Raw genomic sequence first — 55,214 nt, forward strand, 5'->3', positions numbered from 1 at the left:
TTGAAGAATGATTTCAGAATATTGCAGACAATCCCTGCCACGATTTTTCCCCGGCTGTTTCCCGCAATTTTAAAGATACGGCGAATCATTTCAAACATCTTCTACACCTCCTTCCGTAGAGCCGGCGTAGTCCTGCCACATTTTCCGGTAAAGGGGGCAGTTCTCCAGAAGCTCCTCCTGAATGCCCCGGCCCACAATCTCGCCATTGGCAACAACCAATATCTGGTCGGCATTGCGGATCGTATTCAGCCGGTGGGCCACGACAATCAGAGACTTTCCCGCCACCAGCTTACTGATAGCCTGCTGGATCAGCGCCTCGTTCTCGGGATCGGCATAGGCGGTCGCCTCGTCCAAAATGATGACGGACGCCTGCTTGAGCATGGCCCGCGCAATGGTGATGCGCTGCCGCTCTCCGCCGGAGAGGCGGTCCCCGGCATCACCGGCCATGGTATCATAGCCCTGCTCTAACTGCATGATAAAGTCGTGGCAGTTGGCAGCCTTGGCCGCAGCCTCTACTTCCCCGTCGCTGGCATTAGGGTTTCCCATGCGGATGTTTTCCCGAATGGATTTATCAAAGAGAAAATTGTCCTGGGCTACATAGCTGATCTCGCCCATGAGCTGCCCGAACGGAATGTTGCGAATATCCTGCCCGCCAAAGCGGACTGTACCGGAGGTTACATCCCAGAAGCCGGCCATCAGCTTGGCAATCGTAGACTTCCCGGAGCCGGATGGACCGACTATGGCGGTCATGGTACCGGGCTGTGTCTGGAATGAGATACCGTGGAGAACTTCGGCTTCATTGTAAGCAAAATGGACATCCTCAAATTGATAACGCCGCTCCCCAAGCTCTGCGGGCTTTGTGGGGCGGACAAGTTCCGGTGTTTTCAAAAAAGCTGTGACCTGTTCCAGATTGCCCTTGATCATGCTGACCTGCTCCATGGCTTCGGATACCTTCATCAGAGGCGCAATAAACCCCAGAGGCACCACCAAGGCCACCAGAAAGACAGGGAGAGAAAGACTTCCCTCCATGTAGAGCCACGCTCCCACTGGAAGGGTCCCCAGAAGCGTAGAAGGGAGGACTGCCCGGGCCGCCGCGTTCCAAAGCCAGCACTGGCTCCACCATGCCATGGTGGAATCGTGGAAATAGCGGACAGAATCAGCATACTTTCCATAGGAAGCTGCGGATCGGTTGAACGCCTTGATGACCTGAATACCGTTGACATACTCCACCAAGGCACTGTTCATCTCGTTGGCAGATCGCATATAGTTCTCCATGCGGGGCCCATATCCCCGCATCATGGCGGCAAAAAAGAGGGTGCCCAGCGGAATTGTCACCAGTGCGGCCAGCCCCATCCGCCAGTCCAGCAGGAAAATCAGAAGAATACTGCATAGGGGTGCGGCGATGTTGGATGGCAGTTCCGGCATGAAATGGGCCATGGAGTCCTCCAACTTCGCCACATTGTCCACGATCAGATTTTTGAAAGCCCCGGTAGGTGTTTCCAGCATGACGCCCATGGGGACCTTCGCCATCCGGTCTGTAATGGCCTCCCGGATATTTTTCAGTATGGTAAAGGAAATTTTGTGGGACATCAGGGAGGACCGCCAGGTAAGCAGCATTTTTATGATCTGGCAAACTGCGGCGCCTCCGCAGAGAAACAATACCAGCGTGGGCGTTGCAGTCCCCCGGTACAAGGCGTCCGCGAGGACAGCCACCATTAAAAATGGGCCCATGCCAAAGAGTTCTCCCAAAACAGCCAGGAAGATGGAGAGGAGCATTTTACCGTTGTTTTCTCCCACGAAAGCAAAGAGCTGCCGAATCGTTCCCGGTTCTTTCGACTTCATAACCAGCCTCCTTTCAGGCCACAAAAAATACAAGGAGGGTATTGCAATTTCAAGTGCCCTGTGCTAAAATCTGAATTACATCGTAATATTACAGTGTAATTTTAGTATAGGACGGAGGGACAGCGAATGTCAAGAGACTTTCAGCAGACACACGAAAATCTTTTGCTCTGCGCCCAAAAGCACTTTCTGGAATATGGCTTTGAGCGGGCCAGCATCCGGGAGATCTGCAAGGACGCCCATGTGACTAACGGAGCTTTTTATAACCACTTTGACGATAAGGAAGCTCTGTTCGGCGCGCTGGTGGAGCCTGTTGTCCAGGAGGTCAAGGCCATCTATGAGGCGTCGGTAAATGAGCACATGGAACTGGCAAAGACGGACGACTTGAAATCCCTCTGGAAACTGTCGGAGGAAACGCTGTCGGTCATTATCGAATACATCTATGAGCATTTTGATGTATTCCGGCTGCTTCTTATGCGGGCGGAGGGCACGCGGTATTCCTCCTTTTTGGATGATGTTGTCTGTCTGGAAACCCGGGTCACGCTGAAGTTCTTTGCAGAATTGAAATCTCGGGGCATCCAGGTCCGCGAATTGGCGGAAGAGGAGTGGCATATTCTGCTCCATGCGTATTTTGCGTCCCTGGCTGAAGTGGTCATGCACAACTTCCCCAAGGAGGCCGCGCTGAAATATGTTCACACGCTTGTCTCTTTTTTCAACTCCGGATGGCAGACAGTTTTGGGGATCTGATCCCCAAAATTTTTGCGCAATAGTTAGCATCTACTAACTAAGTGATGTGGAGGTGAAACCGCAGCGTCCCCTTTGCACGGGGTTTTGCAACACTTAATTCTTTTCAGAAAGGACATATTCAAAAATGGAAAACACAAAGAAGCTCACAGGTAAAGACCTAATCAATGTCGGCATTTACACAGCCATGACCCTCGTTATTTTCTTTGTTGTCGGCCTGCTTACTGCGCTGCCGGTGGTCTACCCGTTCCTGTTCATAATTTGGCCTATCGTCTGCGGCATTCCTATGATGCTCTACTATACCAAGATTCAGAAGTTTGGTATGCTGACCATCACAGGTATCATCGGCGGCATCTTTTTCTATCTGATCGGCTATGGCTGGATCGGCCTGCTCGGCTGGGTGCTCGGCGGCATCCTGAGTGATGTTGTGCTCAAAATCGGCGGCTATCAGAAATTCAAGGTCACTGTTCTGAGCTACGCCTGCTTTTGCCTTGGCATCATGGGCTGCCCCGCCAACCTTTGGTTTGCCGGCGAAGCGTATTGGGAAAACATCCACACCTCCATGGGCGATCAGTACGCAAACACCTTGCAATCCCTGATGCCCTCCTGGATGCTGTATGTGGGCTTTGCGCTGCTGTTTGTGGGCGGTATTCTGGGCGCGCTGCTGGGTCATAAAATGCTGAAAAAACACTTTGAGAGAGCTGGAATTGTGTAATGGAGCAGCTTCAAGCGGTTGTTGAAAACAGAACAGGCTTTTGCTTGGACCCACGAACCAAGCTGTTGCTGATGGCCGTTGTCGCTACCGCAGAATTTCTATATAGCCACACCGCCTTTATGATCGCGGTGGCGATGATTCCCTTTGTCCTGCTGCTGACTAACCGGCAGTATAAGACGGCAACGGTGTTCTTCTGCCTGTTCGCAGCGGGGCTGTTTGTGCAGGCTATCCAGAACTCCGTCCAGTTTCCCATGATCGTCAATATGCTGGTAGTCCTGTTGGTGGGACTGGTCCTGCGGCTGTTTCCGGCCTTTGTGATGGGGGCCTACATCATCAAATCCACCACGGCCAGCGAGTGCATTACTGCGCTGGGTCGGATGCACATTGGGCGGCAGATCACCATTCCGCTCTCCGTCCTGTTTCGCTTTATCCCTACCATGCAGGAGGAGTCGGCCGCCATCAAGGACGCCATGCGGATGCGGGAGGTCCAGTTCGGGACAAAGAAATTCTGGCAAAACCCCGCCGCCCTGATTGAATACCGTTTTATTCCCCTGATGATCTCGGTGGTCAAAATCGGGGATGATCTCTCCGCGGCAGCCCTGACCCGCGGCCTGGATAACCCGGTCCGGCGCACCAATATCACAAAGGTCGGTTTTACTGGCTGGGATCTGCTGGCGGTGCTGATTGCCGGAGTTGCACTGCTCTCCACATACTTTTTCAGTCCGTGGTAAGGAGGTGATACCGTGATCGAATTGAAAGATGTTTCCTTTACTTATGAGAGCGGAGAAACCCAAAATAACCTGAACCATATCAATCTGACAATCCAGGATGGCGAAACCATCCTGCTCTGCGGAGAGTCCGGCTGCGGCAAGACGACGCTGACCCGGCTGATCAACGGCCTGATCCCGCATTATTACGGCGGGAAGCTGACCGGGCAAGTCCTTTTAGATGGGAAAGAGTTAAAAGACTATCCTCTTTATCAAATCGGTCAACGGGTAGGGTCTGTATTCCAAAACCCAAGGACGCAATTCTACAATGTAGATACGACCAGCGAGATCGTTTTCGGGTGTGAAAACATGGCCCTGCCGGTCCCAGAGATGCGGGAGCGTCTGGAGGAGACTGTCCACAGCCTCAAGCTGGAAAAACTGCTGAATCGGAGCTTGTTTGCTCTGTCCGGTGGAGAAAAGCAGAAAATCGCCTGCGCCTCTGCCGACGCAATCCACCCGGACATCTTTGTATTGGACGAGCCATCCTCCAACCTGGATATTGCCACCATCGAAGATTTAATTGGCGTGATCCGGCACTGGCAGTCTGAGAAAAAGACCGTGATCGTCGCGGAACACCGGCTTTATTATCTCGTTCCCTACGCAGATCGAATTCTCTACATGACGCACGGAAGTATTACGCAGGAGTTTACCAAAGCAGAGTTTCAAAAATTACTGCCTGATGAATTACAGGGAATGGGGCTACGGGCACTGGACCCATTCCACCTGCCTCCAGAGGCCTCGCCCAAGCCTTCCGCCCCGCAATTACATATCAAGGGGTTCCAGTTCTCCTATGAAAAGCACGGCCCCCTCAATGTGGATATTCCAGACCTGATCCTGCCCCAAGGGGAGATCATCGGCATTATCGGAAACAACGGCGCGGGAAAATCTACCTTCGCCCGGTGTCTGTGCGGTCTGGATAAGAAGGCGAAAGGTGTGCTTGAAATGGATGGGGCCTCCTATGACGCAAAGCAGCGCAGGCACATTTCCTACATGGTCATGCAGGATGTAAACCACCAGTTGTTCACGGAAGATGTGCTGGATGAACTGCTGCTCAGTATGGACATCGAGGACGAGAAAGCGGACACGGCCCACGCCAGTGAGATTCTGGACAGTTTGGATCTGTTGGACAAGGTAAAGCTGCATCCCATGTCCCTGTCCGGCGGAGAAAAACAGAGGGTGGCGATTGGCAGTGCAATAGCATCAGACAAAAAGCTCTTGATATTCGACGAGCCTACCAGCGGATTGGATTACCGGCATATGCTGGAGGTATCGGACAACTTAAACCGCCTGAAAGAGATGGGAAAGAGCCTGTTTCTGATTACACATGACCCCGAGCTTATTTACAAATGCTGCACCTATCTGTTGTTCATTCAGGGAAGCAAGGTGCTGTGGCATCGGCCGATGGATGGGAAAGCTGTAGAGCTCTTGCGGACTTTCTTCTCCCACGAGCAAGAAACAGGTGCGGTCAATGCTTCCTGATAAAAAACTGCACGCTTCCGGCGAGGACTATCTGGAGGCTGTGTTGGTACTCCAGAAAAAGAAAGGCATGGTACGCTCTGTGGATGTGGCCCGGTATATGGAGGTGTCTAAGCCCAGCGTGTGCCATGCGGTAGCTACCTTGAAGGCGGGTGGCTTCCTCACCATGGATGAGGATTTCTTCCTCCGCTTGACCGATATAGGCCGCGAAGTAGCGGAGCAGACCTACGAGAAACATTGCTTCTTCACTCGCCTGCTGGTGGAAGCCGGTGTAGAGCCCAAAACCGCCGAACAGGAGGCCTGCTGCATGGAGCATGTGATTAGCGAGAATAGCTTTCGGCATCTAAAGCAAAGTATGGACAAAAAGAAATAGTCGCGGGAGGTGAAGCTGTTGACGGGGGTAGCTGTACTGCAATATGGGAATTTGCGTATTGACCCCAATGAACGCAGGGTCTATATAAATGAACAATTTGTGGAGTTGACCACAATGGAGTTCAATATCTTATACTGTCTGGCCTTACATCCTGGCTGGACCTTTACCCGGGAACAGCTTTACCGATATGCGATGTCCGATGATTTTGCCTCTGGCCCTGAAAGCGTTACCAGCAGGATCTACAAGATACGGAAAAAACTAAATATCAATGCGATTCAAACGGTACACGGATACGGTTATCGCTTTGAGAAGTAGAAGTAAAAGGGAGCGGCCTTTGTTGATCAATGAAGGTTGCTCCCTTTTGCCATGTTGAAAATTGGAATTAAAATGGAAAAAGTGAAAACTCAGTCAGAATTTGGTCAGATTTACCGAATACAATGGAGATAAATTCTAACCATATAGGCGACTTTGAAAAACGGGAGGAATGTGTATGAAAACTAAAAATCGAAATAGCAGAGGGAATTTCAAGTTGCGTTAGGCGGTCTTATTCTTAAATGAATGAGGCCGCCTTTTCTTTTAATTCCCGACAAAATTCTACAAAAAAATCAAATTACTGAACCTGGATCATTGGCAGACCTGCTGCCCGCTCTAATGGACAATGCAGGTTCGTGTGCAAAGTGCGGTTCAGATGGCAAGGAGCCAAATGCGCATGGAGAATTTGAAACCCATGCACATAAAAAGGTTCGTCGCCCATCTGCTTACATTTCGACACACAGTTTACTATCGAATATGGTTCTTCTGCCGCCCTTTTCGGAGGACAGGGCGGGAACATCACAAGACAAGCGACAAGCCTCCTCCTGCGGGCGTCGGAAGTCGTGACGGACTTCTTTATGTGTATCACACAGCCGATTGCTCACCTTTGTGGTGCGTGGCCGGCTGTGTTGTTTTATATAGAACACAAAGACGCCCATTAGTTCGGTGCCGGTCCCCTCCAAATGTTCAAGATTCCCAAAAATTCTTGAACGATTTGGAGGACAAGACCATGCGGTATCGAAATAATGGACAGATAGAGGAAGAACTACAAATCAGATTTACAGGTTACTTAATCCAGGCAGTAAAACGCACACGGCGCGATTACCTGAACATGCTCAACCAATACAGCAACAGTGAAATACTGACCGATACAACCTATACCACAGGACAGACTTTGGAACAAGAGGTTACAGAGCACCTTCCTCTATGGGATGTGATCGAAAGTAATGCGCTCTTCTATGCCCTCAAGCGGTTGAATGAACGCGAGCGGTATGTGTTCCTGGCGCATGTTTTGGACAACTGCCCTTTTGACTTGATTGGTGTAAGACTGGGCCTGACTTATAAAGGTGCAGCCGCAGTCTATTACCGTGCTGTTCAAAAGTTGAGAAAAAGTATTGAGGGGGTGGAAAAACATGATATTTGAACAACTGTTGTTTCAGGCAAAGGAAGGTGATCTGGAGTCAATTACCGATATTTTGAATATGTATCGGCCCTTACTGCTCAAATATTCTGTAATTGACGGCCGGCTGGATGAGGATCTATACCAGGAGCAGTGCATTACATTGATGCGAGCCATCAAACTGTTCCGAATTTGAATTTATGAGAAAGGCTCCGAGACCTTTTGATCTCGGGGCCTTTCCCGTGGATTCAAACAGGATGTACTAAGAGGAAAAAAACAAGCGCACAGTAGTAGTTGGATGCTGCTGTGCGCTTATTCCGACATAACCTGTGGGCCTCACCCGAAAAGGTGAGGCCACACTGCGGTAAAACTTATCCTACCACGATTTCCTTTTTACCAGATCGCTCCGAAAAGAATCTCTGCAAAATGCTTATTGCAATTTTATTGCTCCTCTCCAGCGGCAGCCTTATCATAGTAGTAGATATAGGCGTTGTAATCCCGAAACCGAGTGATCAGCCGAATCCGGATGTACAAATGTGCCGTTTCAGAATAGAGGTTAAATTCAGTCGGATCACTGGTAGTCCCGGCATATCGGCAGAAGCGTTTCATGGTTTCCAGCGTCTTAAAGGCCGGCAACTTGAATAGGGCATTTTGAAACTCATCGATTTCTTTTACCAGCTCTGGCGGCGTCTTTTTGCCGCTCTCATTGTGCCAGGTTGTCCACCAGCGGTATCCATCGTAATCCGAACGGGAATAAGCAAGTTCGCTGACAGGGCGTTCGATGAGCTGCATTGGAGGCTTGTAGGTGTGCTTGAACACTTCTGAAAAAGTGCAGTTCTGCACCAGATAACAGGTGGACTTTTCTGCGCTTTTCTTCAGATGTCCAGACTTGACGGCATCCCACTCCGCAAGGGGCAGGGGCGTATGGGCGGCATCCCGAAGGGCCTCATCCATGCCGCAGGCTTCACAGATCTGCACATCCGCATAGCGGCTGAGGGCATTGACCATCAGGTGGGCTGCCAGAGGAGAGCCACACCGCAGGCATTTGGGAGGGGCCGCTGCATCGCCATGAGCATAAAGCTTTTTGTCTTGCTTCCAAGCGGCTTCCAGTAATTCTTTGGGGTATAATTTGATTTTCATGGTAATGTCTCCTGATTTTGAATTTATGTTCAAAATTATATCGAGGTCTTCCCCCTGCTTCATAAATTGTTCAATCTATGCAACAGATTCGCTCATCGAAAAAAGAGTTCGCAGAGTTGCAGCCAGTTCTGTGCGGTTTTTGCAGGGGAGGCGATGACTGACGCCACAGTTATGCCCTTCTGAATTCATTTTGCAGATGGTGACACTCAACGCAGAGCCGTCGTGGCAGATCCACATCCGTCTGCCAGCAGCCGGGTCTTCTGCCACAATCCAGAGCGGGCGCTGGCGGGTCATATAAGACTGATTGGCAGCCTTCCACCCGCTGTAATCAGAGTAGTGGAAGCCTGGAGCATCTAATTTGCGTTGGTTTAGCGCCAAATAGACTTCCTTGTACTTCATGCGCTGCGCCTCCCTTCCTGCAACGATAGATATTCAGCGTATCCCTCCGGGTCCAGTTCACGCAGGCGGTCTGCCCGGAAGCGGTACTCTGGATACTCACAGTAACCACTGCGCTGCGTTGCCCCGGTAGGGATAGCCAATCCGTGGCGGATCAGCCAGACCGGGAAATCGGCATCGCCATTGGTATCGATGAACGCGCAGTCTTTCCCCCGTTCCCCGTCCAGATTGACCGTCAGAGAGGCCCAGGGCTCCGCATAGCCATTTTCCCATGTGTGCATGGCAATCGCCAGGTTGCCGTCCATATAGGCAGATACCTTTAGCTGTATGGGATGTGTGGAGCCGTACTTTTCATAAGGGAAGGTAATAGGCCCTTGCCTACCCATGGCCGGCATTGGCCTTTGGGCCGGAGCTGTACTGATGTTTGGCGTCAGATCCAGTTCCCAGCATATAGCGAGAATATCAGAATCGTCCACACGGTAGTTATATTTTTTGGCATACTTGGGGTGGAAGAGAAGCTGACCGTTCTCCACAACAAATTTGCCTTCCTTGGTGCCATAGGTGTACTGGCGGCCATCCAGAAGATGTTGCACCTTTTTGGCGTCCGCTTTGATCTTTCCTTTGTCGTACCATGTGGTGTACTGCACCGCAACCTCAAGATTAGGGTTTGAATGAAAGCGGGTTTCTAAAAACTGCAGGACACGCCCGCAGACTGCCGCCCGCTGTTCGACGGTTTGGGCTAAATTAAAGGACAGTGTGAAATACGAATAGTCACGCCCGGACAACCCATAGCCGTGAAGTGTATTGCTGAAGTCGTTGCACCAGAAAAACAATTCCCAACGGGAACTTCCATAAGGCGCCGGATCTTCGGATTCATACTGATAGCAGATAAACTCCCTGGCAATGGCCGCCATGACAGAGGCCATCACAGCGTTTTTTGACTCAGCTGCCCGTTTGATCCTGCGGTGCGCCTCGTCAGGGCCGTCATCGCAAATCTGACGGTTTGCCTCCCGCTGCTCTGGGGTGTAGACATATTGGAGTCTAAGCGAATGGACATCTTCCCGGGCATAACCCCGGTCAATCCATTTTGCGCTGGAACTTTTGACAGAAGATTTGTCATGTAATATATTCATGGTGATTCTCCTTTTTGATTTGATGTAAATGCTTGTCGATAACTCGGCGAAGGCAGTCAATGAAAATTTTCATCGCAGTGACGGCCGGCCCCGCCATATTCCAGCAGGGCATAGCCGATACACCGGGCCGTCTCGCCCAAAGTGTTTTTCACGGCTTCTTCCACCACATCATCCGTATCTGGGCACTCCTGTTCGTTGTTAAGGCGTGTCAGCTCGTGGTGCAGCTCTTTCATCTGCTCTGGCGTTACCGGCTGGTCAGTTTGGACCAGTACATCAGCAAAGTCGCCGCAGCCATCAACATTCAATTCTCGGATCAGCAATACTCCCATAAACGATCCTCCTTCAACGGTCCTCGTGCCAATCATAAAGCAAAAGGTCATGGCTGGAGGCATTCGGCTGGAGGACTGCCGCCCGAAAACGATAATTTGTAAATACAAAGCCAGTGGGTTTGTGCGTGTACTGGACGGCAAGAATGTGATACTCCCGACCCATCCAGTCGGCAGATTCCAGGACCTGTTCGGTTTCATTCCCAAAATCAAGGGCAAAAATCCAGTTATCCTGACAGCTGCTCGGGTCAGAGTAAGGCTCCCCGCTCGGCAGGAACAGAAGCTTTTGTTTCATATCTTCATAACTGTGGACCCCCGGGTGTTTATTCAAGAACGCTTGTGCCAGTTGTTCCCTAAAGGTATAGAAGGGGATGAATGGCTTTTTTCCCTCGAAGTCCCCGTTTCCATCCAGAGCGATCACCTGCCCATCCGAGATGATCTCGATGATAACATCCTTTCGGATGCGGCAATCATTTTGATAATCATCCGGGGTAGAAGTGTACCATGTGCCATCAACTGTATCACGGTTGCAGTAGTAATAGGGCTGGTTTACAGATTGGAACACATCCTTGCAGAAGCCTGTGTCTTCAAACAGAAAAGTGAGCTGGATCGTTTTCATTCGAGTTCCCTCCGTAGTAATAATCATAGATTTTTCTTAGACCGCACCGTATTTTGGCTTTGGTAGGACTGCCGGTGGCGATTCTCTGACCAGAGCCAAACGCTGGCCCGAAAAACCAAATTTCGTAGTGGGTGCAGAGATGCCGCCCTTTTGTGTGGGCGCTTGAAACCGACCACATATAGGCGTCGCCGGACACCGTAAACTCCTTGGGATAGCAATATTCCCGCATTCCATCCGGCGAGAAATCATCCAGCGCCGCGGCATTCCCGGAACGGGGGTCTGCTTGCGGCTGAACGACCTCCCGGAGCCAGAGAAGAAAAGAAGGCTCCCCGGCGCTCATACCGATTCCTCCGGCTTGCCGGCCTTTTCATAGTAGACCTTGCGAGTGCCGGCGCCGCGAACTTGGAAGATAAAACCGGGCACCATCTCAGCCAGCTTGTCAGCATACATTTTGGCGCGGCCACAATCTGGGATCAGCGTAGCATAAACCAGGCCGACTCCAACTTTTCCTTCATGCAAATTTATAGCGCCATAACAGCGGGCTCCAATTTTCTTCCCATAGACGATATAGTTCATCGCTTCCCGCCCTTTCTGTTAATACCAGATGAAAGTCTGGCCGCATAATACCTGAATACGGTCCATAATGGCATCAACTTTCTTTTCGGAGAGGGGAACATCTGCATTATTCCAGTGCCGAATCAATTCTTCCAGTGTACGGTCTGGAGCTGATACACAGAAATCACAGCAAAAGTTATAGAGCGGCTGCCCGGTATAGGCTTCAAAGACGCTTTCAGTACCATCAGCAATCCGCTGTCTCTGGTTCCCACTGTAGTTGATACGGCCTAAATAGGCGGTACCATAGCGTTCACGGTAGGCATTGATGATTTTGCGGTTTAAGTCATTGTAAGTATCATCGGCTTCATCAATCCTGAGATACCCTTCACGAGCGAGGGCATACTCCCGCTGCACTTGCAGGTAGTAGGAGAGGGCGTCCATGGGTTTCGGATCATGCGTGGGATGTTTTAGTTTCATCAAAAAATCCTCCTAAAAAACAAGGGACCGGCAAACAGCAAATGCGCTGTTTGTCGATCCCTTTGTGATAGTGTCCCTTGCCAAATAGCAAGGCATTTGTCAAATAAGAAAAAGTGTAGAGTTTTATTTCTGTGGAGCAACATTGAAAGTATCAATGATACAATACTGGCAGATCAATCAGAAAAATCTTTTAGGTGCTGAATGATCCATGCTTGCAGCTCGTGTTCTCCCGCACTGCCATTTGCAATAGAGATAAACATATCCGCAAGTTCGCCGGGCTTCAGTTCAAGAACATAGCCGTTCCATTTCAGCAGCAACTGCGTCATCATTGCGCCAATCCGTTTGTTACCATCAAGAAAGGCATGATTGGAGGCCAGTCCAAACCCTATTCTGGCTATTTTCGCAAGGTCCGTTTCAAAAAGATCAAAACCGGCAAAGGTTTGCAACGGAGCATTGACTGCGGCTTCCAGACTATTTCGGTCCCGAATACCGTCCAACCCACCTGAAGCTTTGATGATCCTGCTATGGACGGCGATAACATCTTCAACCGTCACCCAAATCATTCCGCCATCCTCTTATAGTCATCAGCGAAAGAACTTAAAACCGCATCGGTATCCGCCAACATCTGCTCCCTTGAAATTTCTGCAGATGGTGTGTTAAGAGTTAAGGGAAACGGCATTCCATTATTGCGGACAAAGGCATTTGCAAAAATGTTGAATGCGGTGGATGTGGATATGCCCAGCTGCTCGCAGATGGCGGCCATTTGCGCTTTGACCTGACTATCTATTCTAAATGTCATATTGGTATCCATATAATCGACCTCCTTGCACTACAATTATACTACATATCATGTACAAATGCAACGAGTAGGATGCTTAATTGAAGAAGGCCACGGGAACCAATCGTCTTTGAGGGAGTGCTGTATCATCTATGCGGCAGCTTCTGCGGGAGGCAGCTCGTTGATGATGGGAGCGGAAAGTAAAATGGCCGTTTCGGTATCTTCCATTAACAGCCACGCACCATCGCGCCAAACACAAGAAGTTGCCTTGTTGTAAATCTCCGGGACCTTATTGGGATCGTCGATGCACTCGCGGGTAACGAGCAGGCACATGTGATCGAGATAGAAATAGTGAAGAGATTTTTCAATTTCCTCTCGTAAGGTATGGGCCAGGGCTGCAATTTCATCCATATCCTGCCGCTGAAAAGCAGCCTCGGAAATCTTTTTCAGGCACTGTGTTTGCTGAATCGCTGCATCAATGTAGGTTTTGGCCTCGTTAAACAGGCTGTGCCGGATACGAATATCACATAGAGCTACATGACGGGTGTATTCGGTGGCTGCTTTGCAGATTTGCCCCCGCAGTTCTTCATAAGGTTTTTGGTACTTTGTTTTCAGCACTTCCAGCGATACAACTTCCAGATTTCTCCGAAGGGTATCCAAATGAATTTCAAGTGCCTTGCGTAATTCTTTTTCGTCCATAGTTTTCCTCCATTTCACAACAGAAATTACTTTTGTGGGGATGCCTGCTGATCCTCCTGTAAAATATCCTGTGCGGCCTTGGATACTGCATCCCAGTAACACTCCCAATAGGTATCGCAGAGATCCAGGTAGTGGCTGATGCGCCCTTTGATGTCCGCATTGTGCAGCAGTTGTTTTTTCTGATCTTCTGTCAGAGCCAGATACTCCGGCAAAGCTTGAGCTTTATCAAGAAAATCCTCCCGTGCGCACTCATCTTCATAGGCTGCCGCCACGGTGCGTATAAATTCAGGAGCCAGCGGCAGAGGCCGTTTTTCAATGGAGAGGTAAAAGTGGTTTTCGCAGTATTCCCCATCCAGATAGCACTCATAGCTTTCTGCGGTTTCTTCCTCTGCAAACTGACTCTTTTCACGCCATTTCTCAATGCAGCCGCTCTCCAGTTCGTTTTTCAGATCGTCATGAAATTGCCGCTGGGCATCCGTTAAATTAGTGAACGGAGCCTCATAAGAGCCAAATTCCCCGTCAGTGGCCCAATGCGAGACGACGACATAAAGCGTACCTTGGGGATACGCCTGCTCGGGAACGGCCAGAGGCGTCAACATTTCAGGCGCCATGATGACCAGTTCCAGCCCTAAATCCTCCACACGCTTTGGCGCACCATAGAGTTCAGAAAAAGTCTGCTCCAGTGCGCGGCGGGCAGCGGAAAGGCACGGCGGGTCAAATTCACAATAGATGTCCGGCGTATCATTTTCAGTTTCCCGGTCATCATCCGTGCGAATTTCAAGGATGCGCCCGAAGAGCCCGCTGTACTCACTCGCTTCATTGGCGAGGACGCGGCTGCCTACTGTGTAGGTGATGTTCTCATGTGAGAATTTCTCATCCGGTTTCTTATAAATCATAGTCCATTCCTCCCTTGAAGGGGAAAAGCAAGTCCCCTTGATTCATCAATAAATGTGCCTTTATTATCCGCGTCGAAAATGACGGCACCGCTCGTAAACATGAAAATGAGCAGTGGAATAAAAGCGATATGCCTGCTGCTTTTTAGGCGGCAGCAGCCAACGGCGGATGGGCCGCTTGGCAGTACCGCAAACTGCAGGCTTTTGGCTTTTGAAGATTTTCATCATCCATATCCTCCTTGATAGACTGTACGCGAAATGGTGATCACCCTTCCTCCATGTCCTCGCCGGCCTCGATGATACCGCGCTTCCGTTTCAGCTCCGCGATTTTTCGCTTCCACTCTTTCTGCGACTGCTCGGCCCGTGCCCGTTCCGCTTGCTGATCTTCCGGGGAGAGTGCAGAAAACTCCCACTCCCGGCGATCTGCGTCAATATCCGCCATGATGCGGCGCACCAGGCGCAGAGCCAGTTCGCTCTTTGTCGGCGGCAGCTGCTCCATGGCAGCCTGCCCCTGCTGAAAAAGAAGCCGGTACCGGTCGTATTGAGCCTCGGTGATGAAACCCCATCCGAAGTCATCCTGGAGTTCCCGCTCGCTGTGGTATTGCATCACTTTCTCAAATTCAGCCTGCCGGACAGAGCATTCTTTCTCCACCGTCCGGGCATATTTTGCTTCTATGCGGCGCAGATCTTCCAGCACCTTTGTACAGGCTGCCGCCTCCATCAAATAACCATGGTCCCGCGGTTTCAGATACCTACTCATCCAGCACCTCCGTTTGCTCATCATCACAGCTTACCAAAGGGCAGGCGTAACTCTTATCAATGCTGGGCATGGTACAGCCCATATCAGGATCATGACAATCACAATTCAAGCAGGGAACCAGTGGCTCCGGCTGAAGCCGGATTCCCAAAACGATGAATTCACTCCATCTTCCGCAGTGTGGGCAGGGGATTGTCCCGTTGTACGCATGGTCGATCTGCTCTTGTGTAACGGGGGAAATCTTATGGCAGCATTCGTTCCGCACATATACGATATGAGCGGCTCGCCAGACTTCTGGACGGTATCTCTTATTGAAAGGAAGGTAGCCGCCCCATTGCGGATTGTCGAAAACCCGATCAATGTGTAGCTGAAGGGCTTCTTTTCGCAGTTCAGCGGCTGATGCCCCGATATAATTGTGTTCGCTGCACCATTGGATCAGATGCTTTAGCAGATGTGTCTCCCCATCGCGTTCGATGACAGCATCCGCCAGCCTGCACCAATCCTTTTCTTCAATCTCTCCAAGATTGGTTTTTACACCGTCCCACGGCAAATGCTTTTTATCCCGGCCGGAGCCCGTGCTGTTACAGCGGAATACGCCGTATTGCCAGCGAATATCCTCGTATGTGATAGAAGAGAAGTCTACTCCACTGGGCAGATGATAGTCCCCATATTTCATAGTTTTCAATGCCTCATAATTTTCACGACTGGTCAGACCTTGTTTTACACAGTCTGACTGCTATTGTGAATCTCTCCGGTTTGCGCGGGGCCAGCAGACGCATTGGTGTCTTGGCAGGAGCTGTCCGATGGAGGAATCTCGCCTCTCAAAACAAAAGGAAGAACTGCGTTCCAACTGGTCAGGGGAACTGGATTGCCGTCTATTTCCCGCAGAGCCTCATCCATCCAGCACTTTTCGCAGATATATACATGAGCGTATCTGCTCAAACTGTTCAGGAAAAAATACAGCCCGGAGTATAATTCGTTGCGGCCGCACCGCGGGCAGAGAAGCTGCTGTTCCGTCTCCTGCAGAGGGCAAAGACGCTCAAGAAATCTCTTTGCTTCGTCTTCAGAAAGTTTCATATTGTGTCCTCCATTGCATTTCTTAAAATTTTATTGGCACCAACTTGGCCGATGCCGGTATAAGGTCAAGCCTGTTATGAGATGGATCTCTTTGTCATTAGTGACTTGAATGAATCCTTTTTTGCGGGCCACAACCCTGACCTCCTCATTCATGTCAAGACAAAATACTTGTTCCCCGTCCATCTTCCGGAGCTCTTGCGTGGTAAGGGGAACTTCAGCGGCAAATTTGTTTTCAGGCGGTATAAGCCCAGCTACCAGCATTTGTACTGCGGTCTGAAAACCGGACTCAAAAGCCTGCTCGGCCACAATGCTGCTGCACTCACCGGCGGCAAGCTGGTACGCTTCCAAGGCGGCTATGGCTTCCGGGGAATTGCCCATTTTCTGGCGCAGGAGTTCCTCTGCCATTGAAGCATTATGGTTAAGCTGCTTCTGGTGCTCGCTTTGTGTTTTGAACACGCTCGGCTCATAATCTCCATAGTAGAGATCATGAAGAAAATCAGGGTCAGCGACAAAATCGGCTGATAAGGACTGCTTGGGCGCAGACAGACTTTCGGCGATTCGTTCCAGAGCCTTGATGAGACTGGGCAGCTGGGAATTAAAAAATCTGCGGCCATATTCTGTTTCGTGCAAATTCAAAATTCGTCACCTCCATATAGAGAAAAACCGCCAGTGCCTTCGGGCCTGTAGCGGTTTATGTGAGGCCCCAGAACAGGGACCGGCTTCTTGGTTGTTCATGAGGACAAACCGCCTGCTCCTTTAGGCGGCAGAGGTATCTGTCCCTGCAAAGTCACAACATACGATTTCGCATATTGGCGCGGTGCAATGCCAGTCATTTTTATAGTAGGCCGTGTCGATCCCTTGGTTAAACTCCAATAAAATCCCAGTCCTTTTTTCAAATGTTCTGGCACGCCCTTCCTGAAGCCAGCGATGGTCTTCCGTTCCGCTATATACGAATGGCGCGCTCATTTGCGGTATTATGAACGCACCTTCCTTTGCAATACGGGAGGCCGCCTCTATTACCATGTATTCAAATTCGCCGCTCATGTAGCTTTTGCGGTAATTGTTTGCAATTCGGCCAAACGGCGGATTTGCAATCGCGAAGTCAAATTGGCCCAAGAGGTCAGGCAGAAAGGGATCAAGAACATCCGCGCATATCCATGTGGCCTCTGGCACAACTTTTTTACCAACCTCAACATAGTGCGGATTCAGTTCTACACAGGTAATATCGGCATAGCAGCGGCTGCGGTCACTGCATTCCAGCTGTGCCGCATAGCTCAGTACGCCGATTCCAGCACACAGGTCGATAATTCTGATCGTCTTTCCGTATAGGCACGGAATCTGGAGAGTAAAATCGTTGGCAAGTCCAAAAGGAGTAAAAAATGCACCGGACTTGCTATTGATGTGCTCCGCGTCTTCCCGGAAATTTTCAAAGATAAAAAGCTTATCTTCGTGGGAAAGGTGTTCTTTCTGCAGGAGACAAACCGCCTGATCATGGAGCTGAATTTCTCTTTTGGTCAGCTTACTCATGGGTATCCTCCATTTATGTGGTTTGGTACAGTTTAGACAGTGAAACCTTCCATACTGCAGCGAAGAATGCAGTAGTCGGTCCGAAGGCTTTTCATGTGCCGCAGAATATCTTCTTTGGACTGGTAGCCCTCCAAATTCAACACCTGCCGTTCTGGACACCCCTTCTCGCTGGTCAGGTTGCAGTACCAGTACCCGCTTTTGGTCTGGTAGACCTTCCGATTTCTCTTGTGACCGGGAATCGTGAGCGTCAAATGCAGACCGCCGACGCCATACTCTGCATGAACGAGCATAAAAGTCGCTTTATACAGCTCGCGTTCTTCCTTTTCTACAAAACCGCAGAGATCAGGCAGCCTGGGGCACCTTCCAGATGTGTGGGGCATATTGCGCCGATTCCGTTGGAATTTTCCCCGGCACCAGCAATCCCGCACCTCGCATTTTTCACAATCCACAGCGCCATGAAGCGGTGGGAAATAGTGTTGCTGCTCCATCACATGGCCTCCTTAAAAACAGTCATTCTGCATTACTTTTTGGCAGGCCAAGTCCAAACCAGCTTTCAGCTGAGGCATGGCCTCCATGTATTGGGGAGTGATACCCAGGGCATCAAGCGTGTCTTGAACATCGCCGGTATAGCCGTATTCGTGGTTGGAAAGTTCAGTCAGGAACATTTCATAAATGAAATTATCTCCAGCTTTATCAGCGGCAATGGCCTCATCAAGCTCCTTGCGGTGCCGGGCAAACATTTCATGTAGCTTCGGCGCATCGCTTTTGCGGTAAAATCCACCGGTGCCAGCGATAGCATACACCTGATTCATGTCGGAAGGGCGCAGGCCGAGCCGGCGCATTCCCTCTGCGAACTGCCGTTGATCGAACGCAAAAAACATGGGAAAGGCGTTGACCTCTTCCTGCTGGCGATCCCGTAACTCCTGATAGTGGTTTTTCATACTATGCGGCCTCCTTTTTCATCCGCTGTACAGACAGCCTGACACGCCATTCATCCGGGCGGGGCTGACTGCGGCAAATCCGTTCTAAAAGGTCTTTATTCGCACAAACAGCATATTGCTTCCACTGAGGCCCTGGCCCTTGACGGGTCAGGTGCTCCAAGGCATACATCATCACAGCACCCTACCTTTCCACCTCGAATTGCCGAAGCTTTTCTAACAGCAGACGGGTGTTCTGCGCGTATTGCTCAAGGAACGGCTGATCCAAATCGAAGTTATAATATCGGTAAAACAGCACTTGGAAGGTCATCTGTTTGCATAGTTCCGGAGAGATCGAGCGCATCCGCTTACCGATTTCCGTGATAGCGGCATATTCCTGTTTCAAATACTCTTTCTCCATTCTGGGGAAATTGCGATAAAACCAGTCTTTGACGGAAACCTTTCCGCCGTTGAAATGGTACTGCTGATTGTGGTCAAAGCAGAGGCAGTATTCAAAATCACGGCCCCGCTCGCCGGGTCCTACAGAAAAGGGATAGAGCCGGCAGGTCCGTGGGCGTGCCTCGTAGATGCTGCATAATCCATCCTTCAGGAAAATACAGGAATCGTCCGGCCCCGTGGTTTTCAGCATGAAGATGGGAAAGCACTCTTGGGTCAGCGGCATAGGCTCGCAGTATCGGGTCAACACATCGTCTATGGTGCAGATGTTGGGATCACAGCCACGCAAATAGTTTGCCAACCGGTAGGCGTCCATGCTCTCCACCATCACAGCATCTTTGATATGGCGGCAGCATTGACCGCATCTGCGGCACTGATAGTCCACACAGTCTTTGGCGTGAACTGAAACTACCATTGTTTTTTGATCATCCATGACAATCCTCCGAAAAAAGGCCGTGGCGGAAAATCCGTCACGGCCCAAAACATATAGGACAAGCTCTGTTGTCCCGGTATCTTCTTACAACCGCTTTACGCGCACGCGGCCAGGCTCACCATCGGGAGCGGGTTGCAGGCCGCCAGCGGAAAAGGGGCCATTGAGAGGCAGTAATTGGAGTTAAGCGTTTCAAAGCGTACCATATCATCCGACTGATCGTGGATGGCTACCACACGGGAGGTATGATAGATCTTACCACCTGCATGAAGAAGTGCGCCCTGCCCAATCACCAGCGGACGCAGAAGTGCTCCGCGCATCACAATAGATTTTTTTGATTTCGTCATATACTTCGACCTCCATTCTGTTTGTGGTAGATAGAGGGCTACTCGCGGCATAACCTCAAAAACACAGTATGGACCTCCTCAAGAAGTTCCTGGATGCGCTTCATCGGTATTTTTTCGTGGCTGGAAATCTCCTTAATGCCATAGCCGTAACCCTTCATGCGGACAATTTTCATCTGTTGTTCAGAAATATGGGAAGCCAGATCATGGAGCATCTGCTGCATTTCAAATTCCTGCATGAGACGGTCCTGACCCGGCAGCACCTCTTCCAGCGGAACGCCATCCGAGTATAGGCCCAGATGGATGCTGATGACTTCTGTATTACGCTTGCGGCGCGCCTGTGTACGGAAATAATCGTATAAGCGAAATTTCATTTGTCGAATCGCAATAGTGCTAAAAGAATACTTTTGTGCAGATGCGCTATTACAGTAGTCCTGCACAGCCTTCAAATACGGGAAAATAACCACATCATAGAATTCATTCTCTGGAAGATGGTTGTCATTGAGAAATTTATAGACCAGGCCATGGTGTTCAGCGGCAAAATCCTGCTGCTCCTTTGTCAACGGTACTTCACACAACATAAATTTTCCTCCGTTCTAAATAAAAAAGGGATACCTCCGACTTACGCCGGAGGTGTCCCTTGATGATGTATCATGCGGCATTGCCGCAACAAAAACAGTTACGCCGGCAACTGTTCATAGTCGCCGTTGATCTCGCCGACCACATAGCTTCCATCCGGACCCGGGGCCGCAGTGGCAGATTCCGGGATCTCATAGTCGCAATCGTTGGCCCGCTGTTCCTCATTGATCAGCGCCCGCTGAATGTTGATAGTTTTGATTTGCCCCTTGAAGACATTGGCATAGGCGCGGATCTGGGCCAGCTCTTCCCCCTGGAAATCACGCAAAAGGCGGAAAGTTGCAACGCTGTAATCATTGCTGCCGTTGCTATCTTTCTTGAGGCCGATCTGGACCAGACTGCCATAGGTGGCACGCTGGCGATAGACAAAAGCCCTGTTCAGGAACTCCTTGAACGGCCTGATGCTGGTGGGCGGCAGGGAGACCAGCAGAGGCATATATTCACCACTGCGCAGCAGATAGAGATGCCTCATATTCTTGCACGCCTTGCCGCGGCCGCCATCCTTGGCCGATCCATACGCATTCATGGGGCAGGTAGCACACGCACCTCCCGGTACGCCGATCCCTGTTTTGCCATCTACAGAGGAGCAGAGCGGTTTGGTGTCTTCGTCATACTCGCTGCCTTCCGGCCACAGAGTATAGGCAGAGTGGTTGTAGAGGATGATGCCCTCCAGCGTCCGGGTATAATCCGGATTGTCGGGATCTTCCGTGGGAACTTCAAACTGCAGGGCGCCGCCGGCGGGAATCTTCACCCGCTGGAAGCTCATCATCTGAAGCCCATCCGCATCTTCTGCGATCTCATCGCGGCTGAAGTCGCCCTCCACCATCGCCGGAAGCAAGAATTTGTTCTGCTCGTTTGCGGCCACCATAGAAGTGTTCTGTTCGTACATAGTTCATTCCTCCTGTTAATTTTTTGATGGATGGCAGCCATTTAAGCGGCCATCTGGTTAATTCGGCTCCACTGCCGTGCCGGCATGGAGAGAATGTTGTAGCCGATGCCTTCCAGCGCGGTTGCCCGGTCATAGTCCTTAACATCCTGGCTGTGGCGCGTTACGGCGTTGGACAGACCATATAAGGTCAGATCGTTGCCTTCAATCAACCGCTGCAGCACACCGGAGCTTTCATCGTCCGTGATGTGAAAATCCTTGCTTACGAGCTTCACAATGCCAGGGACAGCGGCAGTATTCATGGGGGCATCCTTGGCTTCCCGCATCATGTTGACCACACGGGTAAAGCGTACCTCGTCTACTACGGCCCGCACCGTGTCCTGGATCTTCATGGCGAAGGCTTTGTCATCGGCCTCCAGCGTCTTTTCCGAATACAGCTGGTAGTTCTCCGAAGCCTCATTGACACGGCCTACATGGTTGCGGCGCGTCTGGGCGTCGTTTACCACCATACCGTTGCTGCATACCAGACGATAGACCAGCGGCTGGATGCTCACCGAGCCCAGGCCTACCTCGCTATTGCTGATAATAATACCGGACTGCACGATGTCGCCGGGTACGACCTCTGCCTCCAAGCGGGTGTTGACAACCTTGATGTACATACGGCTGTCGGTGAGCTGGCAGCTCTCGAAGTGCATCCCTTCCATCTCCTGAAGGACTGGAAGGACAATCCCGGCAATATCGAGGTTGTCTATACGCCGGTAGCGGTTGCTGAGAAACGCCCGCGCTGTGCCGTCTATGGTGCGAACCATACGCACAGCCGGCTCCCGCTGGAACCAGGCATTCACATTCTGCGCCAGCAGCTCGGGGTATTCCTCCAGCATCTTGTCATAATAGGCTGCCGGGATCTTGAGGTGCGTTCCGATCTGCCTGTGTGCGATGGCGTTGACCTCCAGCGGCTCCACGGCATAATCACCGGATTGGTCGTAAGCGTTGAGATACAGCCCGCCACCAAAAGGCTCCAACCGGAGACTCCGGGTGTCCAGCATATAATCGGCCTTCAAATCGTTCTGCCGCTGGATTTCCTGTGCCATTTCCACAAGACTGATCCCTGATTTCATGTTATTTCACTCCCTTCTCATGACGATGGCGGTCACCAGGAGACCTGGATGCCCTGCGCTGTTGTTTCAGCAGCCAGACCGTTGCTCTCAAACACTTCCACCAGACGAGGCCAGTAGACCTTTGCCGGAAAGTTGGAAAGATGTTCCTGCGGGACAAGCTCTTCACCCTGCTGGATGCAGATGTCCCCGTTCTCTTTCAGTGTGAGTTTGCTGTGGCCGCGTGAGTTCAGGTCGGCAATCAGCGTCTCCATCACTGTGCGCCCGTTATTCTCGTACCAGATACGCGGGTCGATGGGCTGCTTGTTGGGTGGGATGTCGGCCTGATCTTCCTGCTCTGTCCCTGCTTTGGACAGAGGGACGATTTTGAGCAGGTCACAGCGGATCGTCGCATCCTTGCCGAAGGTGATGTCCGCATGGTCGAACGCCTCCACATTGTAAAGGCGGATACGCCCTGTGCCGTTGCTGCGGATCAAATCCGCCGGTCTCTTTTCACACCACTCAAAGCAGGCGTTGGGAAAAGAGGAACGCAGATAAGTCAAAATCCGGTGGTTGGCATAGCGGAGCAGCAGATCGTCTGGTACAGGCCCTTCAAGCTCCGGCACCGTAAAGGTGTTCTGCGCGACACCCTCGGCATGGAGCTGGCGTTCCCTCTGCTGACGCTGACGGCGGCGCCTGGCCTGCTGCATATAGGGGAGCAGGAGGATCAGCACGACCCAAAGCCCCCAGAGGGTAAATACCCCTATCAGAAGCCACGCTTGCCAGGGTCCGCGTACCAAAGCCATGATAGCGATGACAGCACCGATCAGGATTGTGATGCTGCCGCTCAAAAGTCCTTTGTCGTTACTCATGTTGTTACCGTCCTTCCTTTTAAGTTTTGCTTGAAAACAAAAAAAGGGACCGCACCAAGCTTCAGTTCATTCTGAAAACTTGATACGGTCCCTCTTGCAGTGCCGGATTTTATTCCGGCAGGGATTCGCGGTCGCCGTCCATTACCTCGGAGGGGGCTGGAGCGGTTGCCGCCGCGTCAGAGTCATGCTGCTCATGTTCCGCTTTTGCTCTGGAAGATTGCCCAGGAAGAAAGCCAAAGTCCGTCAGCCATACTTTCAACTTTTTGACTGTGGCCCCGTCCTTTTGCCGTACATCCACCAGTTTCTGCGATCCAGTGAGCCAGATCATGCTTCCCTTTTTGACCTTGAGCCGTGTGAGCCGGGCAACCTGGTCGCCGCGGGCCCATACTTGATAGAAGTTCGGATGTTCACCTCCGGAGCGTTCCACCAAATCAAAACAAACATACGGCTGCTTTGACTGGCTCTCTTTGGGAGTAAGCTCGTGCATGACTCGGCCAAATACATAGATTTGTGCCATAACACTCCTTTCTTCGCCATCGGCGTTACTATCTATATATAAAAAGTGCCAGCGGATACCAACCCGAAAAGGGCGTGGCAATACCACTGACACTTGATACAGCATACAAACTTAACTGCGTGTGCAATGCAGGGCTTTGGGCCTTGCGGTACAGATGTTTCATCTGTATCCCACATGGGGAACGCACAAAAATCAATTACAGGTTAAGTGTAACACCGTATCTTGTGTTTGTCAAGTGATATAATACTATATATAGATATTTTAGCCCGGCGAGTTACAATATGTGGTTCATGTGGCGGTAGTAATCGTCCAACAGGTAGAATTTCAGTTCCTTGGCCCGGGGTGTACCATAGTTGAAGGTCAGCGCATAGAGATTGCCTGTTCCATCTATACCGAGGGGGCCGAGCCAGCAGTCGGCAGTGTTGCCGTTGAGATACCAGAGCTGAATGTCCTGGTAAGCATCTTCCGAAACAAGCCCTGATGCGGCCAGACGCTGGGCGTCTTCGTCTTCAATCAGGGTGGAGGAAAGAAAACGGCGGTAAAGTTCATCCGGCAGACCGAGAGCCTGTTGGTAGGTCAGCGGATTCGGGTGATTCAGCCACCAGCGGGTGACATCTTCAAAGGTGCGCAGATGTGGTTTAGCTCCAAGCGCCCGAAAGCTGCGGATGAACGATTTCACCTTGTCCGGGGATGGCGCAGAAGGGATTGGGATTTCACGCACTTCGTTGTCTGAAAAGGAAAAGGCAATCCGCTCACCGCATCTGTCCTCCAGCATGAGTGCGGAGCGGGATAATGGAGAGACCAGAAAGTGCTCCATAGCAAAGGTATGATCCAGAAACTGTTGGATTTTGTATTGCTCAATCGTGTGTGGTTTGTACATGGGGGTAGCCCTCCTTTTTAGATTCTACCTATTAAATAGGAAAAATCCCCCGTTTTTCTGCAGCAAATCAAACTTTGTAAAAATAGTGGATAGAGGAGTAAGAAAAAGAGATACGATGCTGTGGTTATGTAGCCTGCACCGTATCCCTTTCCTATTTTGCCGTAGGTTTAGCCGTTCTCCTTAGCCTGTTCCTCTTGGACAGCCGGCTCGCCAAGGGCCTCATATCCCAGGAAGCTGTTGGTGGAGAGAGCCGCGTCCAGATAGTCGTTTCCAACAGTGGGGTGGTTGCTGCTTTGAAAGTAAAAACGATACCGGGCGCCAATCTGGAACTTGGCGGACTTACTTAACAGTAAAGTGCGCTCCGCACCTTGTTCGTCTATTAGTTGGATCTTGCGATACTGCCGCATCATAGGCGAGACAACGCTGGAGCAGACGCCTTCTACGATCTCATACTGGCCCCGGGCGATGGTGCTCCATAAGCTCCTAACCAGTACCAGAGAGGCAAGAAAGATTATGCTGCCCAGTACCAGCAGGATATGGTCTGTGGTAATAATGAAGATGATTAGGCTGAGGGCAATGCTTGCGAGCCCGGCCAAAAAGGTCAACAAAATCTTTCGCCGTAGCACGAACGGGAATTGGTTCCATTGATTCTTCATGTGGTAATCCTCTCAAAAATGATTTGCTGGCGCAGGTAGAGGTTGGCAACGGCCAGCGTTACTGCCTGACTGCTCCGGCTGTTTTTCATTATGCCGGCGATATTATAGCAGGTGGTTTCGTCGTCGCCGTACACGGCCTCCATCAAGAACTGCTCATTGGGAAGATAGGCAACATCCTGCTCTACACACTTGATGATCTCGGCGGTGGACAGCAGAGCTTGCTGGGCCAGCCTCATAACACGGGTCTCATAGTCGGTACGCCGGTCTTTTTGGAATAATTTTAGCGCCTGTTGAATAGGGACTCGGCGGCCTGCCACCAGTTTGACAAATGAGATGCTCCTCATCAGCATTGATCCGCTGGCTGGAATAATGCCGAGAGAACTCAACAAATCATACAGAGCATCGTATTCCGTTTCACCACAGCCAGATACCAGCAGACCTCGGGTGAGCAGCCGATTTACGCAGGCATCCCAAGAGCGGGAAATACAATCTCCCAGAGAGGACACCAGCTTGTCACACTGGAGGGAAATATCCTCTCGTTTAGAAATTCGCCAGTTTAGGGCAGTCCAAACGACCATTTCCTGCATATCCACCATGTAAGTTTGCCCGCCCAGGCGGATGACCGGGCAGGACCGGCCACAGCCATTCGTTTCCCGATCCAGACGGCCGATTGCAGTATATAGGGTATTCTGTTCCATTCATCAGTACCTCCTTCTTTTATATATCCTTTACTGCGGAAAGGCCGCGGTTTTCAACAAATTCAGAGCAGGCTTTTCAGAAACTTGGAGTCTCTGCGCAGTTTTGCGGTGGAACGCGAGATCCATGCCCCCACATGGGAGGGCGGCACCTGATAAAGCTCCGCAATGTCTGTGACCCGCATTCCTTGAAGTTTGAGGGCAAGCGCCTCAATACCAAGCCGGGTTACACCATCGTAATCTTTTTTACAGGCATCCAGCAATGACAGAGTTTCTATCAGAGATACTTGGGTGTCAAAGGCGTCGGGCCGGGACTCCAGGGCCTCTCCGTCTGCCGCCAGTTCTCCATGTTCTCCAATAATAAGCCTGCTGAATTTTTTCTTCCTGTTGCAGATCGCCCGGCAATAGGACAGAAGCCCGTTTTTAACGACCGTTTTGGCGTAGGTAGAAAACTGGGCCCGTCCGTCATTCTTATAAGTAGACGCGGCTTTACAGAGCCAAAGGCACCCCTCTTGGAACAAGTCTCCATATTCCATACCGCAAATAGTTGGATTAACATGGATGTAGTCACAAATAACCCAATGTACGATGGGAAGATTCTGGGCAACAAGTTCCTGCTGCTGTTCTGTTAAACTGGTCATCGTTTCACCCCCCTTTAAGCGGCCGAATGCAGATTGCCCAAAGGAGCAGCGGCTTTGTAACAGAGGCGAATTACCTCATCACACATCCCGTCAGAAAACATGCCAATATGTGCCTGCTGGTCATTTAGTCCCAGTTTGGCCTGGAGCCAGATGTAGACCTCCCATTTTTCCATGTGCCGGCTCTGCTGCAGATGCTCCAGCGCCCGGTGAGCCAGGATTCGTTTGTGCCGGAGATCCCCATTTGCCAGAGTCCCCATAGGCCGGTGTGTCCGGTCATGGGCACTCACATAGGCATCACAAGCCGGCCAGCGATCACAGAGATAGATATATTTGCCCTGGGAACGGCGGTTACAGCCATAGACTGTGCTGGCGGGGCGAAGAGAGGCGTTAGCATGGCAATAAGGGCATTGGATATGTTTTTGCTTCGTCATAAAAATCATCACCTCCAAATGCGTATAGATGACGGCGCAAAGGCGTCTTTCAGTGTGAAAAAACAGTGTTAATTGCAGCCCGGGTCCAGAGAAAGTTGTCTGAGCGCACAGGCGGAAGGCTCCGGTGTGTGCCATTCGATGTACTTGGAAAAGGCGGCGTCAAAGGCGCGCCGGGACAAAATGGCAATGCACTCAGACGAATCTACAGTTTCTCCGGATAGTCTTTGGATGTCCTCGGCAGAAAGCAGCATAACCTGTCCGCACTCATCCACAGCCAGAAGAAAACCGGAACAGGGCGTTGTCCGGCCGCACATGCAGTTGCCGCAATCGCAGCTTACAAAGATAGCGTTGCGCCAGTTGCCGCGAACGGCCCGCAGAAAAGAATAAATTTTGCAGGATGATTTCATCCTCTACCTCCGTTATTCGTTTTTTCAAAAACTAAAAAAGCGGGGACCGGCCGTGGAAACCCACAGACCGATCCCCGCCGGTGATTTTAGCCAAACAGGCCCTCGATCTCGCTGGTGATACGCGGAATCACCGTGTCGTTGAAAATGAGGGTCAGGGCCGCCAGAAGAAGGGCGCCCAGCACCACGGCGATGATGATCTTAACAGCGTCCGAAATGTAAAAATCGCCGCGCTGGTTGGAAAGCGCCATACGGGCACGAAGGGCCAGTGCATTCGCCTTGTTCTGGATACGGGTGGTAAAGTTTCTCATGGTAAGACCTCCTGAAATTTTATTGTTTTGATGTTGATGGTTTTATAAAAAGACTGCTCACCGCTCAAGAACGACGAATCGGTTTGAGCATGTCCTTTTTATTGGAAATGGGCCGGCTGGGATAGGCTTTCGACTTTTGATACAGAAGCCATCGGAAACGGCGCTTTTCTTCCCGTGCGCCGCCAGACGGGGAAAATTTTTTCTTAGGCATAAAAGTCTCCTTAAAACAAGGGCCGGCCTGTATATGACAGGCTGGCCCAGAAATAAATGACGGCAGCTGACTACCGCTACAAAAATCCGCTATAGAACAAGCACTTACCTCCTTTACACTGCAAGAGGTAGAAAAATGTGTTTTTTCTGCTTCATACATTCAGAAAAATGTGAAAAAATGAATTGCAAAACAAAGAAAAATGTGGACGCCTCGAATGTGCATCATCATTTATCACGAATCTTCCGCTGTATCTTGCAGAGAAAACCATAGAGCTCTTATAGGAAACGGCCCTCACATTCAGATGTGGGGCCGTTCCATTCGCAGTCCGATTATCCAAAGAAAGCGCCCAAGGAGCCCATAACCTCGGTACAGAGGACCACCAGGTAGATAATCATGATACAGATGAGCATCATCATGGAGTAACGCTGGATCTTCTTGGGGCGCTTGGCCGCTTCCTTTTTTAAGTTGTTCTGCTCAATCTGCCTCATGTCAAAACAGATCATTTTAAAGTACATCCTCTGATCGTCGCCTCGCAATACGCCAATCAGTCCCCGGATCACATCGGACAGCATGGGGCTGCCGATGCGGGTTTCAAAATGGATGAGGGCGTTTTCATAGTTGCCGGTCTTCATATCGGCAATCGTCTGGTCCAACTCCGCGCCGAAGTCCTTGCCCGCCACCCGGCGGTAGGAAGTAAGGAGCTTCAACACATCCCGGTCATTTTCCAAATTCTGCCCGATGGTAAGGGCAAAGCGAGGGATCTCATTCTCAATGAGCTTGCGCCGCTTTTTCACAAAGTCAAAAACCTTGTAATAGGTTGAAAACCACAGAGCCACGGCCAGACCAATCAGAACAGGCACCATAAGCGGTATCAAAAACGCCATCAGCAGAGAACTGAGGCCGACTGCCCCGGCTGTGACCCAGGCCCGGGCGGTGTAGACTTCCGGTGTCAGCTCCATGCCGGCAATGTCCAGCGCCCGCTGCAGTTTATTCCGCTTGAGCTTATCCAGCTTCAGGTACGGGGCGATCAGGCCGGCGATTTTGGTGAGATAGACATCCAGCAGTTTCTCGGCCTTTACGCCCTGCTGCTTGCGGGCCAGAAGCATCATACGGGAGGTACGCTTCGTGGGAATGTCTGCAAAGGCACAAGTCAGGTTATAGACAGCAAAGCCGAAACAAATCACTGCTGTGAGAGCTAAAAGCGTCATGCGCTGTCACCTCCATATTCAATGGGCCTGCTCAGTTTCATGATCTGGGTCAGGGCAAACAGGATAATGGCTGCGCAGATTGCCAAAGCGATTTTGCCCGGCGTGGTGAAGAGCAGCGTGTGAAACCAATCTTCATTCAGGAAATAAAGCAGCGGTACATTGGCGATCACAAGGAACATCATCGTGATCGCCTCCCGGCGCGGCCCCTGCATCATAGCCTCCAGCTCCGACTGCACCACACGAACATCAGAAAACTTCTGGGCGATGGTAGGCAGCGTATTTTTCATGGCCCGGTCAGACTGGCACTGAATGAGGATGTTAGCCCACTCATGGAAAACACGGTTTGGAATCTTCATTTTGAGCGAATTGATGGCACTCGTAGTATTTGCGTTAATCAACTCTGCCTCATAGACAAATGCCTCAAAATTGGCCTTCACCGGCTCATTGATGTAGGGCAGGTTTTCCTTGACTGCCCGGATCAGGTCCTCTGTGCGCAGGTAGGAAGTGGTGATGATGGAGATGGCCGTTTCCAGTTCTTCGTTCAAATGCTTTTTATAACTGGCTGCGGTGCTGCGCAGATACCAAATAGGAGCGAGTGAAAATCCGATCCCTAAAATCGGGACCATGTACACATTGCCAATCAGCAGCGCCAGGGCGCCGCCCACCGCGAACAGGATCAGAGTCAGCCGTTTGACTGCTTCATACCGGTCAGCCCGCCCGGTGCCTTTGAGGATTTGCTTTAATTCAAAGTCCTGATTAAAGAAGCCTTTGGCCGGAGTACCCATCAGAACATTCAATTCATCGGTCAGAGTGGCCGACTTGCGCTGTGACCGGAAAAGCGCATCAATGAAATCGCCCGGCCGCACACCAAACAGCGTTAGGAGTCCAGCGGCGATGAGGGCGAAGCATATGATGTAAACCCACGGCATCCGTTCAACACCTCCTTGTCGTGCTCAAGAAATTCATCCAGCTCCTTATGGGAAATCCCATTGTCCAGGAGACGCTTCTGCAATGAGCTGGACATCTCGGAAACTTTTTTGTGGCGGCCGACCACAAGGGGCCGTCCATCTGCATCAACAGTGTTGTCCAGCACATTGTAAGAGTAGAGGGTGCGGTAAATCAGCCGTTCGCCCTCACAGCATTCCCCCTCGATGATCTCCATGATTTTACGGCTTCGGTCTTCCAGCTGCTTTGTGAAGACGATGATTGGATAGGCTTCGACCATGATCTGCATCAAAACATCATCGCCCATCATATACTTTCGCTTTGCGAGCGTCATCATGCGCCGGTAAGTAGAAGCGCAGCTGTTAGAGTGGATTGTGGTGCAGACAGTATGGCCGGTACGGGAGCTTTCTGCAGCGGACAGGCTTTCTGCCGCAGACCGCATCTCACCGACGCCGATCACATCCGGGTGCTTACGAAGGACCCGCTCCAGCAGGAAGTCCTGGTTGATGTTCAAGGAAGGATTTTCGCTGGGCCGGGTGAGCAGATGGACTACGGAATTCAGAATGTTTCCATTTTCGTCCCGCTTAACCAGATCAAATTCGCGGCTGCCCTCCTCAATCGTGATGAGGCGTCGGTTGTCAGGGACCTGGGACAACAGCCATGCCATGATGGTAGTTTTGCCGGAGCCGGTGGCCCCGGCAATGCAGACGGATACGCCATAGCGGATGCAGGCGGTCAGAAAATGAAGCATTTCCGCTGTTGCACTGCCGGAGTCCAACAGCTTCTGTGCAGAAACCGTTTGTTGATTTACGATACGGATGGAAGCGTTGATCCCCACCTCCGGGTCAACAATCGGCGTCTTATCCACAGAGATACGCACATTCTTATCCAGGAATCCGATCACGCTGGGCATGGTATCGTCTATGACCATGCCGCAGGCGTTGAGCATGCGCCGGACCACATCAATAGCGTGCTGTGGAGAGGAAAACTTGTCCGGGATTTTAACGCTGCGCCCGCCGGCTTCAATCACCTCAATGTCGTTGTAGGCATTGATGTTGACCTCCTCAATACCGGGTTTGTAGATCCACTTTTTCAGGAAGGAGTACCCGGCCATGTCCTCATAGAGCTTCTCGCACAGTTCCTCCGTGGTCAGCCCCTCGATGGCGTATTTTCGCTTGACGATGTACTGCACCATCAGTTCTTTCAAAAGGGAGGAGGCGCGGTCGGTATTTCCATCGCCGGCCTCTGCAATCGTGGCGGCGTGGTTTTCCGCAAAATACCGCTGTACATCTTCCAGAATCTGTTCATAGGTAAGGTCCTGATTGGCCGCAGGAGCGAAGAAAATGTCATTGAGATTATTCATCGGCAGTTTCCTCCTCAAAATGCTCGGTTTCGTTTCCATCATCCTCTGCGGCATGGTCAGCCAGCTCCATCTGCTCCAGCGCATCCAAAACTTTGTTGAGCGAAGCTGTGTATTTGGGATTGCAGTATTTGATGGCCTGGAACATCCCGCCTTCGGTGGCGCAGCGGTCGATCTCCTTGCCATAGGGCAGAAGGCCATCCCATCCGCCGATGATATGGCCCATCTCATCCAGCGCGTGGAAAGGGCGGGCCATGCCGGCAAAGGTCATGTGCTGATCGTAGTGGAAACGCCCATCTCCCAACAAGGGCTGATGGGCCTTTAAGTAATTAACGCCCTTGAGATCAGGCGTCAGGATGCGAATGACCAGATCCCCTGACTCAATGGCGGCAGGCGTGAACACATTCGTCATATTGGAACTGCAGTCCAGAATGACGAAATCCACAAGCCTTGCGGCGGCGTTGACCAGCTGGAGTACCATGGCGTACTTGACTTCCGGGTAACTCAACGGATTTTCACCGGCAGCATAGCCCATCACTCCAATGAAGGGATAACTTTTGAGCACGGTAACATGCCCTGCCACCAAAGAGGTATCGATTTCCACGCTGCTCAGTACCTGCCCTACAGAGGCATTGGTCTGAATGATCTGCTCCGGCAGCCACACCGGAAGCATAGGAACACTGATTTCCGCATTGATGATGATCGCTTTCCGCTTGTCGCGGGTCAGGGCTTTTGCCAGAATGCAGGAAAACATACTTTTTCCGCTCCCTGGGCTGCCCCAGACGGTAATGACTTTTCCCATAGGAAACTCCTTTCCCAAGGGCGGAATGCCCTTGATTGTGCGGTAATATAATTTCGATTATCATAATCAAAATTATCAAACTGGTTTCATTCACCGCTTTCCGGTGTATTACTGGTAGGTGTCGATTGGGTATTCTCACCCGAATCTTCTGCAGAGGCGGGATCACCAGTTGCATCTGTCCCTTCGTTCTCGCCATCCTCTGTCAGCGTTTCCGGGAAGTAAATTTCCTGGAGCGTCTTGTCCTGTTCGGCCAGCAGTTCTTCAGCCAGCTGGTCATTGTTGCGGGAGATCAGGGCCACATGAGCTACGCCGTCGTTCTCCAGCTCAGTGATGATGCGGGCCTGCTCCGGGCTTGCCAGCACTGTGATGGTAGCAGACTGCTGCGGCTCTTCATCTTCTGTGGGCTCCTTGGTATTGTCCACATTGATGCCATCAGAATCCGTGACGGAAAGGACCTTGACAAAACGCAGTTCGGGTACTTCCTCCGCAGTCTCCAGGAAGTGATAGATGCGGACAATATCATTGGGCTGGAGCTTATCCGACAGTCCGGAGGCCAGCGTTTTTACGGTCAGGGAGATAGCAACCTTACCAGAGGGGATGTCGTTGAGCGCCACATCGGAGGAAATCGGGACGCTGCTCACCTTACTGGTGAGAATATAGTCGCCCGCAGCCAGATCCGCCGTCACATACAGCCCCTCCACATCCTCAAGGCTGTGAGCCACATTGGTGGGAAGGTTATAGCCGCCTACCTCCACAACCTCGGCGTTTTCTTTGGTGACCTGTTCGCCTTTGAGCACAGGCTGGGTGATGCGGACAATTTCCGTTTTCCCGTTGGTCTGCCGGGCAATGGTGGGCAGAGCCACAAAAGCAATGACTGCTGCCAATACCAGGGACAAAATACCGAAAATAAATCGGTTGTTGAGTTTCATAAGCACATTCTCCTGTCATAAAAATAGTTCAGCCAGCGTTGCAACAGAGCAGCCGCAGGCAAGAAAAGGTAAGAACGGGATGGCGATGGGCTGGCGGAGCCGGGAAAGCCTTCGGAACAGAAGGACCATCGGCATGGCAAAGACTGCGGCCACAAAGAAAACCAGAGCCATCCCGGAAGGGCCGTAAATCAGCCCAAGTATCCCACAGAATTTAATATCGCCTCCTCCAAGCCCAGTTCCACCCGTTGCCATGGCAGCAGCCAGAGGGATGCAAAAGCCAAGCAATGCCCCCGCCAAAGCCTCGGCAACGGTGGGCCAGAGCTGCCCACCGTCCCCGGCAAGGCAGACCTTGAGCAACGGAGCCAGAGCGGCGAAGGGCATAAAAAAGGCGAGCGCCCGATCCGGCACCCGCCTATACAGAATATCATAAACAGCAAAACCAGCCACAACAGAGAAAACGGTGAGCAGGTATGCCGGCCACAGGCTACTCGCGGTTGGTGTACCAATCATCATAAAGGCTCCCATCGATTGAAACATAGTCGTTCAGGTTGATGCTCAACATTCCATCAGGGGTCCAAGTGTCCCAGACCTGGGTGAAGACGGTATAATCTGTGGAATCCGGGAACCATAGCGGACTGAAATGCACAGCCCGGTTATAGGTAGAGAACTCATTGGGCTGGAAGGTGAATTTGGCGCTCCGGCCGCTGGACACCCGCTGCAGAAGGCGCAAGTATGTTTCGTACTGGAACTCGGGAAACACGGAAAATGCCGTCTGCGGATGGGTGATATGGCTGGTGGGCGCGTCGGTGGAAAGGGTGGCTGTCACATCCTGCTTGACGCCATACCCGCTCTTCATTGACTTCCCGGAGGCCGTGGGCACAATATCATCCGGCATCAGGGACATCACACCGCTGATGGAGGCAGAATAGCCGGTGTACTCGTACTCCCAATAGCCTTCATCGACCCAGTGCCCCCAGTCATCGTGGTCACACCAAACCCAAACCGGTACCCAGTAGCAGCTCCATATACCCCAGTTGGCAGTGAGCTTCTGCGGCTCATTGGGGAGTGAGGGCACGGTGTAGTTGGGGTTGGTATCCGTTGCTGTCGGATCTGGAGGGATATGTTCGTTCAAGTCCACGATCTCCGCAACAAAGGTATCTTGTGCGGTATAGGCCCCGCTGACGGAAACCGTGATGGTTACCGACTGTGGAGTGGAGGGCGTGTGCCATTTGACCCAGACCACCTGGCTGTCGCCTGCCGGGATGACTATATCGTTGACCCGGTAGGTGGTGCCGAGAATATGGAAGGTCACCGAGGCCGGATTGTCCGGTGTTAAATCTGTATCCGTCCGCAGAGTAACGGATGTGATCACATCCGTGTCTACCCGATATTCTACATCGGGCGCTTCAATTTCCCCTTCGGGCGGGCGCTCATCAAACCAGACAATGCCGACGCCCAGACTGCTGATGATGTCAGCGTTGCTCTGCTTGCTTGTGGTGCTGCCTGTCCATGCGGGCAGGCCGAGATCGCTAAATTCCAAAAACATCGACAGAGGCAGATTCTTGTGGGTGAGGGAAGTCATGGTTTTCCGAAGCGCCCCGCCAGATTTTTGGTCATACAGCGCCGCCTCTGTAGCGGTCATACAGTAATACTGGCCGTTATGCGTAAAGTATGCAATGGGCTCGATCAGCAGCTTATAGTCGCCAGCGATCATCCGCTCATAGTCCACACCGGCCGCCTGGGCAACCATCTGGCAGGCATATTCCGAACAAAAATACCGCTTGATGGCCTCAATATTGCTCTGCCCCTTACTGCTGACGATGGTGGGCATAGACTGTATTGGCCTTGTATAGTCATAACCTGCGCCTGATTGGGGAGTAAGTGCAGTGCCGGCAAGATACTGCAACTTGTTCACTTTTCCAAAGTGAACGACATTATTTTGAGATCGATTTGTAAAATCAATCGGTGAGGATATTGCGTTTCCGCTATCGGCATCCACAACGGTGATTCGCACACCATCATTTCCAGGATTCCAGAAATTAGAGGATGTGCCTTGGCCCATGCTGCCGCCACCACCGTCAATATTTCCGTTACCGCCCTCTGCAAACGCGGTGGAAGGGAGCAAACAAAATACCAGGGCAAGGCTGCACAGGAGGGCGAGAAGTCGCTTCAAATACATCACACTCCGTTCTTCTTAAAATAGAAAGGCCGCCACAATTCTGTGACGGCCAATCAGGGGTATATTCAGTCATAGATTGGTCAGCCCATATTGCCGACCTGCTTGTTGATGTCTCCATCGCTATCTCCAATAGTTTCTTGTCCATTACCGGGGACAATCCACCCAAACACTGGATCATATACGGCACCGTTGCCATTGCTGGCCCCGGGGGCCGGCTCATTATTGGCCGGCTCCTTTTCCGCAGGGGGAGTGGTGACCTTGGGCACTTCCGGGTCAGGATTGACCGGATGATCTTCACCGGGGTCTTCCCGCTCGGTTTTCCCTTCTGGCACGGGCGGAGGCGTTGTTTCCGGTTTCTCCGTGTCCGTGAAGTCGATCACGACTTCATCCTCAGTTTCGGAGGTCACCTTGGGGTACTCCTCTTCAGGACTGGAGGACTGGCCGGGCGCATAGGCTCCGGCGCCGCTCTCACCGTCTGTCTGTGTGCCGCCATCCGACCAATCGCTGGTCGTGCTGCTGGGCGGGGATTCTTCCGGCTTGAAATCTTCTGTGCGATCCCGGCTGGCAAACCAGCAGACACCCAGGATGGCAACACAGAGGACGGCCAGCGAAGTAACGATAAAGCCTTTGGATTGGAAAAACTTCTTCATGTGTGATACACTCCTTTTTTGCTGTTATATAAAGCCTATACTGTAGTTCTGGCTGAATTTTCAACAGCACGGCTAAAATTTGGTGTTGTGGTAGCCGGTCAGTTCTACCCGCTGGGTAATGGTGGGGTAACTGTGTCCAAACATCCGCACATAGAAGTCAACATCACAGTAAAAGATGTATTCCACACGGTCGCCCACCACATTGAATTCAAGGCTGATGTCGGAAACCGTGTAGTCATCGGTAGAGAGAGGGACCTTTTCAGCAAGGCCGCCGGCAACTGTGGCCTCCAGCATTTCTGTGTAGTCCCGGCTGGAGTAGAGGGTGCGTAAATACTCTTCAAAATTGGTTTCCCTCTGGGAGCGGTAAGTATCTGCGTAGATGGTGGCGCTCAGATTGTTCAGCTCCATTTTAGCCCCGTTGCGGATGTTGATGCAAGTAATTCTCACCGAAGCATACAGTAGCAGGAAAGAAATGAGCATGACAACTCCAACCACAAAGAAGCAGGCGAAGAAGGTGATCTCCCCCCGCTCGTTGCGGAGCGGCCGGTGCAGCTGTGAGAATAAACGCTTCATAGGCCACCTCACTTCCAGTAATGTTCGCTAACGCCGGAGCCGCGGGCCACCACCGTGATGTTGACCAGATCCAGATTCCAGAAGCCGCCCAGCTTGGCATCCCCCTCAATGGTAATATAGAAGGGCGTTCCCAACTGGATGGCCCGGGACATCCCGGAAGGTGTGGGAGATTTATATGTGGCGTCAATCGAATAGGTGATATTGTCGGCCCCCTCGATCTCCGAACAGAGGAAATCAAAGAGAGCATCCGTCTCGCTGTTGATGCCGCCGGACAACTGGATCTGCTTGACCATCTGATCGGCTGCATGGTCAAGCTCCTGTTTTGTAGAGATAATGCCGAACAAGTCGATGATAAAGGCCAGCAAAACAACGGCAATGAAGATAAACACCACCGTGGAAAAGTAGTTGGCCTCGCCCCGCTCATTTTTTAATGCACTGCGGAGCTTTTGCAGTATGCTATGGATAAAAACCACCACCTTTACTCAGAAATAAAAACAGCCGCTCCCGGCCGGAGCGGCTGCATTACAAATTTTTGACTGTACCAAGTATAACAGATATGGATTTACGGCTCAAGGGCAAGGCTGTGCCAATGCAAGGACAATCCTGTGCCAATTACAGCAGCGATTCCACCAGTTGATAAATATCGGTGAATGGATTGACGGCGATTCCAAACGGTTTGCTGCTGCCATTTTGAAGATGATATTGCTCTACACGCTTGGCATTCTGGAGAGCATTGGTTGTATGAGCAGACAACTGGGAATACACATCGCCGGTTTTCTCATAATCCGGAAGGTAAGTGGTCAAGGCATTCTTTACTGCAGGATAATCCTTGAAAAACTTAGTGGTGTACTGAAAGTGAAGCAGATACCAAAATTCAAAACAAGGATTAGAGAGCGCAATATGAATGCCCTTTGCATCAGCCATTTTCTGTGCTTTGGAGAGCAATTTGTCTTTGGCCGCGATAGGATCAGGGGTATTATAGTTCACATCACCGTCTGCAACGACCCATACAGCATCGCCATTGGATACAGAAAGCTGATTTTTGCTTTGGTATTCCACAGCTTTCCGAATCAGAGCGAGGTAATCGGTTTCGCCCCCTTTGGTGTGGCTGCCGACCACGCGAATATCAATGTTGGTCTGGCGGCTGCGATAATGTTCAAAATACTTTGGCTCGGTTTGCGAGCCCTCCGTCACAATCAGAATGACGGGTTTTAATTTCCTGCGTCGCTGTCCACGCTTTTCAATCTGTCCCCGTGCCATTTTACAGCCCTCCCTTGATAAAAGGAATTGCACCAAAACGGCCGATCAAATATCCCTTTTCTACTTTGGTGTCCTTGCGAATGGAAAAATCATAAAGGGAGAACAAGTCTGTGGCTGCGGTCTGCTCATCTTTTTCTGTAAACCAAATCTGATCTCTTCTCAAGAAATCCAAATCAAGAAGGTTGGTGCTGTGTGATGTGAAGATCAACTGAGCACCCTTGGGATTAAATTCTGTGCTGTCGAAAAGGGACACCAGATGCTTGGTCAGAAGTGGATGGAGGTGTGCGTCCATTTCATCAGCCACAAGAAGCGTCCCCAGGTCTAAAGCCTTTTTCACAACACCGATCAGCTTGAAATAACTGTTGGTGCCGTCAGATTCCTCTGCCATATTCAAGGCATAGGAACACGCATTTCCGTTGGCGTCATGTACCGTATGAATGGCATCAATATTTGCAAAAATGTCACTGCGTTGAGAAGGCGCAGGGTCTGAATCGCGCATTTGGAGCGCCTGTATTCCCAAATCTGCAACACGCAGCATAGATGCGATTACACGCCGGTAGTCGTCATTTTTCAACTGCTCTGCTTCAATTCCATAGGCATCCGCCACGGAATTCTTCGTGATGATTTGACAGGAGGCAAACCACTCCAGGACAGGGATCACTTTGGCGTAACTCCAGTTTGATGCAACTGACAAGTAGAGCTTGTTTGCAGAGGTGCGCTCCTTGAGTGTGTTTTGCTCATCAACATCGACCGTAAAACGGAAATCCTTGGTGTTTTTTCTCTCAAAAATAAGCGCCTGTCTGCCGTTGGGATAGTAGTATAGGTATTCCTCCGTGACAGCCTTATCTGTTACAGAAAAGCCATACGCATATCGAACGCCTTCTGTGGTAAAGATGACCTCAAAACTACTGGGGCGAGCAGGTGTTTCAGGATCGAACTTAAATGGTGAACGCGCAATCGTTTTATGGAGCTGCTGGTTATGAGAAGTCAGCACATAGTTTACCATAAACCAGAATGCGTTCAAGACATTAGACTTCCCAGAAGCATTGGCTCCATAGATAACAGCGGATTTCAGATAGTTTTTGTTTCCATCTGCGATGAGATGCTCTGGATGCTCATTGTCCCTACTGGACAGCAGGGATAAGACAACTTTATCTTTGATAGACAGATAGTTCTCTACACTAAATTGAATCAGCATAAACAACCTCCTAATCCAGTGTTTTTATATATTATATCCCGTATTTTGTGAAAAATCAACGCAAACGGAAAATAAAATTAAAAATAGAGAGGGTTGGAAGGATGTATATGCGTTAGGATTGAAATAATAAAATAACCGCCCGAGAAGCAGTTATTTGATACTTCCCAGGCGGTTTTCGGTTTACAGATTCTGCCGGATGATCCGGGTGATGATTCCAAGAGCGATGCCGCGCTCCACATCCAAATGGGTGACGGCAAAGGATACATCATCCTTCTTTCCGGGCATCCGGTAGTCATAACAGGAATGAGCTACCGCATTGACGCCATTGGCAAGCCGGACATAAACCACACCCTTGTGTACATCGGTCACTTTTCCGGCGTATTTACCCTGGATTCGGCACTTCTGGAGATTGTCCCGGTCGGTATTTTCAGATGTGCTCTTGATGTCGGCACGGATTCCGAGGTCTTCAAGGCTGTTGCGCCGCACATTGAGAATGCGGACCAGCACTTCATCGCCCACGGAGAAACGCTCGTGGGCATCGCCGATCCAGTCCCAAGCCAAATCACGGGCCAGAATTGAGGTTTCAACGCCGAATACCTCGACGCGGATGACCTTCTCCGCAACAGCGATGACCCGGGCCTGAACAATACGCCCCTCGTAGATGCGGTACTTCCCCTCGGCGTCCAAATCGAAATAAAAGGTCTGGCGCTTCCGCATCATAGCTTCACGGCGGCTTGCGACAACGCTGCGGGTCTTGGAGTCGATGCCGCGTACCACAAAGTCAATGTCCGCCCCCAGCATATTCCCCAAAATCTTGTTTTGACGCAGCATCAGGTCGGCATACTCCTGGCCGGAAGGGCTGCGGCCCAGATTGATCATCATCTCCTTGATGGGGATAATGATGCGGAATCCCTTGTAATCCACTACGGCCACAGTTTTGCGGTTGTCCAGCTGCTCAATGCCGCCCAGCTGACCTGTGAGGATGCGGCGGGTGCGGTAGGCGTTGTGGATCTCGTGCCAAATGACATCCTCGCGGTCTTCCTGTGTTTCCACCTCTTCACGACTGCGGATGGTCAGGATAGAGGTGTCACTGCGGTGTGTTACGGCGGTCCGGCGCAGAGCAGACGCAGTATCTACCGGCGCCTCCTCTTGGGGAGCGGTATCCTCTGAAATGGGTGTTTCTCCCTCATCAGGCGGCGCCGTATTCTCAACAGAGGCGGAAGATTCCACAGCCTGCTCTTCAGCAGCCGGAGCCTCCGCAGAGTCCTCATTCTCGCCATGTACGGGAGCTTCCACAGGCGCCGCCTTTTTCCGCCGGGGTGCCCGCTTGGGCTTGGGGGGAGCCGGCTCCCCAGCAGTTTCGGAAACCGTCTCCGCCGGGGTGTCATCTGCACCTTCAGCAGACAAATTGGAAGGAGTCTCTTCCTCACCGGCCGCCGATCCGGCAGGCTCATCCGAATCGGAAGGGGCGCCAGAGGCCGTGCCGTCACCCTCGGGGGCAGCTTCATCAGACGCCTCCGTTTCCATAAACTCAAGGGGAGGGTCAGAGCCTTCCAAAGTGGCGTCGCCATCAGGTTGATCCGTAGAGGCGCTGTCATTGGTCTGACCCATAGAGGCCAGCAGCGCACTCAAATCGTCACTGTCAGGCGGCGCCGCCGCATCAGCCGGGGGGCCGGCGGAAGAAATGGTACCGTCCGCGGGGGCGGTGTTTTCAGGAACAGGAGTTTCCTGCTCCAGCAATACTTTTTTCTTGGTTGCCATAAAATTAACCTCCTATGTTTTGTATTAAGAAAGGATCGAGTCCTTATCTGTCGTGATGATGCCATTCGGAGCCTCTGCGGTAGGAACGGCTGCGGTCTGCTTGGTGTTGGTAGATGTGCTGGCCGCCTTCGGCTTTTTCTTCACTGGCTTTTTAGGCGCGGGAGCCTGCGGCTTTGGCTGCGCCGCAGAGGGTTTCGGTTGCTCCTGTTCCAGCCTGCGCCATTCGGGGATATGGGCGGATGCCTTGCAGGAACGGAGCTTGGATGCCTCCGGATGTTTGGAATAGTCCATTTTGTCTACCTTGAGAACTTTTTGCCCCCGGATGATGACCAGCGCCTGCTTGATAGGGAGCCGCAGAACTTCGTCCGGGGTGAGGACAGGACGCTTGCCGACACCAGAGGTTTCCCGGTATTCCGGCGTGTAGTTGGAGATACGCCAGGTACCCAGCTGCTTGGATTTGCTGGATACCGACACAGAAGCCAGTCCCGTGCGGGAAGAAATAAACTCCGCCGTCAATTCATCTGTGCAGCCCAGGAACAACTGCGCGTCGCAGTTGCCCAGAATTTCCTGCCAGAGATTGAGAGGATACCGATTCTGCAAGCCCGCCAAGTTCTGAAACACACAGCTCATAGAGATATTTCTTGAACGAATGACGCTTAACCGGCGGGAGAGGTCTGGAATGGTGCCGCAGGCTGTTAATTCTTCACCCAGGACATGCACCGGTACCGGCAGTTTGCCTCCTTCGCAGTTCTTGTCTGCATACCGCACCAGCTTGATGAAGCAGAAGGACAGGAACAGGCTTGCCAGAAAGTCAAAGGTGCTGTCCTGGTCGCTGGTAACAAGGAAGTAGGCGCACCGCTCTTGGCCGGGCAGCTCCAAGTCAATTTCATCCCGGGTGGTGATTTTCTTGATGAGTTCCGACTGGAACACCTGCAGACGGGAGCCGAGGCCGATGATGACGCCGCTACGAACTGTATCGCTGGCCTGCTTATACAAGCTGTATGGCGCTTTGGCCGGATGGGTGGGCGGCAAGTTCTCAAACAGGCTGTCCAAATCGGACTCGCCGCTTAAAGTCAGCAGCCGGTACACCTCTCCGATATTGCGGTTTTGTTCAGCATAACTCTGGTCCACATAGAGGACGAGGGCCTTCAGCAAGTTCATCTCACAGGAATCCCAGAAATGGTCACCCTTGCCGTTGTTGATGGTGTTCTTAATGATGACATCTACAAAAAGCTGCGCCATCAGTTCCTGCCCCTCCACTTCGGAAAGGCAGTTCCAACTGTCCGAGTTTTCCGGATTGACCAAATTGAACACCTTGACACAGTACCCCTGATCCCGCAGATACTCGCTGGATTTTTCGTAGAGCTCACTTTTCGGATCTGAAATAATCAGGGATTCTCCGCGGACCGCCGCCTGAAGGATACGATTCATGCAAAAGGACCGGGTTTTCATGCTGCCGCTGGAGCCATACACAGCCAGATTGCCGTTGATATGGGGATTTTCGGGAATACAGACAGCCTTGTTGTCCAGCATTCCCAGTACAACGCCTTTATGCTTGCGCAGGTCAGGCACCAGATCCAACACACCGGCCATCTCCTTGCGGCTCATCCAGCCGGAAGTACCGTAAGTGCCCTTGGCCGAGTAAATGAAATTCCGGTCAGTATCATATTCGCCGGTATCGCTGTAGCCCATGCGCATGACCATGAGCAGCAAAATTGCCAACAGGCCGATGCAGATCAGGACACCGTACACTCCATAGGGTGGATGAAACACGGAGGCCAGACAGGTAAAAAAATCAGGCGACGCCATCGCCGGAGAAGTTCCGTCTCCGGGGATGCCGCCGCCCTGTTTCCACGCCGCGTAATTGCCAAACAGCTGTGCCAGGAAACCGCCTGCGTATAGAATCGCAAATACGGCGGCCGGCGCTGCTGCCAGGCCTATGATTAGTTTCTTTTTGTTTATGGGAACAACCTCCCCTCGAATTTTGTAAAGTCAATGGTTTGCAGGTGTACCCGGTCACTGCAATAGCGGCGCAGCACATCTGCTTGAAAATCAAAGCAGATCAGCGTACCGGGGCGTTCCATCAGTTCGAGGGCGGTGTTGAAACGCACGATCCGCGGCAGATCGCAGAAGTAACCGAACAGCACCGGCGTTCCATCCGGCTCTGCGGCATCCTGCTCCATGGCCCTGCCGGGATTGCCGGCGTAGAGGCCCTGTGACAGAATGCGGTCAAGTTCCGCGGTTTTCACAGGGTCACACAGTAACGCCAGTATCACCTCCCCCTGATGGTCATTGGTTAGGAAATAAAAGTGGTCGTAGCTGCCGTCCAGCATGAAGTAGTCATGCTTGGCCCCACCGGTACTGGTGAGTATCTGGTAGGCCAGGTCCATGCTGTCCCCCAATACCAGTCCATGTACCTGTTCGACACGGTACTGCTGGGCCAGACGCTGCTGGCATAGAATGTTCCAGAGGAGTGTTTTTACCCGCAGTTCGGATTTGTAGCGCCACTTCATCAGAGCGCTCCCGCTATTGTAGGTCACAAAGATGCCGGTGGGGACCAGCAGCACCCCTGCGAAGCGGGAGCTTCGGATCTGGGTGGCATCAGCCCCCAACTCCTTGACTTCGCGTGAACTGTAAAACGCGGGATATGTTACAGTTTCGCCGCCAAAACCGGTCTGGGCAAAGACCTTCGGCTTTTCATCCGGGTAGAGCAATACCCCGGCATTGCCCATAGTAATATAGGTTTCCGCGAGGCGGTGGAGCCGAAACCTCCGGTTTGCTTCGCTTTTGAGCCGGTTGGTTTCTGCGTCTCCTGTAAGGCAGAATGTAAAACGCTCGGGCCATCCGTCCAGCAGAGCTGACTTGGCTTTGATCCCCAGCCGATAGCCCCGGAGCCGATCCCGGTAGTAGGTGCGCAGCAGTCCGGCCTTTTTGAGCGCAGTCACGACCGCCTCCAAGTAGTAAGGGCTGGCGGGAAGGCGGTTGAGCTGGCTGGTGGGGAACTCTCCCGAAATAGCGGTCAGCGATAAAAGCCGGAACGGAAGCGTATCCGGCTGTGGAAAATAGTTGGTGCTTTTCCCAAGTAGTCACCTCCCTTGAAAGCACAGGATTTTTACCGTAATGACTGAGGACTTCGGTAAAAATGGGCCTCCCCATGAGGGGAAAAAGCCCGGAAAATCGGGCGTTTCAGCCGCTTCGCTGGATGTCGGGCCGGAGAAGGCCCAAAATGGTCAAAAATCCGAGATGGATTGTAGACTCGTTTTATGCTCCGTCAGCCATTGCGGAAAACGCTGCTTCTCCATGATATAGATTTTTGTGCAATCCTGGTCGCCCAGTTCGGCCGTGTTATAGGCATCGCACAACAGGCCGGTATCATCAGCCATCACAAAGGAAGAGAGAAGATCCAGTAATTGCTTTTCCGATAAATTATCGTAATCGCGTATCCGCCTGTCGGGAAGTGCCCGGTCATAGACCTGGGCGAAACAGACAACGCAATCGCGGTAATACGGAAGTGGGTGTTCTCTTGCGTATTGATCAAGGACAAAATAGAGCGGGTCCAACAGGAACTCATCGCTTTGCCGCTGTTTGCGCTTTGGCAGCAAACAGGGCAGCGTCACCTCCAGCACCCTGTCCTCGCAGTTGACAGTGATGCCGTGCGTTGCACCGGCGGATTTGAGATAGTCACCTTTGCGGATGGTTGTGCTGGAATAAATCAGATGCCGCAGCCGGCAGGCAATCCGCTCTGCCCGTAAAGCGGCATCTATGGAAAGTGTTTCATAGTTGTCGGGGTAACGCTGGATGTCAGTGGTGTCCAGCGCGTACAGCGCATTACTCAGACGGGATATATCGTCGAGAATGCTTCCAATGCGGTGGGATATTAGTTTTCGATCCAATCATGTGCCTCCTGCTTTCTTGAAATAATTTGTCTGGCCTTCCTCGTCTACAGTACAAAATCCGGATATGCCCGGACAGTCGATTTGGGCGATTTGCGCCGGAGTATCGACCAGCATGATACGGCGGCTTCCCCCTTTGTTGCCCCGCAGAGCATGGCAGACAAGTGCCTCCTGCCCGGCGGCAATATAAGCAATCTCATATAATTCACCGTCGGCAAAAAACACGAGTTTAACGGGAAAATCAGCCGGAGCGTGGTAATCTACCTGCCGGATGAAGTCCAGCAGGACCCACACTGCCCGGACAAGCGCATGGTCAGTTTTTGGTGTTTGCCCTGCCAGGAAATAACCACCGCCGTCTGTTTGAAAAATGCGGCCCTGCCTCTCCAAATGAGAGAGCAGGGCCTTTGTAGTATCTTCTTTGCCAGGGTGAAAACAAAGAAGCTGGTGTTCACAGAGGCCGGGGTACATCGTCACGATCCGTAGCAAGTCCGTAGCCTCGTTCCCATAGATTTCAGCCCTGGTCTTCATGGGGCTCACCTCCTTTATTAAAGGCGCCAATCAGACGCCTTCAAAGCGCATTGTTAAATAGGAATTGTGGAAAGACGCCATTAGAGCGTCAATCCGGCGTTTTTCGAGAATAGTAGGAAAAAAAGGCGTCTTATAGGCGTATTGGAACTGTCAATGATGCGTTTTCCGGAGATTACAGCAATCCTCTTTATTGGGATTTACAAAATCCCTCCAGAATTGATAGTGTTCCGTTACATCTTCACAGATTGTCTTCTGCGGAATATGGATTTTTTCCACGATCCGCTGCTTTTCTTTCAAAGGAAGATGATGGTAGCCTCCCTGCCGCACGGTATATTTAGAGAAATCAACACCCCGAAACCACTGCTTAATCCACGAATTGACGCGCAGAAATTCAACCACACACCGCTCAATTCCCAAATCATTCAGCTTGTCGAAATCCATGTATTCCTCGATGATGGGGCTTAATCGGATTGCCACATCATACCCTTCCGCTTGCAGAGCCTGAATTGCGCGGATGCGCTGGCTGGGAGGACTGGCCTTTTCAAATTGGGCGGTTTGTGCATCGTCCAGGCAGGTCACGGTAATTTGAATATGGGCCAGTTCCTTGTCCAAGATCTCTAAATACTCCGGGGCAGCGGGAAGTGCAGACTTCGTGACGATGAGATAGCTTACCCTGCATAGATTCATCTCCTGGATGGTCTGGTAGGTAGTGTGGTACTGGAGTTCACAGGGCTGAAAACAGTCTGTCATGCCTCCAAGCCTGATGATGCTTCCGGATGGGAGACTGCGGATTTTCCGCCGGACCTTTTCAATGTCTGCAACACGAGGATGCGCCGCATCCCATAATCCACGAAAATGAAGCAATGAACGGGCATAGCAGTAGTTACAGTTGTGTTGACAGCCGCAGCCGTAAGTATCTAAACGGGTGTTATATTTGCATTTGTCGCCTTCATTGCCTCCAACTTGCTTAAAGAAACTCTTAAACTCGCTTTATATCACCTCTAAATTCATTGTTTGATTACTTTATTGTCGAATACATTGGACTCACCTCATATAAAATTCTAAATGGTTGCGGAGGACGGTACTGCCCCGCCGTCTGTTGGTAAAGCATCCAACCATGTTCTTTACACTACTCCGCGCAATAAAGGGAGGCGCTTCCGCACCTCCCAGAGAAAATGCCTTTTAAGCGGAATCAGCTTGTTCTTGGCGCTTGCGCTCCAAAAGCTCCCGCAGTTCCCTGCGGTCTGTGGTTATGAGATCTTTTTCCAATGGACTGGCCTTGAACTCCACCATGATATTGTTGTTATTGGTGGAGATCAGACCGCTGCCGCGCTCAAAGTGTGTGACCTCCATCGTTTCTGCGTCAGAGAGATGGAGGGTTTCCTGGACACGCTCCGCTTCGTCATCCTCCAGATTGAGAATGATCTTAGTCTTGCTGTTGTTGATGATGCCTTTCCCGAAACGGCCTTCGTCCAGATTGAAAAAGTCGTTAAGGTCCTGGCTGGCGCAGATCGCTGATCCACCGAAGCCGCGAATCGTCTTGAAAATTTCCAAAACGAAATCACCGGCCAGCCTGGTACCCGTGGCGCCTGCGCCGGAAAGAAGCTGCCAGCACTCGTCAATAAAAATGGCTTTTTCCTCGGTGCGGTCAGCTTTGGCGCGGTCCCAAACGAAATCAAGGGCCACGAACATCCCCACAGTCAGCAAATCACCAGTAAGCGAGGAAATATCCAGTACGGTGTACTTATTATCCAGCCGCACATTGGTCTGCTTGTTAAAGGTACTGGCGGAGCCATTCACCAGACGGTTGAGGATATGGGCCATGCGAGTGGTTTCCGGGGCGGCCTTCAAAATCTCATATAAATCGCCCAGCACCGGCATCTCCCGGTAGTAGCCCGGATTGGCCGGGTCTTCCAATGAGGCGTTGTCATGAGTGATACCTTTGGAATTGTAGGTGCGGATCAGAGCCTCATCCAACAGCTGTCGTTCCTCGTGAGACATATCAGGGATCAACAGACTGAAAAATATGTGGAGTTGCTGGATTTTGGCGGCCAGTTCGGAGAGCTGGATTCCCGGCCCGTCCAGAAGCTCACTGACCGACCGATCCACCTTGCGGATCTCCATCACATTGATGCAGTGCGGGCTGGCCGGGGAAATCTGGATAAACTCCCCGCCTACATTGGCACAGGCACGGTGGAATTCGTGCCCCTTCAACGGTGCAATGATGAAAACGGGAATGTTTTTCCGCCTCATTCTTAACGCCATGAGCTGCATCGTAAAGGTCTTGCCTGCGCCGCTGGTACCCAGGATCGCCATATTGGCGTTCTTGTAAATCGCAGAGTTGAAAATATCCACGATGATGAGGGAACTGTTATATTTGTTGACCCCCAGAAGGATTCCATTGTCATCGCACATCTCAAACGAAGTGAACGGATAGCAGCTGGCCGCGCCTCCAGTCAACAGGTTGCGCTTACCACGCTCGAACAGTCCCTTTTCCATGGAAACCAGCGGGAGGGCAGAACAAAATGCCTGCTCCTCCCGAAAATGGCAGTTGCAGACATCCATATCCTGCGAAAGCAGGAGCTTTTTTATTTCGCTGGCCTTCCACTCCAGGTCCTCCACAGAAGGGGCAGTCACAGTAATCAACAAGTTGAGATAATAGAAATCTTCGTTATTCGCAAGGCCCTCCTTCAGAAAATAGCCGCTCCGAATAGCGCCGTCTATATCATCGAAGTCCGTGTTCGTGTCGCTGGCATCCTTGATTTTTGACCGGTTGATGCGGAGCTGCTGGCCGACCCGCTGAATAATGCGCTCTTTGGGTTGGCGTGAAAGAAACATATCGAGGTCAATGCCATCACCGGCATTGACGATCAAACTCAGCCAGCCCGCGGGCACCTGTGTTTTGTAACCATCTGATGGGACGAGCAGATAAGTATAGTACAGCCCGTCTATGCAGAGATACCGTCCATGGGTGAAGTCGATGCTTTTGGGAGCAGCAAATTCAGCCGCCGGGATGCGGTCAATCTCGCCCTCCCGCCCCTTGTCGAGATACTGTGCCACAATTTCCTGTGCCCGTACCGACAGGGGCTTGACCGCACTTTCATTTCGGCACAACAAATTATAGAAAACATCTACGGTAAATTCGTCCTCGTTTTCGTGGACAACGACCTCGTTGCCGCATTGACGCAGGTAATTGGATGCCGTGTGGACAGCACTTTGGAGAGATTGGATTGCCTCATCTTCCTGTTCGGAGCGCCGGGTATTGGCCCAGGGCTCATACTCGAAAATCAGGAAAAACCGCCGGGTCACAGCTTCCCGGGAGCCGACCTGCTGCACAAAGTTCAGGTAATCCTCCTGCATCAAGCGGCACTGCTCGTTTTCCTCATGGGCCATCTCCTGGCGCACCGTGTCCAGGTGGCGGTTGATGTCCGCACGGCGGGTCAGAACCTTGATTTGGAGCTTGATGGGCGAGATCTTCAGGTACGAAACGAAGGAGTAGATGATATTCCTCTGTTCCCGGGCGCTGCGCAGCATAAAGTTGATGGGGACAACTTCGACCACCTTGACAAAGCGATGGTCTTTGGTATAGATAATGCCGTTCTCCACTTTCTCAATGGGCAGATAATCCGCCACTGGATTGAGGCAGGCGGGCTTCTGCTCCTTGACACGGGCGGGGCGTTTGGGCAGGCGTTCCTTTTCATGGCGCTTTTTTGCGTTCTTTTTTGCCTTATTGCCCTTGGCAGGACGATCCTTTTTAGCATTTTTCTTGGGCCGGAGCTTTTCACGGATTTCATATCCGCGGACTTCATCAAACTCAGCGGGGAAATCTGCTTCACCAGACCGCCGGCGCTTCGGCGCCTTGGGCTTTCTCTCCTTTGGAGGCTTCTGTTTGAGATGCTTGCCGGCTGATTTGGAGGGAGCCGTTTTTTCACAGGGCTGTTCACCGTCACCGCCGACAACGCGGCGATTCCGCAGGTATTTCAGAAAAGTGATCAGAAACTGCGAGAGACTTTCCCCTGAAATGCCAATGAGGGCAACCAATGCCACCGGGAGCGCAGTCAGGCATAAAGCAATAATGCGGGCGGTCAGCCCAAATGGAAGGCACAAAAAAACCGGCGTCCCAATGGCAAGTGCCAGGATGCCGGCTTCAATCACATTCCGCGCACGGAACATACCGCCAAAAAAAGTGCCTGTTTCTATGAAGTTCGGCGGTATGATATAAATATCATGGTCATTCTTGTTGCTCATGTATTACCTCGTTTCTGATGCCGGGGTGCGGTGCGGTCAGCCAATAATCCAGAAAGGACCGCCTGCTGCCGCACGGCGGCTTGCTTCATTTAAGATGATGGACAGATCCCACAACTGCCCGCTTCGCTTGTAACTGGCCGGGTCAGCCACCATGATCTGGCCGTCTTTTACGCCACGGAGAACAATGAAGTGGCCGGATGAGGTAAAATGGCCTTCGGACATAATTGCCACGACCAGCTTGCCATCTGCGAGAGCGTCCAGAATCCGCTGGGGCTCGGAAGTCGTGCAGCCGGATACCGGAAGGCCCCATTCCTCCGCAGCAGCAGGGATCAATGCGTGATAAGAGCCGCTGCTTTTGCACCAATAGCCATTGTCATATGACCACTTTGCCATTTCCACCGGGTCTACCATATCGTCCGTGAGGGAGGAAACCACGATTGCCATGGCGGTGGGCCCGCACCCATAGCCGCCGATGTTATCGGTGCCATAGGGTTGACTGGCATAGCGTTCATCCAGCTGATTGTAATAAACAACCGGGGTCCCGCCGTCGGTAAAGGTTACATCTCCAAGGGAGGGGATACTGTTCCCTGTCCACTCGTCCACATTTTGCAGCAGGCCGTCGCCTAAAAAGAGACTTAGGTTAGAGGCATAATCGGACGCCAGTTCTTTCTGCTCATCCGTAAGCGCGAAAACATGGTCGGCAAGATAAGACTCGCCGTTGTAGCGAATGGTATAGATCATCCAGATCTCGGTGGAGATGGTTTCCTCACCGGTCTCCGGATCTTCGGATGTGACCTCACGGCTCTCCCGCACACTGGTATAAGAGTATAGATGCTCTTTGTTCTCCCGCAGGACAGTGGACAGGTCATCCAGCGAAATGCTCTCAAAGTCTTCATCCCGGGCAGCGCAATACTGTGAAACGATGAGGTTGGCGTTGTAGACCAGGCCGGAAGAATAGGGGTTTTTGACCTCCATTTTGTCGGCGCCAGAAGAGGCAAAGTCCACTTCGATACGGGCCATCACATCATCCAGCGCCTCACCCAGAATGGCGTTGATGGCAAAGGTAATGTCGTTGGCGTTTTCTACGATGGCGGTTTCGCTGTTGAGGATAGGCGTGTCAGGATCAGCTGGTGAAAAGGCATTGACCAGCCCTCCAAAAATCAGGCCGGGCAGCATCAGGAGGAAAAGGACAGGCAGCAAAAGCAGAATGGCAATGACGGCAATGATTTTGCCGATGTGCTTTCGGCCGGCCCAGACGGCCCCAGCCACAGCCCCATAGGGGCCGGCGGCGGCAGCGCCTTTCGCTGCTCCAGAGATGGCCTTGCCAGCTTTGATAGCGCCTTTGACCGTATGTGCGGCAGAGGCCGCAGCATCTACTGTTTCGGCGGAGCTGTTTTTTTGTTCTTCAGCCATTAGAGTTTGTCCTTTCTTTTGGGAGTAGGCGGCAGTTTCTTCACGATGGATTCGTGATAGGCAATCGAGCCGTCCGGTGCCATATAGGGGGATTTTTCAACCGCATCCGCGGCATACTGCTTATACCAGGCAGTACCATCTACAGCGTGAACGGTTGTGTATTGGCCTTCCGGCGCCACATACTGGTCTGCATGATACATACCAAAAGCGATGCCTTCTGGATGCTCCGGAGTGACTTCTGTGCCGGTAATGCGGCCGCCGCCAATCTCCACATTCTGATAAGTGGGAATATTCTCGGCCCCGGGCTCCAATGCCGCATGACCCATGTAGGAATGCAGAGCTTCTACAGCTTTATCCCCGGTCATAGTTCCCATCTGGGTGATACTCCCGGTAGCAACCGATCCTATGACATTGTTGGCAAAATTGCCTCCTTTGCTTACGGAGGAGGCGTAGATATGTCCACCGATGCCGCCTGCAGCGCCGCCGACCAGCCCACTTAATCCGGAGGGCTTGGCATCCGGGGGCGTTGTGGCCGTTTTGACCGCATTATTGGTAACATTCCTTTTAATCACGCCGGCCAAGCCACCGCTGGCAAAACCAGCGCCGAATCCAGCACCGCCTTTTCCGCCACCGTTTGCACGGACATGGGAGGAATGACTGCTGCGGCCTCCCGCAAAGTGATTGCTGGCAAAGCTCTTAAATCCGCTGAATCCCCTGGCCGCAATCATAGCCTCCGCCAGCATACTGCCTCCGGTATGGCCGACATTGACGCCCAGACTTGCCATAAAAGAATCGATCTTCTGTGATACTTTAAGAAATCCGATTGCGCACATAAACCAGATCAGCACATTCCCCGAAACGGCTTCTTTGCCTACGGCGTCCACTTGTGCCTGGACTTCTTCCTCCGAAATAGCGAAAGCAGGCTGGCAGAACAGACAGGAGAGAGCTGCGACCATCAGCGCAAGGAACAAAATTTTCTTGAGTCTTTTCAAAATGGCCCTCCTTACAAAGAGAGCGGGTTGGAGATAAACGAACCAACCATGCTCGTGAACAGGCGCAGGCACCAGGCGTTCATCAGCAGAAGAAAAATCTGACCGCCCAGCATCCGGCACCAGGATTTCCAGATGTTTGATGTTGTCTGGCTTGCCCCCATGGAAAAGGCTACTGGAGCCGTATAGACCAGCACGCCGAGCAATACATATCGCTCTGCCGCTTCCAGCAGCAACTTCAGGTAGTTCCACGCCAGAATGATGACTAAAATCAGAGTGATAAGGGCCACAGCCCCATTGGCGCACACCCCGATGATGACCAGCATGACAGAATTGAAATCCGCAAAACTGAGTGCCGGCAGCTCCGAATCCATAATCCAGTTATACGGTGTGCCGCCGATGGTCAGGATCATGCTGACAATCTCATTGGAGAAGAACGCTAAAAGAATAAAAATGACGGACCGGATGCTCAATTTGAGCGGGTCTTCCGCTTCAATACCGGCTCCCAGGCCAAAGTTCTTGAACAGCTGCCACACCCAGTTAAGGAGAATGATACCGATGCCCAGTGCCACAAAAACGCTGTACATCGTTTCGGCCGCGGGAAAGTAGCGCAGAAATACCGCCATATCGCAGCCCAGTGCCCCCAAAACCGAGGTGGTTATCAAGTCAAGGCCCGCCATGACCTGCTCTGCAATCCATTCAACAATGCCGTCCAGAATACCCATAGGTCATGCCTCCTTTCGTCGGGTATCAATGTGATGCCGATCAACCTGCCCACTGACCACCCTCAAAGAAGGGGACGATATAGGACATGATAAAGCCCAGACTGTTTAAGATGGCCCAGGTGATAACAATTCGTTTGAGCCAAGCTCTGCTTTCATCCACCGTTTTACCAGAACGGGAGAAATTCATGAGCAGCAATGCTACCGAAGCGGTCACAATGGCCGCAATCGTGGAGATAGCGAGGATCTGCGTGTAGACATCCTGCATGATTTCTGTGGCCTTTGTCCAAACATCGGTTGCGGCAAAGGCCGGCTGGCTGAACATCAATGAGACGGTGGGACACAGAAACGCCATATAAGCGATTCTGCCAATGGAAAAACGGCGCGGAGGGCTGGTATCGCCGTTTCGCTTTTGGTGAGGAATCTTGCGTTTTTTCAATTTTCGGACCTCCAATCCAAATGTAATATGCGGGACTCAAACAAAAGAGGAGCCCGCAGCTCTTGTAATAGATGCGGGCTCCCTCCCCAATCGGCCGGTCATTAGGGCAGCAAAAAAGCACCTTGAAAAAGGTGCCGTTCACTGCCTGCATTCAGTTTTGGGTGCAAGTTTGAGCATATTCAGTTTAGCACACCAGGATTTACGGCTCAAGGGCAGGAATGCGCCAATTTCATTCCCGTATTCTGCCAATTATTTGCCCTTGGCCTTTTCATCTGGTTTTGGCGCTGGAAAGAACTGTTCCAGCATATCCAAACTGTCTTTGGAGGTGTACCCCCATAGTACGGAACTGAGTGCGTCAATGGCTTCCCTGCGCCTGCGGTAGTAAGTACGGAATGAGATGTCCCGGATATGCGGACGCAAATTCTCGATGATCTCCTCCACATTTTTGAGTTGCTGCGGGGAGAGGAAGGAGTAGTAAAGCAGCCAGTAATAGGCCTCGCCGTTCTTGTGGCGGGTACGAAGCAATTCGACTGCTGAATCCAAAAGTTTCAGCATTTTGTGGCTGCGCTCAATGCACTTAGCATGGTGTTCAATATCGCTCCCATTCAGATCGGCGCCGGCCAGATAGATGGAATCCAGAAATTCCTCGATGGATGTGCCGTATTCGATCTCAAACTTGGAACGCACATGCTGGACAGAAATTTCCAGGCTCCACACCACATCGCGGTATTTTTTCAACAGTTTCCAGGTATCATGGTACAGCGGGTTTTCTGCGACATCTTTTTCAACAAATTTCTTCATGGTAAGACCTCCTTATTCAATTCTCCGCGACGGGAGAGAGTGTAAGTTCAAAAGTGGTGACCTGCCTGTTCCCGCACAGAATGGACAAGCCAAAACAGAGCGTTGACTGTTCCCGTGCGCGGGGTAGTAAATCTTCCCGGCAGTCGCCCGATAAGGGATATAACTTATAGCGGGAGAGGGGACAACCAAAGCACGAAATCCCTTGTGCCATCAGGATTTGAGCCATCTTTTGGATGATAATTTCAATGTGCGATTTTGAAACGCTATTGAGTTCGTTTGAAACGATAACCTCATGCTCTATACTTGGTGTGTTTTGGCTGGAGCCTGATTCATCGGGGAGTTCCAAATGGATGTTGAGCGTCATAGCGACCTCCTCTTTGTCCACCATAACATCCGATATTTCAAACATGGTGGACAGGTAATTTTTCAAATAGACCACGCTGCCGTGTCGGCCCGGGAAGGACATAAGGGAGATATAGTCCAGTGCGGCCAGCTTTTTGAGGACGCGGCCGACTGTCGCCCGGGACACCCCCCAGCGGACAGCCAGTTCAGTGTAGGCAACAAGAGGATTGCCGGTGCCGTTGCGGAAATAGACTACTGGCCCCAGGTCTGACCCCTGTACCTGATTATCGTTGTAGACGGCTGAAACCCAGAGGTCCAGAATAATATCCATTTCGGAGCATCGGCTTGTGCTGATGAGATCTGTGACAACGGAAACGGGCAGAAAGAAAAAGCCGGTATCCTTTTGGCAGGGAGCATTATATTCAAGCACCGTGTTATGCCGCGCCCAGTCGCAAATTTTATAGCGGATCACATTGCCGCGATCCAGTGTATGAAAAGTGATAAAGTGCTGTTTCTGCAGTTGTTCCAGCACTGTCAACACCTGGCATTGAAACCGTGTGCGAAACCATTGGGACACTTCCTTGAGTGTGCAGACCCATTCGCCCGGATAGATGGTATAGCTAATACCATCAATGCGGCGGTATGAAGTGCGGAAGTTTGCGTAGCTGCAAAGTACGGTAAAATAAAAAAGACCAGAGCCTCCGCTTGTGCGAATGCTCCGGTCTGCCATCAGCCGATGGACGAATTGCCGATAAATCCGGCATCGTGGGTAATCCACGACCTGTTTGATCTGTAATTGATAAGCCGGCATGGAAACCTCCTATTTTAAGATTGATTCTATTGCATAAAAATGATAAAATAGCCCGGGAT

At 51.6% G+C, this 55,214-nt stretch carries 68 protein-coding genes and 1 pseudogene (1 of these 69 running past the window's edge); 8 read left to right on the forward strand and 61 right to left on the reverse strand.

Going from position 1 to position 55,214, the window contains the following annotated elements; all coding sequences use genetic code 11:
• Window positions 1–98 carry the start of an ABC transporter ATP-binding protein gene (locus ACESY8_RS02845; RefSeq protein WP_058722720.1) on the reverse strand. It extends 1,627 nt beyond the left edge of the window, so only the first 98 of its 1,725 coding nucleotides appear in the window; the start codon lies at window positions 96–98; its stop codon lies beyond the left edge, outside the window.
• Entirely contained in the window at window positions 91–1,842 is a 1,752-nt protein-coding gene (locus tag ACESY8_RS02850; RefSeq protein ID WP_058722721.1) for an ABC transporter ATP-binding protein, read from the reverse strand. Before ACESY8_RS02850 ends, ACESY8_RS02845 begins: the two co-directional genes overlap by 8 nt.
• 126 nt (window positions 1,843–1,968) lie before the next feature.
• On the opposite strand from ACESY8_RS02850, the gene ACESY8_RS02855 reads away from it, so the two are divergent.
• The 8 genes from ACESY8_RS02855 to ACESY8_RS02890 all read left to right on the forward strand — a co-directional run bounded on the left by ACESY8_RS02855 (window position 1,969) and on the right by ACESY8_RS02890 (window position 7,542).
• Window positions 1,969–2,586 carry a TetR/AcrR family transcriptional regulator gene (locus tag ACESY8_RS02855; protein ID WP_058722722.1) on the forward strand — a complete coding sequence of 206 codons (618 nt, stop codon included), beginning with the start codon at window positions 1,969–1,971 and terminating at the stop codon, window positions 2,584–2,586.
• A 124-nt stretch (window positions 2,587–2,710) separates the two neighbouring features.
• Window positions 2,711–3,298, forward strand: coding sequence for an MptD family putative ECF transporter S component (locus ACESY8_RS02860; protein WP_021632145.1), 588 nt, complete (start codon window positions 2,711–2,713; stop codon window positions 3,296–3,298).
• Window positions 3,299–3,342: 44 nt separating this feature from the next.
• The gene (locus tag ACESY8_RS02865) at window positions 3,343–4,029 is read left to right on the forward strand and encodes an energy-coupling factor transporter transmembrane component T (protein ID WP_238043914.1); all 687 of its coding nucleotides are present in this window, start codon (window positions 3,343–3,345) and stop codon (window positions 4,027–4,029) included.
• 12 nt (window positions 4,030–4,041) lie between these two features.
• Window positions 4,042–5,544, forward strand: coding sequence for an ABC transporter ATP-binding protein (locus ACESY8_RS02870; RefSeq protein WP_058722724.1), 1,503 nt, complete (start codon window positions 4,042–4,044; stop codon window positions 5,542–5,544).
• Window positions 5,534–5,914 carry a metal-dependent transcriptional regulator gene (locus tag ACESY8_RS02875; protein WP_058722725.1) on the forward strand — a complete coding sequence of 127 codons (381 nt, stop codon included), beginning with the start codon at window positions 5,534–5,536 and terminating at the stop codon, window positions 5,912–5,914. Before ACESY8_RS02870 ends, ACESY8_RS02875 begins: the two co-directional genes overlap by 11 nt.
• 18 nt (window positions 5,915–5,932) lie before the next feature.
• Window positions 5,933–6,229, forward strand: coding sequence for a winged helix-turn-helix domain-containing protein (locus ACESY8_RS02880; protein ID WP_243260193.1), 297 nt, complete (start codon window positions 5,933–5,935; stop codon window positions 6,227–6,229).
• A gap of 727 nt (window positions 6,230–6,956) precedes the next feature.
• A complete protein-coding gene (locus tag ACESY8_RS02885; RefSeq protein WP_118438868.1) occupies window positions 6,957–7,370 on the forward strand; it encodes a sigma-70 RNA polymerase sigma factor region 4 domain-containing protein in 414 nt (137 codons plus the stop codon).
• On the forward strand, window positions 7,360–7,542 hold the full coding sequence (locus ACESY8_RS02890; protein ID WP_009258011.1) for a helix-turn-helix domain-containing protein: 183 nt from the start codon (window positions 7,360–7,362) through the stop codon (window positions 7,540–7,542). The genes ACESY8_RS02885 and ACESY8_RS02890 overlap by 11 nt, the downstream gene beginning before the upstream one ends.
• A gap of 245 nt (window positions 7,543–7,787) precedes the next feature.
• Here the strand turns inward: ACESY8_RS02890 and ACESY8_RS02895 are convergent, their stop codons facing one another.
• From ACESY8_RS02895 to ACESY8_RS03185, 59 genes and pseudogenes are all read right to left on the reverse strand, one after another.
• Window positions 7,788–8,486 carry a hypothetical protein gene (locus ACESY8_RS02895; protein WP_176833109.1) on the reverse strand — a complete coding sequence of 233 codons (699 nt, stop codon included), beginning with the start codon at window positions 8,484–8,486 and terminating at the stop codon, window positions 7,788–7,790.
• A 75-nt stretch (window positions 8,487–8,561) separates the two neighbouring features.
• A complete protein-coding gene (locus ACESY8_RS02900) occupies window positions 8,562–8,885 on the reverse strand; it encodes a hypothetical protein (RefSeq protein ID WP_071698938.1) in 324 nt (107 codons plus the stop codon).
• Window positions 8,882–10,015 carry a DUF4313 domain-containing protein gene (locus ACESY8_RS02905; protein ID WP_071698939.1) on the reverse strand — a complete coding sequence of 378 codons (1,134 nt, stop codon included), beginning with the start codon at window positions 10,013–10,015 and terminating at the stop codon, window positions 8,882–8,884. The genes ACESY8_RS02900 and ACESY8_RS02905 overlap by 4 nt, the downstream gene beginning before the upstream one ends.
• 56 nt (window positions 10,016–10,071) lie before the next feature.
• Window positions 10,072–10,344, reverse strand: a complete 273-nt coding sequence (locus ACESY8_RS02910; protein ID WP_058722727.1) for a hypothetical protein — start codon at window positions 10,342–10,344, stop codon at window positions 10,072–10,074.
• Between the two features lie 13 nt (window positions 10,345–10,357).
• Window positions 10,358–10,960 (reverse strand): hypothetical protein, encoded by a 603-nt coding sequence (locus ACESY8_RS02915; protein WP_058722728.1) that lies wholly within the window; start codon window positions 10,958–10,960, stop codon window positions 10,358–10,360.
• Window positions 10,929–11,300, reverse strand: a complete 372-nt coding sequence (locus tag ACESY8_RS02920) for a hypothetical protein (RefSeq protein WP_071698940.1) — start codon at window positions 11,298–11,300, stop codon at window positions 10,929–10,931. Before ACESY8_RS02920 ends, ACESY8_RS02915 begins: the two co-directional genes overlap by 32 nt.
• A complete protein-coding gene (locus ACESY8_RS02925) occupies window positions 11,297–11,536 on the reverse strand; it encodes a hypothetical protein (protein WP_058722729.1) in 240 nt (79 codons plus the stop codon). The genes ACESY8_RS02920 and ACESY8_RS02925 overlap by 4 nt, the downstream gene beginning before the upstream one ends.
• An 18-nt stretch (window positions 11,537–11,554) precedes the next feature.
• A complete protein-coding gene (locus ACESY8_RS02930) occupies window positions 11,555–11,992 on the reverse strand; it encodes a hypothetical protein (protein WP_058722730.1) in 438 nt (145 codons plus the stop codon).
• Window positions 11,993–12,165: 173 nt separating this feature from the next.
• The gene (locus ACESY8_RS02935; RefSeq protein WP_009258020.1) at window positions 12,166–12,555 is read right to left on the reverse strand and encodes a type II toxin-antitoxin system death-on-curing family toxin; all 390 of its coding nucleotides are present in this window, start codon (window positions 12,553–12,555) and stop codon (window positions 12,166–12,168) included.
• The gene (locus ACESY8_RS02940; RefSeq protein ID WP_009258021.1) at window positions 12,552–12,803 is read right to left on the reverse strand and encodes a type II toxin-antitoxin system RelB/DinJ family antitoxin; all 252 of its coding nucleotides are present in this window, start codon (window positions 12,801–12,803) and stop codon (window positions 12,552–12,554) included. Before ACESY8_RS02940 ends, ACESY8_RS02935 begins: the two co-directional genes overlap by 4 nt.
• Before the next feature lie 117 nt (window positions 12,804–12,920).
• Window positions 12,921–13,469, reverse strand: coding sequence for a hypothetical protein (locus ACESY8_RS02945; protein WP_058722731.1), 549 nt, complete (start codon window positions 13,467–13,469; stop codon window positions 12,921–12,923).
• Between the two features lie 26 nt (window positions 13,470–13,495).
• Complete coding sequence (locus ACESY8_RS02950) at window positions 13,496–14,365, reverse strand: hypothetical protein (protein ID WP_118438867.1); 870 nt, start codon at window positions 14,363–14,365, stop codon at window positions 13,496–13,498.
• Between the two features lie 63 nt (window positions 14,366–14,428).
• Window positions 14,429–14,590 carry a hypothetical protein gene (locus ACESY8_RS02955; RefSeq protein ID WP_157838658.1) on the reverse strand — a complete coding sequence of 54 codons (162 nt, stop codon included), beginning with the start codon at window positions 14,588–14,590 and terminating at the stop codon, window positions 14,429–14,431.
• A gap of 37 nt (window positions 14,591–14,627) precedes the next feature.
• Window positions 14,628–15,059 (reverse strand): adenylosuccinate lyase, encoded by a 432-nt coding sequence (locus tag ACESY8_RS02960; protein ID WP_271956494.1) that lies wholly within the window; start codon window positions 15,057–15,059, stop codon window positions 14,628–14,630.
• Between the two features lie 55 nt (window positions 15,060–15,114).
• A complete protein-coding gene (locus ACESY8_RS02965; protein WP_071698944.1) occupies window positions 15,115–15,795 on the reverse strand; it encodes a hypothetical protein in 681 nt (226 codons plus the stop codon).
• 44 nt (window positions 15,796–15,839) lie between these two features.
• Complete coding sequence (locus ACESY8_RS02970) at window positions 15,840–16,196, reverse strand: hypothetical protein (RefSeq protein ID WP_058722735.1); 357 nt, start codon at window positions 16,194–16,196, stop codon at window positions 15,840–15,842.
• Window positions 16,197–16,226: 30 nt separating this feature from the next.
• A complete protein-coding gene (locus ACESY8_RS02975) occupies window positions 16,227–16,832 on the reverse strand; it encodes a DUF6809 family protein (RefSeq protein ID WP_058722736.1) in 606 nt (201 codons plus the stop codon).
• 120 nt (window positions 16,833–16,952) lie between these two features.
• Window positions 16,953–17,723 (reverse strand): methyltransferase, encoded by a 771-nt coding sequence (locus ACESY8_RS02980; RefSeq protein WP_009258028.1) that lies wholly within the window; start codon window positions 17,721–17,723, stop codon window positions 16,953–16,955.
• 32 nt (window positions 17,724–17,755) lie between these two features.
• A complete protein-coding gene (locus ACESY8_RS02985; protein ID WP_009258029.1) occupies window positions 17,756–18,211 on the reverse strand; it encodes a hypothetical protein in 456 nt (151 codons plus the stop codon).
• A gap of 12 nt (window positions 18,212–18,223) precedes the next feature.
• Window positions 18,224–18,664, reverse strand: a complete 441-nt coding sequence (locus tag ACESY8_RS02990) for a DUF7659 family protein (protein WP_009258030.1) — start codon at window positions 18,662–18,664, stop codon at window positions 18,224–18,226.
• A gap of 181 nt (window positions 18,665–18,845) precedes the next feature.
• Window positions 18,846–19,529 carry a YkgJ family cysteine cluster protein gene (locus ACESY8_RS02995; RefSeq protein WP_009258031.1) on the reverse strand — a complete coding sequence of 228 codons (684 nt, stop codon included), beginning with the start codon at window positions 19,527–19,529 and terminating at the stop codon, window positions 18,846–18,848.
• A gap of 95 nt (window positions 19,530–19,624) precedes the next feature.
• The gene (locus ACESY8_RS03000; RefSeq protein WP_009258032.1) at window positions 19,625–19,873 is read right to left on the reverse strand and encodes a hypothetical protein; all 249 of its coding nucleotides are present in this window, start codon (window positions 19,871–19,873) and stop codon (window positions 19,625–19,627) included.
• Between the two features lie 38 nt (window positions 19,874–19,911).
• Window positions 19,912–20,451 carry a sigma-70 RNA polymerase sigma factor region 4 domain-containing protein gene (locus tag ACESY8_RS03005; RefSeq protein ID WP_009258033.1) on the reverse strand — a complete coding sequence of 180 codons (540 nt, stop codon included), beginning with the start codon at window positions 20,449–20,451 and terminating at the stop codon, window positions 19,912–19,914.
• A 98-nt stretch (window positions 20,452–20,549) separates the two neighbouring features.
• Window positions 20,550–21,395: a hypothetical protein gene (locus ACESY8_RS03010; protein ID WP_009258034.1), complete on the reverse strand. Its 846-nt coding sequence runs from the start codon at window positions 21,393–21,395 to the stop codon at window positions 20,550–20,552.
• A 41-nt stretch (window positions 21,396–21,436) separates the two neighbouring features.
• Window positions 21,437–22,483, reverse strand: coding sequence for a DUF932 domain-containing protein (locus ACESY8_RS03015; RefSeq protein WP_238043911.1), 1,047 nt, complete (start codon window positions 22,481–22,483; stop codon window positions 21,437–21,439).
• Window positions 22,484–22,542: 59 nt separating this feature from the next.
• Window positions 22,543–23,358 (reverse strand): hypothetical protein, encoded by an 816-nt coding sequence (locus ACESY8_RS03020; RefSeq protein ID WP_009258036.1) that lies wholly within the window; start codon window positions 23,356–23,358, stop codon window positions 22,543–22,545.
• A gap of 109 nt (window positions 23,359–23,467) precedes the next feature.
• Window positions 23,468–23,875: a single-stranded DNA-binding protein gene (locus tag ACESY8_RS03025; RefSeq protein ID WP_009258037.1), complete on the reverse strand. Its 408-nt coding sequence runs from the start codon at window positions 23,873–23,875 to the stop codon at window positions 23,468–23,470.
• Between the two features lie 274 nt (window positions 23,876–24,149).
• The gene (locus ACESY8_RS03030) at window positions 24,150–24,755 is read right to left on the reverse strand and encodes a hypothetical protein (protein WP_009258038.1); all 606 of its coding nucleotides are present in this window, start codon (window positions 24,753–24,755) and stop codon (window positions 24,150–24,152) included.
• A gap of 167 nt (window positions 24,756–24,922) precedes the next feature.
• Window positions 24,923–25,363, reverse strand: a complete 441-nt coding sequence (locus tag ACESY8_RS03035) for a hypothetical protein (protein WP_432489917.1) — start codon at window positions 25,361–25,363, stop codon at window positions 24,923–24,925.
• Between the two features lie 44 nt (window positions 25,364–25,407).
• The gene (locus tag ACESY8_RS03040) at window positions 25,408–26,109 is read right to left on the reverse strand and encodes a hypothetical protein (protein WP_009258040.1); all 702 of its coding nucleotides are present in this window, start codon (window positions 26,107–26,109) and stop codon (window positions 25,408–25,410) included.
• A gap of 62 nt (window positions 26,110–26,171) precedes the next feature.
• Entirely contained in the window at window positions 26,172–26,747 is a 576-nt protein-coding gene (locus tag ACESY8_RS03045; protein WP_009258041.1) for a sigma-70 family RNA polymerase sigma factor, read from the reverse strand.
• Between the two features lie 14 nt (window positions 26,748–26,761).
• Window positions 26,762–27,178: a zinc-finger-containing protein gene (locus ACESY8_RS03050; RefSeq protein WP_009258042.1), complete on the reverse strand. Its 417-nt coding sequence runs from the start codon at window positions 27,176–27,178 to the stop codon at window positions 26,762–26,764.
• A 493-nt stretch (window positions 27,179–27,671) separates the two neighbouring features.
• Complete coding sequence (locus ACESY8_RS03055) at window positions 27,672–27,893, reverse strand: DUF6133 family protein (protein WP_009258044.1); 222 nt, start codon at window positions 27,891–27,893, stop codon at window positions 27,672–27,674.
• A gap of 64 nt (window positions 27,894–27,957) precedes the next feature.
• Window positions 27,958–28,104 carry a hypothetical protein gene (locus ACESY8_RS03060; RefSeq protein ID WP_165858840.1) on the reverse strand — a complete coding sequence of 49 codons (147 nt, stop codon included), beginning with the start codon at window positions 28,102–28,104 and terminating at the stop codon, window positions 27,958–27,960.
• Window positions 28,105–28,433: 329 nt separating this feature from the next.
• Window positions 28,434–29,312, reverse strand: coding sequence for a type II secretion system F family protein (locus tag ACESY8_RS03065; RefSeq protein ID WP_498794608.1), 879 nt, complete (start codon window positions 29,310–29,312; stop codon window positions 28,434–28,436).
• Window positions 29,309–30,241 carry a type II secretion system F family protein gene (locus ACESY8_RS03070; RefSeq protein WP_009258046.1) on the reverse strand — a complete coding sequence of 311 codons (933 nt, stop codon included), beginning with the start codon at window positions 30,239–30,241 and terminating at the stop codon, window positions 29,309–29,311. Before ACESY8_RS03070 ends, ACESY8_RS03065 begins: the two co-directional genes overlap by 4 nt.
• Entirely contained in the window at window positions 30,190–31,620 is a 1,431-nt protein-coding gene (locus ACESY8_RS03075) for an ATPase, T2SS/T4P/T4SS family (RefSeq protein WP_009258047.1), read from the reverse strand. The genes ACESY8_RS03070 and ACESY8_RS03075 overlap by 52 nt, the downstream gene beginning before the upstream one ends.
• Window positions 31,613–32,419, reverse strand: coding sequence for a CpaE/TadZ family protein (locus ACESY8_RS03080; RefSeq protein ID WP_009258048.1), 807 nt, complete (start codon window positions 32,417–32,419; stop codon window positions 31,613–31,615). The genes ACESY8_RS03075 and ACESY8_RS03080 overlap by 8 nt, the downstream gene beginning before the upstream one ends.
• A gap of 86 nt (window positions 32,420–32,505) precedes the next feature.
• Window positions 32,506–33,348: a Flp pilus assembly protein CpaB gene (cpaB, locus tag ACESY8_RS03085; protein ID WP_009258049.1), complete on the reverse strand. Its 843-nt coding sequence runs from the start codon at window positions 33,346–33,348 to the stop codon at window positions 32,506–32,508.
• Between the two features lie 15 nt (window positions 33,349–33,363).
• Window positions 33,364–33,861, reverse strand: a complete 498-nt coding sequence (locus ACESY8_RS03090) for a prepilin peptidase (RefSeq protein WP_009258050.1) — start codon at window positions 33,859–33,861, stop codon at window positions 33,364–33,366.
• On the reverse strand, window positions 33,833–35,527 hold the full coding sequence (locus ACESY8_RS03095) for a DUF8193 domain-containing protein (protein ID WP_044943950.1): 1,695 nt from the start codon (window positions 35,525–35,527) through the stop codon (window positions 33,833–33,835). Before ACESY8_RS03095 ends, ACESY8_RS03090 begins: the two co-directional genes overlap by 29 nt.
• Before the next feature lie 80 nt (window positions 35,528–35,607).
• Window positions 35,608–36,177: a DUF6550 family protein gene (locus tag ACESY8_RS03100; protein WP_009258052.1), complete on the reverse strand. Its 570-nt coding sequence runs from the start codon at window positions 36,175–36,177 to the stop codon at window positions 35,608–35,610.
• A 72-nt stretch (window positions 36,178–36,249) separates the two neighbouring features.
• Window positions 36,250–36,750 (reverse strand): hypothetical protein, encoded by a 501-nt coding sequence (locus ACESY8_RS03105; protein WP_009258053.1) that lies wholly within the window; start codon window positions 36,748–36,750, stop codon window positions 36,250–36,252.
• An 8-nt stretch (window positions 36,751–36,758) separates the two neighbouring features.
• The gene (locus tag ACESY8_RS03110) at window positions 36,759–37,223 is read right to left on the reverse strand and encodes a DUF4320 family protein (RefSeq protein ID WP_110503329.1); all 465 of its coding nucleotides are present in this window, start codon (window positions 37,221–37,223) and stop codon (window positions 36,759–36,761) included.
• A gap of 139 nt (window positions 37,224–37,362) precedes the next feature.
• The gene (locus ACESY8_RS03115) at window positions 37,363–38,010 is read right to left on the reverse strand and encodes an RloB family protein (RefSeq protein WP_009258055.1); all 648 of its coding nucleotides are present in this window, start codon (window positions 38,008–38,010) and stop codon (window positions 37,363–37,365) included.
• A 1-nt stretch (window position 38,011) separates the two neighbouring features.
• Window positions 38,012–39,208, reverse strand: coding sequence for an AAA family ATPase (locus tag ACESY8_RS03120; RefSeq protein WP_009258056.1), 1,197 nt, complete (start codon window positions 39,206–39,208; stop codon window positions 38,012–38,014).
• Window positions 39,209–39,388: 180 nt separating this feature from the next.
• Window positions 39,389–40,969, reverse strand: a complete 1,581-nt coding sequence (locus ACESY8_RS03125; RefSeq protein ID WP_009258057.1) for a S1 RNA-binding domain-containing protein — start codon at window positions 40,967–40,969, stop codon at window positions 39,389–39,391.
• Window positions 40,970–40,993: 24 nt separating this feature from the next.
• Window positions 40,994–42,910 (reverse strand): VirD4-like conjugal transfer protein, CD1115 family, encoded by a 1,917-nt coding sequence (locus ACESY8_RS03130; RefSeq protein ID WP_195309070.1) that lies wholly within the window; start codon window positions 42,908–42,910, stop codon window positions 40,994–40,996.
• A 17-nt stretch (window positions 42,911–42,927) separates the two neighbouring features.
• On the reverse strand, window positions 42,928–43,914 hold the full coding sequence (locus ACESY8_RS03135; RefSeq protein ID WP_009258059.1) for a hypothetical protein: 987 nt from the start codon (window positions 43,912–43,914) through the stop codon (window positions 42,928–42,930).
• Between the two features lie 285 nt (window positions 43,915–44,199).
• Window positions 44,200–44,862, reverse strand: a complete 663-nt coding sequence (locus ACESY8_RS03140) for a DUF6100 family protein (RefSeq protein WP_009258060.1) — start codon at window positions 44,860–44,862, stop codon at window positions 44,200–44,202.
• Window positions 44,863–45,390, reverse strand: coding sequence for a DUF5697 family protein (locus tag ACESY8_RS03145; protein WP_009258061.1), 528 nt, complete (start codon window positions 45,388–45,390; stop codon window positions 44,863–44,865).
• A gap of 150 nt (window positions 45,391–45,540) precedes the next feature.
• Window positions 45,541–46,287: pseudogene (locus ACESY8_RS03150) on the reverse strand (SPL family radical SAM protein); the annotation flags it as partial.
• Window positions 46,288–46,572: 285 nt separating this feature from the next.
• The gene (locus tag ACESY8_RS03155; RefSeq protein ID WP_071698951.1) at window positions 46,573–49,638 is read right to left on the reverse strand and encodes a VirB4 family type IV secretion system protein; all 3,066 of its coding nucleotides are present in this window, start codon (window positions 49,636–49,638) and stop codon (window positions 46,573–46,575) included.
• Window positions 49,639–49,674: 36 nt separating this feature from the next.
• Window positions 49,675–51,051 (reverse strand): C39 family peptidase, encoded by a 1,377-nt coding sequence (locus tag ACESY8_RS03160; protein WP_071698952.1) that lies wholly within the window; start codon window positions 51,049–51,051, stop codon window positions 49,675–49,677.
• Window positions 51,051–52,043 carry a hypothetical protein gene (locus tag ACESY8_RS03165; protein WP_009258065.1) on the reverse strand — a complete coding sequence of 331 codons (993 nt, stop codon included), beginning with the start codon at window positions 52,041–52,043 and terminating at the stop codon, window positions 51,051–51,053. The genes ACESY8_RS03160 and ACESY8_RS03165 overlap by 1 nt, the downstream gene beginning before the upstream one ends.
• 11 nt (window positions 52,044–52,054) lie before the next feature.
• Window positions 52,055–52,765: a hypothetical protein gene (locus ACESY8_RS03170; protein ID WP_009258066.1), complete on the reverse strand. Its 711-nt coding sequence runs from the start codon at window positions 52,763–52,765 to the stop codon at window positions 52,055–52,057.
• 40 nt (window positions 52,766–52,805) lie between these two features.
• Window positions 52,806–53,201, reverse strand: a complete 396-nt coding sequence (locus tag ACESY8_RS03175) for a hypothetical protein (protein WP_009258067.1) — start codon at window positions 53,199–53,201, stop codon at window positions 52,806–52,808.
• Window positions 53,202–53,450: 249 nt separating this feature from the next.
• Window positions 53,451–54,002, reverse strand: a complete 552-nt coding sequence (locus ACESY8_RS03180; protein ID WP_009258068.1) for a hypothetical protein — start codon at window positions 54,000–54,002, stop codon at window positions 53,451–53,453.
• Window positions 54,003–54,018: 16 nt separating this feature from the next.
• The gene (locus ACESY8_RS03185) at window positions 54,019–55,155 is read right to left on the reverse strand and encodes a MarR family transcriptional regulator (RefSeq protein WP_498794616.1); all 1,137 of its coding nucleotides are present in this window, start codon (window positions 55,153–55,155) and stop codon (window positions 54,019–54,021) included.
• Window positions 55,156–55,214 lie beyond the last annotated feature (59 nt).

It is taken from the genome of Clostridium sp. ATCC BAA-442 (genome assembly GCF_964239415.1).
GTDB classification, from domain to species: Bacteria; Bacillota; Clostridia; order Oscillospirales; family Oscillospiraceae; genus Flavonifractor; species Flavonifractor plautii.

Bases quoted from the DNA above. Each gene is read 5' to 3' on its own strand.
- ACESY8_RS02980 (WP_009258028.1), bottom strand. From the start codon at position 17,723: ATGAGTAAGCTGACCAAAAGAGAAATTCAGCTCCATGATCAGGCGGTT.
- ACESY8_RS02925 (WP_058722729.1), bottom strand. From the start codon at position 11,536: ATGAACTATATCGTCTATGGGAAGAAAATTGGAGCCCGCTGTTATGGC.
- ACESY8_RS02990 (WP_009258030.1), bottom strand. From the start codon at position 18,664: ATGAAAAACCACTATCAGGAGTTACGGGATCGCCAGCAGGAAGAGGTC.
- ACESY8_RS02875 (WP_058722725.1), top strand. From the start codon at position 5,534: ATGCTTCCTGATAAAAAACTGCACGCTTCCGGCGAGGACTATCTGGAG.
- ACESY8_RS03030 (WP_009258038.1), bottom strand. From the start codon at position 24,755: ATGTACAAACCACACACGATTGAGCAATACAAAATCCAACAGTTTCTG.
- ACESY8_RS03010 (WP_009258034.1), bottom strand. From the start codon at position 21,395: ATGTACGAACAGAACACTTCTATGGTGGCCGCAAACGAGCAGAACAAA.
- ACESY8_RS03080 (WP_009258048.1), bottom strand. From the start codon at position 32,419: ATGGGAAAAGTCATTACCGTCTGGGGCAGCCCAGGGAGCGGAAAAAGT.
- ACESY8_RS02900 (WP_071698938.1), bottom strand. From the start codon at position 8,885: ATGAAGTACAAGGAAGTCTATTTGGCGCTAAACCAACGCAAATTAGAT.
- ACESY8_RS03095 (WP_044943950.1), bottom strand. From the start codon at position 35,527: ATGTATTTGAAGCGACTTCTCGCCCTCCTGTGCAGCCTTGCCCTGGTA.
- ACESY8_RS02915 (WP_058722728.1), bottom strand. From the start codon at position 10,960: ATGAAAACGATCCAGCTCACTTTTCTGTTTGAAGACACAGGCTTCTGC.
- ACESY8_RS03000 (WP_009258032.1), bottom strand. From the start codon at position 19,873: ATGACGAAATCAAAAAAATCTATTGTGATGCGCGGAGCACTTCTGCGT.
- ACESY8_RS02890 (WP_009258011.1), top strand. From the start codon at position 7,360: ATGATATTTGAACAACTGTTGTTTCAGGCAAAGGAAGGTGATCTGGAG.
- ACESY8_RS02885 (WP_118438868.1), top strand. From the start codon at position 6,957: ATGCGGTATCGAAATAATGGACAGATAGAGGAAGAACTACAAATCAGA.
- ACESY8_RS02855 (WP_058722722.1), top strand. From the start codon at position 1,969: ATGTCAAGAGACTTTCAGCAGACACACGAAAATCTTTTGCTCTGCGCC.
- ACESY8_RS03180 (WP_009258068.1), bottom strand. From the start codon at position 54,002: ATGAAGAAATTTGTTGAAAAAGATGTCGCAGAAAACCCGCTGTACCAT.
- ACESY8_RS02955 (WP_157838658.1), bottom strand. From the start codon at position 14,590: ATGATGAAAATCTTCAAAAGCCAAAAGCCTGCAGTTTGCGGTACTGCC.
- cpaB (WP_009258049.1), bottom strand. From the start codon at position 33,348: ATGAAACTCAACAACCGATTTATTTTCGGTATTTTGTCCCTGGTATTG.
- ACESY8_RS02935 (WP_009258020.1), bottom strand. From the start codon at position 12,555: ATGATTTGGGTGACGGTTGAAGATGTTATCGCCGTCCATAGCAGGATC.
- ACESY8_RS03055 (WP_009258044.1), bottom strand. From the start codon at position 27,893: ATGAGAAACTTTACCACCCGTATCCAGAACAAGGCGAATGCACTGGCC.
- ACESY8_RS02920 (WP_071698940.1), bottom strand. From the start codon at position 11,300: ATGAGCGCCGGGGAGCCTTCTTTTCTTCTCTGGCTCCGGGAGGTCGTT.
- ACESY8_RS02995 (WP_009258031.1), bottom strand. From the start codon at position 19,529: ATGGATGATCAAAAAACAATGGTAGTTTCAGTTCACGCCAAAGACTGT.
- ACESY8_RS02950 (WP_118438867.1), bottom strand. From the start codon at position 14,365: ATGATTTATAAGAAACCGGATGAGAAATTCTCACATGAGAACATCACC.
- ACESY8_RS03125 (WP_009258057.1), bottom strand. From the start codon at position 40,969: ATGGCAACCAAGAAAAAAGTATTGCTGGAGCAGGAAACTCCTGTTCCT.
- ACESY8_RS03020 (WP_009258036.1), bottom strand. From the start codon at position 23,358: ATGAGTAACGACAAAGGACTTTTGAGCGGCAGCATCACAATCCTGATC.
- ACESY8_RS02945 (WP_058722731.1), bottom strand. From the start codon at position 13,469: ATGGACGAAAAAGAATTACGCAAGGCACTTGAAATTCATTTGGATACC.
- ACESY8_RS02910 (WP_058722727.1), bottom strand. From the start codon at position 10,344: ATGGGAGTATTGCTGATCCGAGAATTGAATGTTGATGGCTGCGGCGAC.
- ACESY8_RS03170 (WP_009258066.1), bottom strand. From the start codon at position 52,765: ATGGGTATTCTGGACGGCATTGTTGAATGGATTGCAGAGCAGGTCATG.
- ACESY8_RS03040 (WP_009258040.1), bottom strand. From the start codon at position 26,109: ATGGAACAGAATACCCTATATACTGCAATCGGCCGTCTGGATCGGGAA.
- ACESY8_RS03120 (WP_009258056.1), bottom strand. From the start codon at position 39,208: ATGCTGATTCAATTTAGTGTAGAGAACTATCTGTCTATCAAAGATAAA.
- ACESY8_RS03155 (WP_071698951.1), bottom strand. From the start codon at position 49,638: ATGAGCAACAAGAATGACCATGATATTTATATCATACCGCCGAACTTC.
- ACESY8_RS03065 (WP_498794608.1), bottom strand. From the start codon at position 29,312: ATGACGCTTTTAGCTCTCACAGCAGTGATTTGTTTCGGCTTTGCTGTC.
- ACESY8_RS03075 (WP_009258047.1), bottom strand. From the start codon at position 31,620: ATGAATAATCTCAATGACATTTTCTTCGCTCCTGCGGCCAATCAGGAC.
- ACESY8_RS03045 (WP_009258041.1), bottom strand. From the start codon at position 26,747: ATGACCAGTTTAACAGAACAGCAGCAGGAACTTGTTGCCCAGAATCTT.
- ACESY8_RS02905 (WP_071698939.1), bottom strand. From the start codon at position 10,015: ATGAATATATTACATGACAAATCTTCTGTCAAAAGTTCCAGCGCAAAA.
- ACESY8_RS03185 (WP_498794616.1), bottom strand. From the start codon at position 55,155: ATGCCGGCTTATCAATTACAGATCAAACAGGTCGTGGATTACCCACGA.
- ACESY8_RS03015 (WP_238043911.1), bottom strand. From the start codon at position 22,483: ATGGCACAGGAAATCCAGCGGCAGAACGATTTGAAGGCCGATTATATG.
- ACESY8_RS03060 (WP_165858840.1), bottom strand. From the start codon at position 28,104: ATGCCTAAGAAAAAATTTTCCCCGTCTGGCGGCGCACGGGAAGAAAAG.
- ACESY8_RS03050 (WP_009258042.1), bottom strand. From the start codon at position 27,178: ATGACGAAGCAAAAACATATCCAATGCCCTTATTGCCATGCTAACGCC.
- ACESY8_RS03070 (WP_009258046.1), bottom strand. From the start codon at position 30,241: ATGCCGTGGGTTTACATCATATGCTTCGCCCTCATCGCCGCTGGACTC.
- ACESY8_RS02940 (WP_009258021.1), bottom strand. From the start codon at position 12,803: ATGGATACCAATATGACATTTAGAATAGATAGTCAGGTCAAAGCGCAA.
- ACESY8_RS03025 (WP_009258037.1), bottom strand. From the start codon at position 23,875: ATGGCACAAATCTATGTATTTGGCCGAGTCATGCACGAGCTTACTCCC.
- ACESY8_RS03105 (WP_009258053.1), bottom strand. From the start codon at position 36,750: ATGAAGCGTTTATTCTCACAGCTGCACCGGCCGCTCCGCAACGAGCGG.
- ACESY8_RS03090 (WP_009258050.1), bottom strand. From the start codon at position 33,861: ATGATGATTGGTACACCAACCGCGAGTAGCCTGTGGCCGGCATACCTG.
- ACESY8_RS02930 (WP_058722730.1), bottom strand. From the start codon at position 11,992: ATGAAACTAAAACATCCCACGCATGATCCGAAACCCATGGACGCCCTC.
- ACESY8_RS02860 (WP_021632145.1), top strand. From the start codon at position 2,711: ATGGAAAACACAAAGAAGCTCACAGGTAAAGACCTAATCAATGTCGGC.
- ACESY8_RS03160 (WP_071698952.1), bottom strand. From the start codon at position 51,051: ATGGCTGAAGAACAAAAAAACAGCTCCGCCGAAACAGTAGATGCTGCG.
- ACESY8_RS03145 (WP_009258061.1), bottom strand. From the start codon at position 45,390: ATGAAGACCAGGGCTGAAATCTATGGGAACGAGGCTACGGACTTGCTA.
- ACESY8_RS03100 (WP_009258052.1), bottom strand. From the start codon at position 36,177: ATGAAGAAGTTTTTCCAATCCAAAGGCTTTATCGTTACTTCGCTGGCC.
- ACESY8_RS03005 (WP_009258033.1), bottom strand. From the start codon at position 20,451: ATGTTGTGTGAAGTACCGTTGACAAAGGAGCAGCAGGATTTTGCCGCT.
- ACESY8_RS02965 (WP_071698944.1), bottom strand. From the start codon at position 15,795: ATGAAATATGGGGACTATCATCTGCCCAGTGGAGTAGACTTCTCTTCT.
- ACESY8_RS02895 (WP_176833109.1), bottom strand. From the start codon at position 8,486: ATGAAAATCAAATTATACCCCAAAGAATTACTGGAAGCCGCTTGGAAG.
- ACESY8_RS02985 (WP_009258029.1), bottom strand. From the start codon at position 18,211: ATGGAGCAGCAACACTATTTCCCACCGCTTCATGGCGCTGTGGATTGT.
- ACESY8_RS02970 (WP_058722735.1), bottom strand. From the start codon at position 16,196: ATGAAACTTTCTGAAGACGAAGCAAAGAGATTTCTTGAGCGTCTTTGC.
- ACESY8_RS02850 (WP_058722721.1), bottom strand. From the start codon at position 1,842: ATGAAGTCGAAAGAACCGGGAACGATTCGGCAGCTCTTTGCTTTCGTG.
- ACESY8_RS03115 (WP_009258055.1), bottom strand. From the start codon at position 38,010: ATGGCACGGGGACAGATTGAAAAGCGTGGACAGCGACGCAGGAAATTA.